Raw genomic sequence first — 55,617 nt, forward strand, 5'->3', positions numbered from 1 at the left:
GTAGCGGTGTTGCCGCCCGAGTTCTTGCCGGGCACTGGGTCAGGCAGCCGGTTGCCCGCCGGGTCCAGTCTCCAGCGCGCTTGCTGCTCGCCCTGGGCACTGGCGCTGCGCTGCCCGGTCAGGCGCTGGCGGGCGTCGTATTGGTAGGCGTCTGCGTGGGTCGGGGTCTGGATGCCCACCAGCTGGCCCAGGCTGTCGTAGGTGTAGCGGCGTTGCCGCAGGCCGCCGATGAGGGGCGCTGCGCTGGCGGGGGCACTGTTTTGTCCGGGCAGGCCTTGCCAGCGCTGGTGCAGCAGGCGCCCCAGGGGATCGAGCTGGCGGCTCTGGGTGGGCGCTGTGCTGGCCATCTCGCCGGGCNCTTTGTCCGGGCAGGCCTTGCCAGCGCTGGTGCAGCAGGCGCCCCAGGGGATCGAGCTGGCGGCTCTGGGTGGGCGCTGTGCTGGCCATCTCGCCGGGCAGCAGGTGCAGGGTGCGGCCCACTTCGCGGTGCAGCTTGTCGCGCTCCAGCGCCACCAGGGGCATCTGGTTGAGCAGCACGCCATGCACGTGGCCCGAGCCGTAGCTGAGCCAGTCGAGCTGGCCGATACCCTGCAGTTCGCTGGTCTCGCGTTGGCCGAGGGCGCCCAGGCGGTGGTGGATGCGGTGTTCGAATTCAATGGCGGGGGCACGGCTGGAGCCGCAATACAGCGTTTGCACTTCGCCAGTGGGGCGCCCCAGGGCATCGCGCTGCAAGTCCACACGGCTACTCTTGTGCAGCCGGTGGACTTGCAGGCTTTGCAGTAGGGGACTGCTCGCCAGAGTTTGGGCGTCGTGCTGTTGGCTCAGGGCACTGTGAAGCTGCTGGGTGTTGATCTCCAGCCACGCGGCAATCACGGCGGCAGATGTTGTATCACTCTGGCCGGCCTGATCAGGCCAATCCAACTGCGAGCCCTGGGTGTCCTTGAGCTCGCCGCTGTCGCTGTAGCCGAACCGGTGGATCTGTAGATCGGTGTCTGCGGTGAATGGGGTTGTTGGTTTTGCTGACTTTGTCTCTGCTGTTGCACCGGCCCTACCGAGCTTGCCGGTCACGCGGTAGATCAGCCGCCCTGCGCTGTCGTAGTGGTAGCGGCTGCGCACCGTGCCGGGGCTGTCTCCTGGGCTCTGGCCAGGCGCGCCTATGCCGCTGTCCTGCGCATCGGTCTTCTCGATCAGCTGGCCTGCCGCGTCATACCGGTAGCTCTGGCTGCGCCCATCGAACCCTGTCTCCCGGACCAGGCGGTCCTCACTGTCGTAGGCAAAGCGGGTAACTGCATGGTTCTCGTTGATCAGCTCGGTCAGGCGCCCGGCCACGTCGTAGCGCAGGTGCAAGCTGGCTCCCGCTTGGGTCTGCGCGGTGACGCGGCCCCACAGGTCGTGGTCGTAGGTGATGGTGGTGGTCTGGACCGATGTACTGGGTGAGCTTGGTCCCGGGCTGGCCAGCGCTCCGAGGGTGATGGCCTGGACTTGTTCGTTGCTGCCCCAGCGGTATTGCACCAGGGTGCCGTCGGCCTGAGCAGTCTGCTGCAGGCGGCCCATGATGTCGCGCTGGTGGCGTGTGCGTTGGCCCAGGGCATCGGTCTCTTCGATGAGCTCGCCCCAGGCGTCGTGCTGCCAGCCGCTGGTGTGGCCCGAGCAGTCGGTGTAGCTCGCGAGCTGGCCGATGGCGTTGTAGCCCAGGGTCTTGCGCCCGCCCTGGGGGTCTGTGATCGCCATGGGCTGGTCCACCCAGGCGCGGGCGTTGCCTGCGGCGGCGTGGGGCGGGCCGCTCAGGTATCCCAGTCGGGTGGTGAGGGCGATGTCGCCTGCGACCACGGTGGTCTGCACGAGGCGTGCCCAGGGGTCGTATTCGTAGTGGGTGTGGATGCCGCTCGCACTGGTGCTGTGCAGCAGCAGGCCGTCAGCGGCGGTGCCGGGCAGGCCCCAGCGCTGCTGGCTGCTGCGGCCGTCGGGCCCTTGCACCCCGAGCAGGTGGCCCTGGCCGTCGTAGCGCCAGTGGGTNGGCGGCGGTGCCGGGCAGGCCCCAGCGCTGCTGGCTGCTGCGGCCGTCGGGCCCTTGCACCCCGAGCAGGTGGCCCTGGCCGTCGTAGCGCCAGTGGGTGGTGCGCCCCAGGGCGTCGGTGGCGGCAATGCGCCGGCCTGCGCTGTCGTACTGGTAGTGTGCTTCGCTGCCGTCCGGGTGCACCTCGCGGGTGATGCGCTTGAGGCCGCCGGTGCCTTCGTGGTGGTAGCGGCTCACGCGCCCCAGACTGTCGCGCACGGTGGTGCAGTTGGCGGCCCGGGGGTCCTGGGAGTGGGCGTCTTCGTAGCCGAAGTAGTAGCTCAGGCCTTCTTCGTTGTGGTGTTCGGCCACGCGGGCGCCGGGGAGTTTATGGCCTTGGCGCTGATCTTCGTAGACATAGGTGTGCTCGGGGCCGCTGCCCACGCGGTGGGCGACCATGCGGTGGGCACTGTCGTAGGTGAACTGGCGGGTGCGCCGGCCGTCGCGGGCGTGCACGGCGATGAGGTCACCGAGGGGGCTGTAGTGGTAGCGCACCAGGGGGATGGGGTCGTGCCGCTGTGTGCCCGCACCGGAGCCTGAGCCTGAGCCAGAAACCGCATGCTCGGGGTCGTGCGGGTTGTAGGTGCAATCCACGCCGATCAGGCGCAGGCCGCTGTCGGGGTTCAGGCCTGGTAGGGAGGTCTGAGTGGACGTTGCCGTTGCTGCGCCGCTGCGCTGGTTGTACAAGAGGGCATAGCGTCGGCCCGCCCCGTCGGTGATGCCTTGCAGGCGTCCGTGCTCGTCGTGCTGGTAGTGCTGGCTGCGCCCGTACGCGTCCATCAGGCCGATGAGCCGGCAAAAACCTTTGGAAGAGCCCTCGGCCTGCACCTTGAAGAGCCACACGGTGCGTCCGCCCTGGCTGGCCGCCAGGACGTAGTCGGCGCCGGCCTTGGCGGCAGCGGGCACGTGGGTCCAGCGTTGTTGCTGGTGCCAGGGCAGGAGTTCTTCTGCGGTGTTGGGATGGGGTGTGGCGCTCGCAGTGACGGTGGACATGGACGTCGCATCCGTAGCCGCATTGCTGCCGGACAGTGTGGACAGGGTCTGCGCCATCCCCATGCCGCCTCCGCGCATCAGCAGCAGGCCTTCGCTGTCGCTGTGCTGCGTCTGGCCCGGCTCCAGCGCTTCGTCGAACGTGATGACGCGCCCGCCCGCATCGCGCAGCAGGGTCTGTGTGGCTTGGAGCTCGATGCTCAGCTCGTGCGGCAGCTTCCAGCCGTAGCCCAGCAGCCCGCAGTCGCCGCCGTGCTCTGCGTTGACGTAGCTGCTGTACTGGCGCTGCCACACCAGCGGCATGGGGCCGGGCAGGGCAAAGTCGAGGTCCTCCGCACCCACCAGCACCTTGGCGCCCAGCGTGGGGTTGACGGGGCTGCCGATGGCCTTGCCGCCCGGGCAGGTAGAGCAGGCGATGCCCCCTTGCGAGCCGATCAGCACGGTCAGCGATCCCTGCGTGATCGGCCCTCCTGACTTCGTCAGATCTCCCAGCCTTGCTGCCGGCTTGCCCATGGTGATTCCCTCTTCTCTTTATGAATGAATACGTTTTTTGTGGAGGATCGAGCTGCGCGTGCGCACCTGTTTGCCGCCGTGCTGGTGCGGCGAACAGGTGCTGCGCCTGCTCGGTTCGGCTCAGCTCAGCTCAAATCAACAATTGAGCTTGTCCAGCGGTGACAGCACTTCGATCTGGCCCGGGGTGAGCTTGATGGTGCTGCTGCCGCAGGTGAGCAAGATCTCGTCCTTGGCGTTGAGGTGGATCTTTTTGGACTCCAGGAAGATCTGGGTCGCATCGATCTTGATGCAGCTGGGCGCATCGCCCCCACCACCGCCACCTCCGCCCGCCGGTGCACCCGTGGGCGCGACGATGTTCTTGACTCCCGCACCCGCTGCGGTCGGCGCGCCGTCTCCTGCCGCGCTTTGTCCCGCACCTGCGCCGACTTCCAGCACGTAGTCTTTGCCCACGGTGGTTTTCTGGGTCTGCCCGACCTGGGTGGTCTGGCTCTTGCCCACGATGGTGGACATCATCACGCCGATGTTCTGGCTGTACGCCACCCCGACGTTCATCATGCGCACCACGCCCACGTTGAGCATGGACAGGATCCCGATGGTGTGCCGCTTGGTCAGGCCGATGTTCACCGTCTCGTTCTTGCCGACACTTTCCTTGCGGTTGTCGCCGATGCTGATCTTTTCGTTGTGGTCCACCCGCTCCTTGCGGTTGCTGTGGATGGTGATGGTCTCGTCGCCATCGACCTCTTCCGTGCGCCAGCCGTGCACGGTGATCTTCTCGTTGCGGTCCACCGTCTCGGTGCGGTCCCGGTGGATGGTGTTGGTCTCGTCCCGGTCGATGGTCTTCTCGCGGTCGCGGCCCACCCACTTTTCTTCGTCGTTCTCGACTTCGGTCAGCTGGTCTTTCTGCGCGTGCAGCCACAGTTGTTCCTGCCCCGCCTTGTCTTCAAACCGCAGGGCGTTGGCNCTTTTCTTCGTCGTTCTCGACTTCGGTCAGCTGGTCTTTCTGCGCGTGCAGCCACAGTTGTTCCTGCCCCGCCTTGTCTTCAAACCGCAGGGCGTTGGCATCACCCGGGCCGTTTTTCATACCCGCGCCCGCCGCGCCGCCTTTGCTCGATCGCGTGAGGATCCCGCTTTGCGTGGCGTTGCCCGGCAGGCTCCAGGGGGGCATGTTGACGGCGTTGTAGACGCAGCCCGTGAGGATGGGGTAGTCCGGGTCGCCGTTCAGGTGGTCGATGATGACTTCCATGCCGATGCGCGGGATGAACACGGCGCCGAACTGCGGGCCGGCCCAGCTGGTGGACACGCGCACCCAGCAGCTGGAGTTTTCGTCCATCGCGCCGATGCGGTCCCAGTGGAATTGCACTTTGACGCGGCCGTACTTGTCGGTCCAGATTTCTTCTCCGGGCGGGCCCACCACCACCGCGGTCTGCGGGCCGCGGGTGCGCGGCTTTTCTGTGGTGCGCGGGGGTCGGTAGTCGCTGCTGGTGGGCTGTGCCCGCATCACGAATTGCTGGATGGAGCCGGCCTCTTGCGTGTTCTTGGTCGCCGTGGCGCCGCCTGCCTTGGCGCTGCTCACTTCGGGGTTTTCTTCGAAGTGAGCACCAGGTACTGGCGGTTTTGGTCTTCGCGCGGGTAGTTTTCCAGGTTGATGGTGTAGCCGGGCGCCAGGTTGCGTTTGTTGGCGCGGCCCAGCACGCGGTTTTGCTTGGCCAAGTGTTCCTGCAGGCGCAGCCGGGCGTAGGTCTCGCCGTCCGGGAATTCGGTGTAGCCGCCGGGCCATTCGTAGATCTCGTATTTGTCATGCTCGTGCCCCGGAGGGTTCTGGCGCATGTTGGAGAGGTCGGCCCGCGGTTTCTTGAAGTCGTAGTCGTCGTTGTAGTGGCGTCCGGGCTGCACTTCCTGGGTCAGCTCCCAGGCGTGGAAGTGCTCGCGCTCTGCCACGGCCGCCTTGCCCGGTGGGTAGAACGGGATGACGTGGCCACCGGGCAGCGGGCTGTGCGAGCCCACGATGTCGTCGGCCAGCACCAGGGTGTGGCTGCCCGCGCTGTGGGTNGGTGGGTAGAACGGGATGACGTGGCCACCGGGCAGCGGGCTGTGCGAGCCCACGATGTCGTCGGCCAGCACCAGGGTGTGGCTGCCCGCGCTGTGGGTGAAGTAGTAGTAGGCGCCTTCGTGCTCGAGCAGGCGCGCCACGAATTGGTAGTCGCTCTCGCCGTACTGGGTGCAGTAGTCCCAGGTGCGGTAGSTGCGGGTGAGCTTTTTCTCGATGGGAAAGCCGTACTTGCCGAGCACTTCCATGATGATGTCCGGCACGGTCATGTGCTGGAAGATCTTGAAGTCGGTCTTGCGCGTGGCCACCCACAGCCAGGGGCGAAGGCGCATCCGGTAGGACCCCCAGCGGTGGTCCTGCCCCTGCANTGTGCTGGAAGATCTTGAAGTCGGTCTTGCGCGTGGCCACCCACAGCCAGGGGCGAAGGCGCATCCGGTAGGACCCCCAGCGGTGGTCCTGCCCCTGCATGCCAAAGTGCGTCACGAGGCCGCTCAGATACCGTTTGCCCAGGCCTTCGATCTCGACCACGACCGATGCCGCCTTGCCCAGCAGTGCCTTGGGGTCGATGCTTTTGCTCTGGCTCACCAGGTCGATGTCCAGCGAGTACAGCTCGCTCAAGGACTCGGTGCCGTCGAGTTTNCTTGCCCAGCAGTGCCTTGGGGTCGATGCTTTTGCTCTGGCTCACCAGGTCGATGTCCAGCGAGTACAGCTCGCTCAAGGACTCGGTGCCGTCGAGTTTGCGAAACTGCAGTTGTTCGCCCAAAGGGGTTTGGATCGTGACGCGGCGGGTCATGCGTTTTGATCCGCTTGGGCACACGTCAACCCGTGTGGGCCTGCCAGTACCGTGAGCGATCTCTGTGTGATCGCCCCTTCAGATTCCGTCGAATCTCCCCGCCTCATTGCTGGCCTGCCCATCGTCTTCGCCCTCGAATATTTGTTGTAGCCGCGTACCCTGAGGGGCCGCGAAATCGACGGGCATGATAGGGGTGAGGGTCGTTAAAAACCTGCTGCGGCGCGCCCCAGTTTGCGTTTCAAAACAACTCTTACGGAGCCACGGGTTAAGTGGCGCCGAGGGCCTGTTTTTCGGCATTTGACGTTGATTGGAGCGTCGTATGCGCAATCCAAAACTGCGGAAATTGGGCCCCTGTAACGGGCATCTGAACAACGGTGGCAGCAGTGAGCGGAGGCAAGCGCCGTCTGCACAGCCGGTCACGCCGCAGCCCATCACGTCACCAATCTTCCTTCACCGCCATCACCGCATCGCTGCCCGCTGCAGCGCGGCCTGCGACCCATGCTGTGAGCGTGCCCGATGCCACCACCGCCAGGCTCAGTGCCAGAAGGCGCCACAGCGGCACCTCCAGGTCCATCGTCCAGTGAAAGCTCTGCGGGTTCACCACATGCACCAGCACCACCGACACGGCCAGGCCCAGCAGCACGCCCGCCACAGCGCCCACGCCAGTCCACGCGGCGCCTTCGCCGGCGACCACGGCCAGGATCTGCCGGCGCGTGAGTCCCAGGTGGGCCAGCAGCCCGAACTCCTTGCGGCGCGCGAGGATCTGCGCGCTGAAGCTTGCGGCCACGCCGAAAAGCCCGATGCCGATGGCCACCGCCTGCAGCCAGTAGGTGACGGCAAAGCTGCGGTCGAAGATGCGCAGCGAGCGCTCGCGGATGGTGCCGGACGAGACGAACTCCACCAGTGCTGTTGCGCTGTCTGCCGACATTGATGTTGACGTTGCTGTTGATGTTGCCGCGGATGTCGATGTGGATCTGGTCGTGGTCATGGCCGTGGATTCCGATGCTGGCGAAGCGCCCGCCGCGGCAGGTGCCCCGCCTTTGTCCACCGCCCCTCTAGCGATGGCAGCTGCCACCGCCCGGATGGACTGCTGCAAGGCCTCCAGGTCTGCGCCCTCACGCGGCCACAGGGCCAAGTCGCTGGTGCGGGCGTCGCCCGTCAGTTGCAGCCACACCGCGCGGTCCATCACCACGGCACCGGACTGCCGTGCATAGTCACGCCAGACGCCTGCTATAAGAAATATAGCTGGTTGCGTTTGCTGAGCAAGCGGTAGAGGCGAAAAAGACTTGGACAATGCCGGCCACTCCATGCCTGGGCGCACGCCGTACAGGTCGACCACCGCCTCGCTCACGTAGACGCCCGTGCGTCCTGCGGGGACCGGCAAAGCGTCGCCCACCAGCGGCAGGTTGCGCGCCGGGTCGGGCCCCAGCGGCCGGCTGATGACCATGAGCGCAGGACGTGTGGCGTCAAGCTGCACCGGGCTGGCACGCAGGGGCTGCGTGCGCTCCAGGTCCGGCAGTTGCGCGACAGCCTCTGCAAAGCCCGCCGGCAGCAGCGCTGCGTCGCTGCCCGGTGCGTTGAGCGCCGAGCGCACGTACAAAGGCGATGGCAGCACCGCGTCCAGCCATTGCGTGACCGATCCGCGAAAGCTCGACACCATCACTGTGAGCGCCACGGCCAGGCTCAGGCTGGCCACCACGCCCCCCACGGCGATGGCGGCGGTGCCGCGCATGCGGCGCGCGCGCTCCAGCGCCAGCAGCGTCAAGGCATGCCGCGCGGCCAGCGGCTGCAGGCGATGCAGCAGCCAGGCCATGCCCCAGGGCAGCAGTGCGATGCCGCCCACCAGCAGCAGCCCGATGGCGACGTAGGCCGCGAGCGGAATGCCCGCCACCGGTGGCACACGCGTCAGCAGCGCGCCCGCTGCGATCAGCACCACACCCACCATGCTGCGGCCTGCTTGCGCGGATGCGACACCCAGGCCTTTGAGGGTCTGCGCGGGCGGCAAGGCCTGCGCTGCGCGCGCCGGCCACCAGCCACCCACCAGCGCTGCAAGCACACCCAGCACGCCATAGGCCAGAGCCGCTGTCGCGCTCCACTGCAGCGCAGGCTGCACGCCTGAAAAATAGCCCCCGCCCAGGTCGCCACCCAGCAACTGCAGCGCGGTGGCCGCCAGGGCGGTGCCCAGGGCAATGCCTGCGGTGCTGCCCACCAGGCCCAGCACGGCAGATTCGGCCAGCACCAGCGCCAGGCGCTGCCGTGGCGTGGCGCCCAGCACGGCCAGCAGCGCAAACTGTGGCGCACGCTGCGCCACACTCAGCGCCAGTACCGAGAACACCAGGAATGCCCCTGTGAACAGCGCCACCAGCGCCAGCACGGTCAGGTTAACGCGGTAAGCGCGCGACAAATTGCTGATGCGCTGCGCCGCATCGCCAGGCTGTGCAAACACCAACTGGCCAGGCCAGCCGGGCAGCGCACGCACGGACTGCTGCCACGCGCTGCGGTCTGTGCCGGGCTGCAGCTGGATGTCGATGCGGCTCAACTGCCCCGCGCGGCCCCACAAGTCCTGCGCCGCGCCAATGTCCATCACCGCCAGCGGCGCACCGCCCGCGGCCACCGTCCCGGCAACCCGCACTGGCAGCTCCTGCAGGCCTGCCTGCAGCAGGATGTACGGCACGGACTCGGCCGGGTTGCGCGGCGTGGCGGGCAAGCCCAGGGCCTGCAGAGCTGCCGCGTTGAGAAAGACGGTCGCCGGCGCAAATAGCGCCAACCGATCTTCCCTAGGCCACAGGCGCGGCATGAGCGCTGGCGCCATGCCAGGCAAAAGCAGTGCGTCCACTCCCAGCAGACGGAGCGCGGTGCGCTGAGGCGATGCCGATGCCGATGCCGATGCCGATGCCGATGCCGATGCCGATGCCGATGCCGCGCCAGGCGTTGAGGGATTGGCTTGCGGTGCCTGCGTTGTGGGTGGCTGCGGAACGGCCCGCGCGACTGCCGACAGCTCCAGCACCGGGCTGGCACGCGCCACCTGCGGGTGCGTGGCCAGCTGCCCATACAGCGCCTCGGGCAAAGAGCCTTGCATTGCCCGCAGCTCCAGGTCCGGCTGCCCGTTCACCGCCCGCACCGCCTGCGAAAACTCGTCCAGCGCCGAAGCATTGATCACATGCACTGCAAACGCCAGCGCAACCCCCAGCATCACTGCCACAACGGCCGCGGCGCTGCGCCAGGGATGGTGGCGAAGGTCCTGCAACGAGAAAGTGGTCAGCAACAATCGCATCGTGTGGATTGTGCAGTGCAGTGCAGTGCACTGCTGTGATGTCCCGAGCGCCTGCGGACGAGCCGATCGATCCAGCGCGCCCCCGCGCTACTCCGCCTGCCGCAGCTCGTCGATGAGTTCCGCGACGTTGTTCACTTTCAGTTTGTCGTACAACGACCGGATCTGATTGCGCACGGTGGAAGGAGACCGCTGCCGCAACCCTGCGATCTGCTTGTGCGTGTAGCCCTTGGCCATCAAATGCGCCACCGCAAATTCGTGCGGCGTCAGGCCGTCTGCCGCGCAGCGGGGGCGTGTCTTGATGAACAGCAAGTGGTGCTCAACACGCAGCGTGACGACCACGGTACGCCCGATGACACGCGGGAGCGCACTGTTGGCCGCCGCCATCACTGCTGAAGGCAGCACCTGTCCTCGCCAGCTGTCCCACTCAGCCAGCATCGCTTGCTTGAACACCGAATCCATGTGGTGCAACACGCCGCGACGGTCGGCGATGGCCGAGCCGATGTGGGCGTCGCGGCCCTGGCCGCCAAGTTGTTGCAGATGCACCCGCCGGCTCAAATCCAGCGCCTGATGAAAGTGCGGCATCAACAAGGCCAGGCGCAGACGTTCGGCTTCGGTGCAATAGGCCCTCGGGTTGGCGCGGAACAGGGTCAACCAGCGGGTGAACCGGGTCTCGGACGTGACGGCACCACTGATGAAAAAGTGGCACTGGCCAAACCGACGGCCGTAGTCGCGCAAGGGCTTCTGCGAGGGGTCCTTGAACCAGGAGTCGGCATGAAATGCCAGCGTGGACGTGGGCTGGCTGGAAACATCCATGGCCGCCGTGTCCAGGTGCTTGAGTTCCTCATAGGCCTGCAGCATCTCCACGGGCTGGTTGTGCAGGTGAATGGTGTGGATGTCGATGCCGCTGGCAGTCAATGTGGCAGAGCCCCACATCGCGGAGTCGAAGGGAAGGGCTGGCTTGAGCAGTGCCAGCGCCCCGTCCTGAAATTGATCGATTGGTAGCTCGTGGCTCAACCGGTACAGGTTCAGCAGCAAATCGTTGTAATCGCTCGGGACGGTAGTGGACATGCTTTGTTGGAGTGGCATAGCGACGTCGGAGGCCCAGACAGTGTACAAAAATAGTTCATTTGAATCATTTTGTATCTTTAGTGTCATTCATAGCATCGACGGTGAGTGAGGGCGCTGGTGTTTCCATGTCGGGTATGCGAGCGGAGCCTTCCTTGAAAAACTTCTAAAGGCAATGATTCCCATGAAATCGTCGATGCACCGCGTGAGAGCGCTTTTGTTTGTGGCTGGTCTGGCCGTCCTGACTGCTTGTGGCGGCGGCGGAGGGGGCGAAGACTCTCCACCACCCAGCGGAGCCAGCAGCGCCGGCGCGCCGCCCTCCATCATTGGCAAGACGCTCGTGCAAACCGTGCAGAGAAACGACGGATCGCCGAACGTGATCGGGGTGGGCAAGAAAATCACCTACAGCTTCATCGACGCCAACACGATCCGCGGAGAGGGCCTGTTCACCCATCCCACAACGAGCTGGAGCTACGGCCTCAACGGCAACGTGGCCACGGTGAAACTTGTGTATGCCGTGGGCTATGCCAACGACACCTTGACGTTCACCTCCCCAACGGGCGGCACGTACCGGTCGGAGACCGGGCTCAACAGCGGCACCAAGGGCTGGCACGAGGGCACGTTCACGGTGTCCACCTATGAGCAGGGCGCAGGCACTGGGTCCGGCACAGGCACAGGCACGGGAACTGGAACGGGAACCGGAACCGGAACAGCCACCACAGGCCAGGTCGTTGTCTGGACCAGCAATGCATCCAGCTCGCAGATATCCGTCACGATCGACAACAGCCTTGCAGGGACGCTGACACGCTATTTCACCGTTGGCAAGCCTGCCTGTGGCGAAAGCGGGGGAGTCACCAAAACGCTGACACCTGGCGTCCATACGCTGAAGGCGACGGCCGGCAATATGACCTGGGGGCCTAGCACCTTCACTGTCACAGCGGGCGGTTGCCTGTCTTATGAGCTGAAGTGACGAGTGTCTGGCTGCGCGGCATTGTGTAGGCAACCACTACGCGGTGTTCATCCCATCGCTGCGCAGCCGCAGCACCCGGTCGGCCCGCGCCGCAGCGGCGTCCGAATGCGTCACCAGCACCAGCGACGCGCCGTGCTCGCGCGTCTGCGCCAGCAGCAGGTCCATCACGCGGGCTGCGGTGGTGGGGTCGAGGTTGCCGGTGGGCTCGTCCGCCAGCAGCAGGGCAGGGCGGTGGACCAGCGCACGGGCGATGGCCACGCGCTGTAGCTGCCCGCCGCTGAGCTGCTGCGGCAGTCGGCCGCCCAGGTCGGCCAGGCCCACGGCATCCAGCATGCGTCCGATGCGCGCAGGGTCGGGGCGGCCCAGCAGCATCAGCGGCAGGGCCACGTTCTGCGCCACGTCCAGATGCGGCAGCACGTGGAAGGCCTGAAAGACGAAGCCCACGTTCGCGCGCCGCCACAGCGCGCGCTGCGTATCGTCGAGCGGCCCCAGGTCGGTGCTGCCATGGGTGATGTGGCCGGTGTCCCAGGTGTCCAGGCCCGCCAGGCAGTTAAGCAGCGTGGACTTGCCCACGCCCGAGTCGCCCACGATGGCCACGAACTCGCCCGGCGCGACGGTGAAGCTCACCTGCGCGAACACCGTCGTATCGCCGTAGTGCTTGCCCAGCTGTTCCACGCGCAGCCCGGCAGGGTTGGGGCTGGCCGATGGCGAGCCCGTGCCCTGTGCCGCGTGTACTGCTGCGGGCTGCGTCATGGTGCGCGCAGGTCCAACCGCTGCAGCACGGCCCGCACCAGGGCGGCCACGGCGTCGGGCTGGTCGCAGGCAATGGCCTGGCGCTGCGGCATGCTGCGCAGCCAGGTGATCTGGCGCTTGGCGAGCTGGCGCGTGGCGGCGATGCCGCGCTCGCGCAGGTGGGCCAGGTTGGGTGGCGTGCCCGGGGCGCCCGGTGTGCGGGCGGCCTGAAAGTCAAGCTCATCCCATACCTGGCGGTAGCCCACACAGCGCATCGAGGGCAGGTCCGGGTGCAGGTCGCCGCGTGCGCGCAGGGACTGCACCTCCTCGACAAGTCCTCCTGCGAGCATGGCGTCAAAGCGCTGGGCGATGCGCCCGTGCAGCCAGGTCCGGTCGTCAGGTTCCAAGGAAAAAAGGGCGCTGTCGCCCGCTGGCAGGGCGCTACCAGCTCCTTTTTTTGTAGTGTGAAAGCTCGACAGTGGCTGGCCGGACACGTGCCATACCTCCAGCGCTCGCTGAATGCGCTGGCTGTCGCCGGGCGCCAGGCGGGCCGCGGTCACCGGGTCTACCACCGCCAGTTCTGCATGCAGCGCAGGCCAGCCCAGTTCGGCCGCCTGGCCCTCGATCCGCGCGCGCACGGCGGGGTCGGCGGCCGGCATGTCGTCGATGCCATCAAACAGCGCCTTGAAGTACAGCATGGTGCCGCCCACCAGCAGCGGCAATGCGCCGCGGACGCGGATCTCGGCCATCAGGCGCGTGGCGTCCTGCACGAATTCGGCCGCGCTGTAGGCCTGCAGCGGGTCGCGGATGTCGATCAGGTGGTGGGGCACGGCCGCGCGCTCTTCGGGCGTGGGCTTGGCAGTGCCGATGTCCATGCCGCGGTAGACCAGTGCCGAGTCCACGCTGATGATCTCCACCGGCACGCCTTGCCGGCCCAGCACGGCGGCCAGGGCCAGGGCGCCCGCGGTCTTGCCGGATGCGGTGGGGCCAGCGAGGGCGATGGCGGGCAGGTGGGGGGGTTGTTGATCGGGCAGGGTCACGCGCGGGCTCCGAATTTTTGCACCAGCGTCCAGGAGATTACTGCCAGCACGGTGGACCAGAACCAGATGCCGTTGACCAGGGGCCACACCGTGCCGTCCAGGCGCGCACCCAGCCAGCCGCCAATGGCAAAGGCGGCCAGCATCATCATGAAACCATTGAGGGCCGACGCCACGCCCGCCGCCTGCGGAAACGGGCCCACGGCGCCGCTTTGCCCGCAGGGCTGGTGGATGCCGTGGCCCAGCATGAAGAGGTAGAAGGGCAGCGTCAGCGCCCACGGCTGGTGCCAGCCCAGGTGCGCGACCAGCGCCATCAGCGTGCCGCCGCTGATGCTCAGCGCCCCCGCGATAGCCACCGTGCGCTGCAGGCCGAAGCGGGCCAGCAGGCTGCGGCACAGAAAGGTGCCGCCAAAGTAGGCCAGGCAGGCCGACGCCATGGTCCAGCCGTACTGCGTGCGGGTGAGGCCGAGCACGTCGATGTACACGAACGACGACGCCGCCAGAAAGGTGAACAGGCCGCTGTAGGTGGCCGTGGTCTGCAGCGAAAACGCCCAGAACGTGGGGTGGCGCAGCACCTGCACCCAGGTGCCCAGCAGCACCCGCGGCTGCAGTGCGTGGGGGTTGCGCCGGGCCAGCGTCTCGGGCATGCGCAGCGCCACCAGGGCCAGCGTGACGACCGCATACACCGTGAGCGCCATCAGCGCCGCGCGCCAGCCCAGCCATTCACTGAGCAGCCCGCCCATGGGCGCGCAGATACAGGCCACGATGCCCAGCCCCGTGAGCGCCTTGGACATGGCGCGCGCTCCATCAAGCGGCGTGTACAGGTCGCGCACGATGGCGCGTGCGCACATCACCACCGCGCCCATCGCAGCGCCTTGGGCAATGCGCCACAGGATCAGCAGCGCCATCGTCGGCGCGAAAGCGCTGCACACGGAGGCCACGGTATAAATGCTCAAACCCGCCAGCAAGATGGGGCGCCGGCCGTAACGGTCCGACAGCGGGCCCCACACCATCTGCGAGCAACCGAACGCCAGCAGTAGCCCGCTGAGCGTGAGCTGGGCCGACGCCATGGGTGCTCCCAGGCTGCGGGTGAGCGCGGGCAGGGCGGGCAGGTACAGGTCGGTGGTGACGGGCTGGATGCTGAGCAGCAGGGCCAGCACCAGGATGGCCAGGCCGGGCGCAACCGTGGCGTTGGAAGCCGTGGGCACGGCGGTGGCAGAGGGGGCAGACATATCTGTCTGAGGGTACCAGATGGGGCTGCCTTGACCTGCGCCAAGGGCTGCCGCCGCGCCCCTGCCAAGGTGGCATTGATGCCCTGGTGTTGATGCTCTGGCAGACCGCAAGCCAGATCTTGTGGGCTGTCTATTTCAGCTTGAACAGCGACACCATCGCATCGCGATAAAGACTCTGCCCCACCGAATTGGTGTTGTGGTGCGACCCACCCTCCACCAGCACGAACTGCTTGGGCTCGTGGGCGGCCTCGTACAGCTTGCGGCCCAGGCTGGGCAGGATCAGACTGTCGTCGCTGCCGTGCACCACCAGCAGGGGCGAGCCGATCTCGGACACCTTGCGCACGGATTCAAAACGCTGCGTGATCAAGGCCGACACTGGCAGCCAGCCCCATTTGAAGGTGCTGACCACTTCCGGGATGCTGGTGAAAGTGCCTTCGACGATGGTGCCTTGCTCATCGTTCACCTGGCGCGCCAGGTCGATGGCGATGGCGCCGCCCAGCGAGTGGCCGAAGATGTAGCGGGGCTTGCCCGGCTGGTGCTGTGCCAGCCACTCCCACGCCGCGCGCGCGTCCTCGGCCGCGGTGGCTTCGGATGGCAGGCCCGCGCTGCTGCGGCCAAAACCGCGGTAGTCGATGGCCAGTACCGAAAAGCCCAGCTCCTGCATGCGCCGGATGCGGCCGGACGACCCCGCCACGTTCCAGCGTGCGCCGTGCAGGTACAGCAGGACCGGAGCGTCCGCCCGGTCGTTGGGCAGCCACAGACCATGGAGCCGCTCGGCCTTGCCGCTGTCGCTCGAGCGGAAGTCGATCCAGACGTCCGCCATGTCGTCGGTGGACTGCGAGCCACCCCAGCTGCGGTCACTGGGCTGGAAAATCCACTCGCGCTGCTTGGCATCGAGGGTGGCGCAGCCCGCCGAGACGGCGATGGCCAGCGCCAGGGAGATCAGGAGGGGGGTGCGTTTCATGAGAAGGACTGAGTGCCATCGTGTCGGAAAGTTCTGACACGGCAAGCAGGGTTTGTGCCTATCTCCCAGGAGAGGCCGCCAAATGCCCTGCAACTCCCCTTCTTTTCACCGCTTTGCACCCCAGGGTGGGGCCAGCTTGTGGTTACACCACGCCCTGCGCCAGCATCGCGTCCGCCACCTTCACGAAACCGGCGATGTTGGCGCCGTCCACATAGCTCACGCGGCCATCAGCATGTTTGCCGTAGCGCAGGCAGGCGGCATGGATGCCCTGCATGATCTGCAGCAGGCGCGCATCGACCTCTTCGCGCGGCCAGGACAGGCGGGCCGCGTTCTGGCTCATTTCCAGGCCAGATGTGGCCACGCCGCCGGCATTGCTCGCCTTGCCGGGGGCGTACAGCACGCCCGCCGCCTCGAAGGCCTTGGCTGCGTCGATGGTGGAGGGCATGTTGGCGCCTTCGGCCACGCAGATGACGCGGTTCTGGATGAGGGTGGCCGCGTCCTTGGCGTCCAGCTCGTTCTGGGTGGCGCAGGGCAGGGCCACGTCCACCGGGACATGCCAGGGGCGCACGCCGGCTTCGAACTTCACACCGGTGCGTTTGGCATAGTCGCTCACGCGGCCGTAGTGGTGGTTCTTCACGTCCATCAGGATGGCGAGCTTCTCGGTGGTGAAGCCTTCTTCGTCGATGACGGTTCCGCTGGAGTCGGACACGGTGATCACCTTGGCGCCCAGCTCCAGGGCTTTTTCCACCGCGTACTGCGCTACGTTGCCCGAGCCCGAGACGGACACGCGCAGGCCGTCGAACGAACGGCCCTTCTGCTTGAGCATCTCCTGCGCGAAGTACACCGTGCCGTAGCCGGTGGCTTCGGGGCGGATCAGCGAGCCGCCGAACGACAGGCCCTTGCCGGTGAACACGCAGTCGGCCCGGTTGCTCAGTTTCTTCATCATGCCGGCCATGAACCCCACCTCACGGCCGCCCACGCCGATGTCGCCAGCCGGCACGTCGGTGTCGGCACCCACGTGGCGGAACAGCTCGGACACGAAGGCCTGGCAAAAGCGCATCACTTCACCGGCGCTCTTGCCCTTGGGGTCGAAGTCCGAGCCGCCCTTGCCGCCACCCATGGGCAGCGTGGTCAGCGCGTTCTTGAAGGTCTGCTCGAACGCCAGGAACTTGAGCACCGACAAGTTCACCGACGGGTGAAAGCGCATGCCGCCCTTGTACGGGCCGATGGCCATGCTGTGCTGGATGCGGTAGCCCCGATTCACCTGCACCTTGCCGTGGTCGTCCACCCACGACACGCGGAACATCACAGTGCGCTCGGGCTCCACCAGCCGCTCCAGCAGGCCGTGCTCGGCATAGCGGGGGTGCTGGGCAATGAAAGGCCACAGGCTCTCCATGACTTCCGTGACAGCCTGCAGAAATTCGGGCTGACCCGGATTGCGGTGGGCCACGTGAGAAAGGAAGCTGTCTGCGGACTCGTATTTCATGTTTCTCAAGACTTTCTGAAGCAAAAAAGGCAGGCAAGAGCGCACTGCAACACGACATTATGTTCAAAAGTTATACGTTCATGCGGATGTCTCTGCACAATGGTGGGGAATGTGGCCCATGAAATGCCACATGTTGGTGCGTCTGGTGGGCGGCAAAACGCCGTCACCGGTTGGCGGGAAGGGCGTCACGGCCTTGTCACAAGGTCAGCCCACAGTTCGGCGGTTCTAAACACAACGAGGAGAAGAACATGCACATTTCTGGTGCGAAATTGGGCGCAGTGGCTTTGCTGGCCACGCTGGCAGCTTGTGGTGGCGACAACGACAGCCCGTACCCCACCCTGAACGGCGACCGCCCTCTGGTCATTGGCCACCGCGGTGCCGCAGGCTACCTGCCCGACCACACGCTCGAAGGCTACAAGCGCGCCATTGAGATGGGCGCCGACTTCATCGAACCCGACCTGGTGGCCACGAAGGACGGCGTGCTCGTTGCCCGCCACGAACCCAACATCACCGGCACCACCGATGTGTCCACCCGCGCCGAGTTCGCCAACCGCAAGACCAAGAAAATGGTGGACGGCGTGCAGGAAGAGGGCTGGTTCGTGTCCGACTTCACCCTGGCCGAGATCAAGACGCTGCGCGCCATCCAGCCGCTGTCGGACCGCGACCCGTCGTTCAACGGCAAATTCCAGATCCCCACGCTGGAAGAAGTGCTGGACCTGGCCAAGAACGAAGGCACCAAGGCGGGCCGCACCGTCGGCGTGTACCCCGAGACCAAGCACCCCACGTACCACGTCAACCTGGGCCTGCCGCTGGAAGACCGCCTGCTCACCATCCTGGCCAAGTACGGCTACACCACCAAGGGGTCGCCCGTCATCGTGCAGTCGTTCGAGGTCTCCAACCTCAAGTACCTGCGCACCAAGACCCAGATCCGCCTGGTGCAACTGGTGGATGCGAACGACGTGAACGCCGACGGCAGCATAGACCTGACGGCCCCCTACGACAAGCCGTACGACTTTGCCGTGGCGGGCGACAAGCGCACCTTCGCCAGCCTGCTGACCGCCGATGGCCTGAAGGAAGTCAAGACCTACGCCGACGGCATCGGCCCCTGGAAGCCGTACCTGATTCCTTCCAAGCAAGTGGACGCCAACAAGGACGGCAAGCCCGATGACCTCAATGGCGACGGCGCGATCGACGAGCGCGACCGCGTGATGATGGCGCCCACCGACGTGGTAAAGAACGCCCATGCCGTGGGCCTGATGGTGCACCCCTACACCTTCCGCAGCGAAGCCAAGCGCCTGTCATCGGACTTCAAGGGCGACCCCAAGGCCGAGTACAAGCTGTTCTACAACCTGGGGGTGGACGGCGTGTTCAGCGACTTCCCTGATACGGCCAAGGCGGCGCGGGACAACTGATCGGCAGATCGACGGGGACACGGCGACCTTGTGCCGTGCCACTGCTGCAAAAACAAAGCCCGCGACCGCGGGCTTTGTTTTTGTGTGTTCGGTGCGCTGTCACGCCGTTGCTGCTGCCGTTGATGATGCCGTTGATGATGCCGGTGCAGTTGCAGCTTTGGCGGGCTCCTGGGCTGCAAGCTGGTCGGCGGGCGGCAAATCCATCCATGCCCGCATGAGCGCAGGCTGCTTGCGCAGCCAGTGCGTGGGCATGGCCTGCGTGCCCCAGACGGGGATGCGGCCGGCGTATTCACCCATCACCCAGAACTGCCGAAGCGCCAGGCACGGGGCGATGGCCGCCAGGTCCGCCGCGTGTATGGCGCGTACTCCGGTGTAACCGGCCAGGTAGCGGTGCCAGCGTTCCATCACCGCGGCAGTGGCGGGTGTTTCAAGACTGCGCGGCAGCAGCACCCACAGGTACACGCTCAGCTCGTACGCCAGCAGGCCCGGGCCTGCGTCGTCGAAGTCAAAAAACGCGGCCACGCGGCTGCGCTCGGCTCCTTCGGGGTTGTCGTGGCTGTCGGCCATGAAGTTGTTGCTGCCGTGGCAGTCGCCATGGCAATGCACGCGGGTGAGGTTCGGCAGGGCCGCAAAGCGCGAACGCAGGTTCTCGGCCAAGGCCGTGAATTCGCGCTCCAGAGCTGCATCCACAGTGGGTGCGGTGAGCATGCGTTGCAGCGATGCTTCCAGCAGCAGCGGCAGGTCCAGCGTGTAGTGGCTTTCGGGGCCTGCGTAGCTCTGTGCTGCGCCATGCAACTGGGCCAGGCCCCGGCCGGTGGCTTCGATATCCACCAGCGATTCGCCGGGCGGGTCGCCCGGTAGAAAGTCGAACAGCAGCAGCGCCCGGGCACCTTCGGGCAGTGCCAGCACCACGCTGAAGGACCCATCTGCCGCGGGCAGCGGCGCGGCGACCGGAATGCAGTGCGCGCGCAGGTGGGTCAGCAGCGCGGTTTCGTAGGCGATGTTGGGGTCGCCGCGGGGCCGTTCGGCGCTCAGCCGGGCGATGGCGTGGAGTCCGCTGGCAAAGCGCAGTTCATAGACTTGGTTGAAGCCGCGCCGCAGCAGCACGCAGTGCGCCACAGGGCCCAGGGGCCAGCCGGCTTCCACGGCGCGCGCAATGGCTTCGCCCGTGGGGGTGGTCTGTGCGATGAAGTGGGGGTCGAGGGCGATCATGGCGGGCGCTTCCATTCCAGCAGGGCGGGCGATTCTGCCGGCAAACGGCGGCCCGCGGCTTAACGGCAGCCAAAGGTGGGCCCCAGGGGCCTGTCCGGCGCGCCCGTCAGAAGCCCGCTGCGAACCCCACGCTCAGCAGCGTGCGACCCTGTTGGCGGCCCACCGTGGCATCCAGCTGGCGACCCGGTGCCCATTCCCAACGCGCTCCCGCCTGAAACACGGGCGCGCTGTGCTGGACGCCGAAGGCCTCCACATGCGGCGTGATGGCGCCCCAGCTGCGCTCCAGGGACACGCCCCAGGTGCCACGCCAGGACTGGCCGCGCTCGCGCAGGGTGCCCAGGTTGGCGTTGGCCACACCCCACGGCGCGGCGCAGGTGCCGATGAGGTTCAGCGCCACCACGCTGCCCCCGCTGTGGCCCCCGGGCTGCCTGCGGTGGGTGATGCCTGCGGAGCTGGCGGCGTTGCAGCCGTCGGTCTGCGCGGGGCTCCACAGCCACTTGGCCTGTACCCCCTGCAGCGTGTGGCGCTCTCCCAAGTCGCGCGCCAGCAGGGCGCCCAGCTCCAGCCCTTCGATGGGCGTGAAGGCCGGCGCTGCATAGACGGTGCCGCGCTGCCCGCGCTGGCCTTCCCACCAGGCTTCGATGTGGCCCTGGCCCACCTCATCCACACCCGCATCGTCCACGGTGAGCGGACGCCCTGCGTGGGCGGGGGGCAAGGCCAGGCAGAGCGCTGCCAGTACGGCGGGCACTGCGGACATGGCGGGATGGGGCTGGCGGTGGTGGGACGGCTGCATTGGCTGGAAGACTCTGGCTATGCGAATAGCGCGGGGAACAGCAGTGTGGTTCTGGGAAGGGACCTACCGACCGCGCAGGAACAGCGCGTCCAGTTCCTTCATCGACAACTGCCGCCACGTGGGCCGGCCGTGGTTGCACTGGTCGCTGCGGTCGGTGGTCTCCATCTGGCGCAGCAGCGCGTTCATCTCGTCGATGGTGAGCCGGCGGTTGGCCCGCACCGCGCCGTGGCAGGCCATGGTGCCCAGGATCTCGTTGCGGGCGCGCTGCACCACGGTGGTCGCGTCGTGCGCGGCCAGTTCGGCCAGCACGCTGCGGGCCAGCTCGACCGGGTCGCCAAAGCCCGACGCGGTGGCCAGCGTGGTGGGCACGGCCCGCACGGCCAGGGTCTTGGGCGAGAACGGCACCACCTCCAGGCCCAGCAGGGCGAGGACCTCGGTGGATTCTTCGGCGGTGGCGACTTCTTCGGCCGTGGCGGCGAAAGTGGCAGGGATCAGCAGCGGCTGGCTGGCAATGCGCGCGCCGCTGTCCACCTGGGATTTGAGGCGTTCGTACACGATGCGTTCGTGCGCGGCGTGCATGTCCACGATGATCATGCCCTGCGCGTTCTCGGCCAGGATGTACACGCCGTGCAACTGTGCCACGGCGCGGCCCAGGGGCCAGGTGGTCTCTGGGGTGTCTCGGCCGGTGCCGGCGGGTGCGCTGCCTGCCATGGCATTGGCGCTGAGTGGTGCAGCGGCTGGCGGCGGGAACGCGGTAGCTGGAGAGCTCCAGGGCGGTGCCTCGGCCGATTCGCCAGCGGGCCTGTCCTGTCCTGGCTGCCCCAGCGGCCCCTGCGTGCCTTGCCACAGGGCCTGGCCGCCTGGCGCGCTGGCCGCAGCAGGGTCCTTGCGCGGGCCCCAGAGTGCCTGCAGGTCGGCCACCTGGTGGCCACGTTCTTCAAATCTGATAGCGGATTGCGCTTGCCAGGTGCGCGGTAGCGCCTGTTTTGACGTCACAACGGCAGCGCTGTCGTCCGCGGGGCTCGCATCGCCCTCGGCAGAGGCTGCGGCGGCTGCCGCGGCCAGCGCTGCGGCGCGTGGTGCGGCCAGCGCGTTTTCCACCGCATGGCGCACCGCCTGGTGCACTTCGCGGCTGTCGCGAAAGCGCACCTCGATCTTGGTGGGGTGCACGTTCACGTCCACGCGCGCCGGGTCGATCTCTACATACAGCGCATACACCGGCTGCTTGTGGCCATGCAGCACGTCTTCGTACGCGCTGCGCGCGGCGTGGGTCAGCACCTTGTCGCGCACGAAGCGGCCATTGACATAGCAGTACTGGTGGTCGGCGCGCGAGCGTGCGGCGTCGGGCAGGCCCGCGCGGCCGGTCACGACCACCGGGCCCACGCGGTGCTGTACGGCGACCGACTGCGCCACGAAGTCTTCGCCCAGCACGTCCGACAGGCGCCGCGCCAGCGCATCCTGCAGGCCGTTGGCGCTGGCCTTGCCCGGCACGAAGGTCGCGCGCCACTGCTCCACCAGCTTGCCTTCGTGCCAGATGGCAAAGCCCACATCGGGCCGCGCCAGCGCGTGGCGGCGCACGGACTCTATGCAGTGCGCAAGCTCCGTGGCATCGGTCTTCAGGAACTTGCGGCGCGCCGGGGTGGAAAAGAAAAGCTCCTTGACCTCCACCGTGGTGCCCGTGCCGCGGGCAGCAGGGCGCAGCTCGCCGCTGCGCGCGTCCAGCAAAAAGGCGTTGGCTTGCGCGGCAGGGCGCGAGAGCAGGGACATCTCGGACACCGAGGCGATGGCCGCCAGCGCCTCGCCCCGAAAGCCCATCGTGGCCACGGTTTCCAGGTCGTTCAGGTTGGTGATCTTGCTGGTGGCGTGGCGGCGCAGCGCCACAGGCAGTTCCTCGTGCGGAATGCCGCCGCCATCGTCTTCCACGGTGATCAGGCGCACGCCGCCTGCGGACAGCCGCACGGTGATCTGCGTGGCGCCGGCATCGAGCGCGTTGTCCACCAGCTCGCGCACCACGGACGCGGGGCGCTCCACCACTTCGCCGGCCGCGATCTGGCTGATCAGCTCGTCGGGCAGGTCGCGGATGGGGCGGCGAGGGGGGATGGGGGCGCTGGCCGGCAGGGCCGTGGCGAGGGGGGCGGTGGTGTCGTTCACCCGGTGGATTTTAGGGCCGGGCTCGCGCAGGGGCTTTGCGGGTCACCCCGGCGGGCTGGGGATAATGCCCGCTGCTTTTTTCAACACCAGCCCCATGGAACTTGTCACCTTTCTCATCGATTTCATCCTGCATGTGGACAAGTACCTCGAGGCGTTCGTGCAAGCGTACGGCCCGTGGGTGTACGCGCTGCTGTTTCTCATCGTGTTCGTGGAAACCGGCGTGGTGGTCATGCCGTTCTTGCCGGGCGACTCGCTGCTGTTCATCGTCGGGGCGCTGTGCGGGGCGGGGCTGATGAGCCTGCCCATCGCGTGCGTGGTGCTGATCGCGGCGGCCATCCTGGGCGACCAGTGCAACTACTCGATCGGGCGGTACTTCGGGCCCAAGGTGTTCCAGTGGGAGGACTCGCGCTGGTTCAACCGCCGTGCGTTCAACCAGGCGCATGATTTTTATGAACGCTACGGCGGCGTCACGATCATCCTGGCGCGCTTCATGCCCTTCATCCGCACCTTCGCACCCTTCGTGGCGGGTGTGGCCGAGATGAACCGTGCCAAGTTCACCGCCTTCAATGTGGGCGGTGCGCTGCTGTGGGTGCTGGGCATTTGCACCGCAGGCTACTTCTTCGGCAACTTTGCCTGGGTGAAGGACAACCTAGACAAGATCATCTGGGCCATGATCTTCATCCCCGGGCTGATCGCGATCTTCGGTGCCTGGCGCGCCGGGCGGGCTGCCAAGGCCGCCTGAAGCATCGCCCACAGGGCCCTCAAAGCAAAACTCCTGGCGCTCGGTGTACGAGTGCCAGGAGTTTTTTTACGCCGCCATCATTCGCCCGGGCGGGCGGTGATGGTGGTTGTGAAGCAAATTAACGGCGATATCCACGGCGTTGGTCGCGGTCTTCACCGATTTCATGCCCCACCAGCGCGCCGGCTGCTGCGCCGCCAATGGTGCCCACGGGGCCGCCGAAGATGGCATTGCCCGCGGCACCGCCGACCACGGCGCCTACGCCGGTACCCACTTGGGCATTGGTGGGGTTGGAAGCACAACCACCCAGGGCAAGGGCCGCGGTGCAAGTGGTCGCAAGGAGGATGTGACGGATTTTCATGGCAAGAGTCCTTTGTGGTGTGGATTCAGGCCTTGCAGCTGTGCAGCGGGTTCTGCTCAACTCGACCTGTGACTGAAATATCCCCCGCGCACCGTGCTGCTGGCGTAGGCAAGCTGGGGCGGAGCCTGTAGGACATGCCGCGCCGCGCCTGACGGCCAGGCGTGATCCGCTGGGGCCCGTACGTCGCGCAGCAATGCCGCAGCATTGCCCGTGGCGAGGTGATGGCAGGGGATGAACCGCAGCGTCGATTTGCTTCATTTCTTAGGGTTTACGAGGCGTCGCCCCCGTTGCCAAGCCTGCGGCGCAGACAGATCATTGATCGGTCATGAACACAAGCCGCGAACACAACGCGGCCAACCAGGGGATACCACGATGGGCCAGCACACCAACTCCGCGGGGCAAGGCCCCCAGCTCACCGTCGCGCAGCAGATCAGCCTCATCGTCGGGGTGGCGGTGCTGGCGCTGGTGATCGTCCTGGCGCTGAGCCTGGTGCGGGTGCAGACCCTGGGCCGCACCGTCGACCAGCTGGCGACCGAGCAGGTCGAGCGGCTGCAGCTGGCCCTGCGCTGGCGCAGCAACATCGCCGTCAACTCCACGCGTGTGTTCTCCATTGCGCAGAGCGACGGTGACGACCTGCAGAACTACTTCAAGGACATGGTGGCCGCCACCACGGCAGACACCAGCACGGTGCAAAAGCGCTACACCGAGCTCGAGAAAAGTCCCGAAGGGCTGCGCATCCAGGAGGAGCTGGCCGCCGTGCGCAAGAACTACCTGGAGGCCCGCGACAAGTCCCTGGCCCTCAAGAAGGCGGGCGACATGGCGCAGGCCAAGAGCTACGCCCTGGGCACGTTCGCACCGGTGCTCAACCAGTACAACACCGTGGCCGACAAGATGGTGGCCTACCAGGTGCAGCGCTCGGCCGAGCAGGCTGGCGAGGCGGCTTCGCTGATCAGTTCGTACCGCACGACGGTGCTGGTGGCGGGCGTGGCCGGGCTGGCGCTGCTGGTGGTGCTGTCGGTGGTGGTCGTGCAGCGCATCCGCCGGTCACTGAACGAAGTGGCCTCTGTGGCCCAGCGCATCGGCGAGGGCGATTTGTCGCAACCCATCCATGCGCAGGGCCGGGGCGAGGTGGCGCGGATGATGCAGGCGATGCAAACCATGCAGGCCTCGCTGGTGCGCATCGTGGGCGACGTGCGCCACAGCAGCGACAGCATTGCCACGGGCTCCAGCGAGATCGCCGCGGGCAACGCCGACCTGAGCCAGCGCACCGAAGAACAGGCGGCCAACCTGGAGGAGACCGCCGCGTCGATGGAAGAGATCACGAGCACCGTGAAGAACAACTCCGACACCGCGCAGCGCGCCGCGGTGCTGGCGGGCACGGCATCGGCCGCGGCCGTGAAGGGCGGCGAAGTGGTGGGCCAGGTGGTGGCCACCATGCAAGACATCTCGGCCGCGTCGCGCAAGATCACCGACATCATCGCGGTGATCGATGGCATCGCGTTCCAGACCAATATCCTGGCGTTGAATGCCGCCGTGGAGGCCGCCCGCGCGGGCGAGCAGGGCCGGGGCTTCGCGGTGGTGGCCAGCGAGGTGCGCAGCCTGGCCGGGCGTAGCGCCGATGCGGCCAAGGAGATCAAGGCCCTGATCAACGCCAGCGTGTCCAGGGTGGACGATGGCACGCAGCTGGTGAGCAATGCCGGCCAGAGCATGGAAGACATCGTCACACAGGTCAAACGCGTGAGCGATCTGATCGGCGAGATTTCGAGCGCGACGGGCGAGCAGACCATCGGCATCAGCCAGGTGGGCGAGGCGGTGACCCAGCTCGATCAGGTCACTCAGCAAAACGCCGCGCTGGTAGAGCAAAGCGCCGCAGCGGCCGACAGCCTCAAGCACCAGGCTTCGCGGCTGGCCCAGGTGGTGAGCGTGTTCCGCGTGTAGCTTTAAAGGGCTGGGCGAAAGAGCGGAACGTGTGCCAGGTGTTCAGCGCTCGCCCGGCTGCAGGCACAGGGTGACCAGCAGCGACGCAGGCTGCACGGCTTTCAGTGCATGCAGCATGCGCGGCGCCAGGTGCACGAAGTCGCCGGCGCGCAGTTGCTGCACCGTGCCCTCGTTCATGAACTCCACCACGCCTTCGATGCATTGCACCGTGGCTTCGCCCGGGGTCTGGTGTTCTTTCATGGATTTGCCCACCGGCAGCACCACGCGGATGACCTCGAGCTGACCCGCCTTCAGGATGGCGGTGGTGATGGATTCGGGCAGGTGATCACCCAGTGGGCGAACGCTGACGATCTGGCCGGATTGGGCGTGGGGCAGTGCCATGGCATGTCTCCTTGGGGGCCGTGGCGCACGGGTCTGCACAGAGGGGCGGGACTGCACGCGCGGTGTGGATGATGCAGGCTACTTTGCCCGCTCTTGGCGGTCCGCGCAAGGCAGGGGACCTGGAGTCTGTTGACGATCTCCATCCATCCCCTGCGAGATTGTCATCAGGCTCTTACACCGAGCGGCTGCGCGCCAGCGGCGGGTTCTTGGCAAAGTAGCGCGTGATACCGCGCATCAGCGCATCGGCCAGCTGCTCCTGGTAGGCGCTGCTGCGCAGGCGCTGCTCTTCTTCGGGGTTGCTGATGAAGGCGGTTTCCACCAGCACGCTGGGGATGTCGGGGGCCTTGAGCACGGCAAAGCCTGCCTGCTCCACGCGGGGCTTGTGCAGTTTGGCCATGCCGCCGATCTCGCCCAGCAGCACGCTGCCGAGTTTCAGGCTGTCGTTGATCTGCGCAGTGGTGCTCATGTCCAGCAGCGCGCGCTGCACATGCTGGTCCTTGGACTGCACGTTGATGCCGCCCACCAGGTCGGCCTGGTTTTCCTTGTTGGCCAGCCAGCGCGCGGCGGTACTGGAGGCGCCGCCCTGGCTCAGTGCGAACACGCTGGCGCCACGTGCGGCCGGGGTGGTGAAGGCATCGGCATGGATGGAGACGAACAGGTCGGCCTGCACGCGCCGGGCCTTTTGCACGCGCACGCCCAGCGGCACGAAGAAGTCGCCGTCGCGCGTGAGGAAGGCGCGCATCGGGTTGCCGCCCACCGTGGTGGCGTTGATGCGGTCGCGCAGCAGGTGGGCCACGCGCAGCACCACGTCCTTCTCACGCGTGCCGGCCGGTCCGATGGCGCCGGGGTCTTCGCCGCCGTGGCCGGGGTCCAGTGCCACGATGATGATGCGGTCGGTCTGCGTCGAAGTGGCCCTATTGGTTGTGGGGCGCGCAGGCTCGGCCGGTGGCGGCGCTGCGGCCACCACAGGTGGTGGCGGTGCACCGGGCGGCCCAGGGCGCTGGCTGCGCTGGGCGATCAAGTCCCCCAGCGGGTCGGTTTCGGCGGGCGGCTGGGGGCCGGTGCGTGCGGTGACGGTGGGCGGCGCAGGCAGCGTTTTGCCGGCGGCGGGTACGTCGCGCAGGCGCTCGGCGATCAGTGCTTCGAGCGGGTCCACCGGGGCGGCCGGGTACAGGTCGAACACCAGGCGGTGCTGGTAGGCGGCCACGGGCGGCAGGGTGAACACCTGGGGCATGGCGGCCTGCTTCAGGTCCACCACCAGGCGCACCACGCCGGGCGCGTTTTGGCCCACGCGGATGCCGGCGATGTTCGGGTCGTCGGGCTTGACCTTGGCCACCAGCTCGCGCAGTTCGGGGCTCAGGTCGATGCCTTCGATGTCCACGGCCAGGCGCGGCGGCGTGGTCACGAAGAACTGCTTGGCCACCAGCGCGCCGTCGGATTCGATGGTCACGCGGGAGTATTCAGGGGCGGGCCAAACCCGCACTGCGAGGATGGTGGCGCCACGGGCGATCTGCTGCGTGCCCAGCAAAAGGACCAGGCTGCCCGCCTGCAGCAGCGTGCGGCGGGATGGCTGGCGCGGCGCCGGGCGGGGGGGCAGAGTCATTCGTTCAGAGTCCTTGCAGCAGGTGGAGGCCGTAGGCCGTATGGGCGTGCACCGTGACGGTCCTTTCGGTATCGTCAATTGCTTCAATGTGTATAGCAAGGTCTGCAGGCGGCGTCAGCGCTGCAGCCTTTTCCGGCCATTCTGCCACCTTGAGGCCGGGGTTGGCAAAAATGTCCCTGAATCCGGCGTCTTCCCACTCGCGCGGGTCGTCGAAGCGGTAGAAGTCGAAGTGCCAGACCGTGGTCGCATGCGGCGCAAGGCCCGGCGCCTCGTGCGGCTCCACCACGGCGTAGGTGGGGCTCTTGATGCGGCCCTCCACGCCCAGGGCACGCAGCAGGTGGCGCACCAGCGTGGTCTTGCCGGCGCCCAGGTCGCCGTGCAGCGTGACAAACGCGTTGGCCAACTGGGGCTGCGCGGCAAGGCGGCGGGCAAAGGCGGCGGTGTCGTCCTCGCTGTGCCAGGTGAAATGGCGGGCGGGTTCGGCGGCGCCGGGCGTGCCGCTTTCTACAATCTGGCCGGTATGTGGTGCAACAGTCAACTCGTTCCTCAAATGCAGGAGTGGGCCCGCGAACTGGGATTTTCCCAAATCGGCGTGGCGGGGGTGGACTTGTCCGCTGCAGAGCCCGGGCTTTCGGCCTGGCTGGCGCAGGGGTTCCATGGCGAGATGCATTACATGGCATCGCACGGCCTCAAACGCGCCCGCCCGTCCGAGCTGGTGCCCGGGACGGTGAGCGTGATCACGGCGCGCATGGATTATTTGCCGCGGTACACCGGGCAGGCGGCGGGCCAGGGTTCGGCGGAAGAAGGCAGCCAAGGCGCGGGGCCCGCCTGGCAGGCCCACGAGCTGGCACGGCTGACCCGCCCGCACGAGGCCATCGTCTCGGTCTATGCCCGGGGGCGTGACTACCACAAGGTGCTGCGCGCCCGGCTGCAGAAGCTGAGCGACCGCATCGCCGAGGCCATCGGCCCGTTCGGCCACCGCGTGTTCACCGACTCCGCCCCGGTGCTGGAGGCCGAGCTGGCCGCGCGCAGCGGGCAAGGATGGCGCGGCAAGCACACGCTGGTGCTCAACCGCGAGGCGGGGTCGATGTTCTTCCTGGGCGAGATCTACGTGGACATGGCGCTGCCCGAGAGCGCGCCCGTCACCGCGCATTGCGGCAGCTGCAGTGCCTGCATCGACGTGTGCCCCACGCAGGCCATCATCGCGCCGCACCGCATCGATGCGCGGCGCTGCATCTCGTACCTCACCATCGAGCACGCCGGGGCCATACCGCTGGAGCTGCGGCCGCTGCTGGGCAACCGCATCTACGGCTGCGACGACTGCCAGCTCATCTGCCCCTGGAACAAGTTCGCGCAGGTCAGCCGGCTCCCCGATTTCGACGAGCGCCAGGGGTTGTCGGGCCAGCAGCTGGTGCATTTGTTCGCGTGGGACGAGGCCACCTTTTTGCGCATGACCGAGGGTGGGCCCATCCGGCGCATCGGGCACGAGCGCTGGCTGCGCAATGTGGCGGTGGCGCTGGGCAATGCGCTCAAGGCCACGGGAGATGGCAGCTTGCGGACGGCGCTGCAGTCGCGGGCGGACCATGAAAGCGCCCTGGTGCGCGAGCACGTGGCGTGGGCGCTGGGTCGGGAGTTTGAATGAAAAGGGCCTCTGCCGCTTGATGGGTAAGCGCTAGCAGCTATCAAAATGATAGTTGGTGCATCAACGCATCAACGCATCAACGCACCAGCAGCCCCGCGCTTTTGAGCGTCTCCACCAGCCCCTGCGCAAACCGCTCGTAGCCTGTAGCGTTGGCGTGGATCTGGTCGGACCGCAGGCTCGCGTCGGCCAGCACCGTGGACCAGCCCTTGCTGTGCAGGGGGATCTTCAGCTCGCTGGCAATCTCTTCGTACATCGCATGGTCGCTCAGCAGGCCGGCCGAGGCTGCCAGAAACGACAGCTCGGGCACGGCCACCAGCACCACCTGGGCGCCGCTGGCGCGGGCCTGCGTGCAGATGCTGCGGATGTTGGCGCGTGTGGCGGTGGCGCTCTGGCGGCGCAGAAAGTCGTTGCCGCCAATGCCGACGATCACGAGCGCCGGCTGGTGCTTTTGCAGTAGTGCGGGCAGGCGCTCCAGCGCCTGGGCCGAGGTGTCGCCCGACACGCCGCCGTTGACCACCTTCCAGCCCGTCAGCCGCTGCAGTACGGCAGGGTAGGCCGTATCGGCCGATGCGCCCACGCCGGAGGTCAGCGAGTCGCCCAGCGCCAGCACGGTGGCATCGGGTGGCACCGCCTGGCCGCGCGGGGCCTTGCGGCCGCAGGCGGCCAGGGGCGCAGCGGCGAGCAGAGCCAGGCCCGCCATCAGCGCGCGGCGGCGCGCCAGGGTGGGATTGGCATGGGTGCCAGGTGCGGCAGGGCAGGCATCGGTCATCGCAGGAACCCCAGGGCAAATGGCAGGCTCACCATGCCAAGCAAGGTGGACATGGTCACCAGGCCGGCCACATACGGCCCGTTGTAGCCCATGCGGGCGGCCAGCACGTAGCAGGTGGAGGCCGTGGGCAGGGCCGAGAACGCCAGCAGCATCGTGGTCTGCACCGGGTTCAACCCGAACAGGCGCGCCATGCCGAAGGCGATGAGTGGTTGCACCAGGTGCCGAATGGACAGCACGGCCACGCTGAGCGTCTTGCCCCGCGTGAGCAAGCCAAATTCCAGGCCCGCGCCGGCGGCCATGAGCCCCAGCGCCAGCGACGCCGCGCTGATGCGGCCCACGGTGGGCGCCGCCCAATCGGGAATCTGAAAACCGAGCAGGTTGGCCACCAGCCCCGACAGCGTGGCCACGATGAGCGGGTTGCGCGCCAGTTCGCGCAGAAAGCTGTGCTTGCCGTTGCGCGCCATGGGCCACACGGCGGCCACGTTGAACAGCGGCACGCACACGCCGATCAGCACGGCGATCATGAGCAGCCCCTCGGTGCCCGCCAGGCGCTCGGCAATCGCCAGGCCAATGAAGGAGTTGAAGCGGAACGCCACCTGCGCGCTGGCCGCATGGTCGCGCACATCGATGCGCTTGCCCACCCAGGGCCAGTGCGGCAGGCTGTAGGCCAGCGCAATGCCGATCAGCCCCGACAGCAGCCCCGCCGCGATCAGGCCCGAGGCGGCGCCGATGTCCACCGGGCTCTTCACGATGGACTGGAACAGCAGCACCGGAAAGAGCAGGTAGTACACCAGGCTCTCCACCGGTTGCCACACCGACCGGTTCAGCGCGGTGTACCGGCAGATGAGGTAGCCGCACAGGATGAGAGAAAAGTCGGGGAGCAGGAGCTGGGCGTAGTTCACCGCCTGAGAATACTTGATGCCGGACAGGACTTGGGGTTAGCCCTTATGTGGAATCCGCAGGCTGCCGCAGCACGCATTGCGCATACCATCGGCGCTGTCTGTCTGTACCCCCGCACGAAGGAGAACTCGAATGCATCGTCGTCAATGGCTTGCTCTGACTGTACTGGCCGCGGCCGCCGGATCGGCCGCCGCCCAGGGATACCCCAACAAGGTGATCAAGCTGCAGGTGCCGTTTGCACCCGGCGGCACCACCGACATCATTGCGCGCGTGATCGCCGACCCCCTGGGCCGTGCCCTGGGTCAGAGCGTGATCGTGGAGAACAAGGCCGGTGGCGGCGGCATCGTGGGCGCGTCGGAAACCGCCCGCTCGGCACCGGACGGCTACACGCTGGGCATCGCCACCGTGTCGACCACGGCGGCCAACCCCGCCATCAACCCCAAGACGCCGTACAACCCGCTGACGGACTTCACGCCTGTCATCAACATCGCGGCCACGCCCAACATCATTGCGGTGAACCCCAACTTCCCCGCCAAGGACTACAAGGCCTTCGTGGCAGAGCTCAAGAAGTCGCCCGGCAAGTACTCGTACTCGTCGTCGGGCACGGGCGGCATCGGCCACCTGCAGATGGAGCTGTACAAGAGCCTGTCGAACACCTTCGTCACGCACATCCCCTACCGTGGTGCTGGCCCTGCGCTGAACGACACCGTGGCCGGCCAGGTGCCGATGATCTTCGACAACCTGCCCTCGGCCCTGCCGTTCATCAAGGACAACCGCCTGGTGCCCATCGTGGTGGCAGCGCCCCAGCGCGTGGCAGCCCTGCCCAACGTGCCAACGTTCAAGGAACTGGGCCTGGAGCCTGTGAACCGCATGGCCTACTACGGCATCGTCGGCCCCAAGGGCCTGCCCAAGGACATCGTGGACAAGATCAACGCCGGCGTGCGCAAGGCGCTGGAAGACCCGGCCGTGAAGAAGCGCATCGAAGAGACGGGCTCCATCGTGCTGGGCAACACGCCCGAGCAGTTTGCCGAGCAGATCAAGGCTGAGTTTGCTGTGTACAAGGAAGTGGTCGTCAAGCAGAAGCTGACGCTGGAATAAGCACACCGCACCACTGACAGGGGTGCCTCGCGCAGCCTTGCCCCAGCCGCCCGCTCACCCGGGCGGCTTTGTTTTTGGGGGCGGGCATTCCCGGCCCTCGGTACGGCACAGCGCCGCGGTTTTACGTGCTATCGTTTTTCCATGTCCGATGCCAGCCTGAATGCGATAGATGCCTTTGTCGACGCCCTCTGGCTGGAGGACGGCCTCTCGCGCAACACCCTGGCGGCCTACCGGCGCGATCTCACGCTGTATGCGCAGTGGCTGGCCGCGCAGCAGCCTGCCGTGGCCCTGGACGACACGGCCGAGCACCACCTGAACGGCTACTTTGCGGCGCGGCACGCAGAGACCCGCGCCACCACGGCCAACCGGCGGCTCACGGTACTGCGCCGCTACTTTCACTGGGCGCTGCGCGAGCGCCGCATCACGGCCGACCCCACGGTGCGCCTCACCGCCGCCCGCCAACCGCTGCGCGTGCCCAAGACCCTGTCGCAGACGCAGGTGGAGGCGCTGCTGAACGCGCCCGACCTGGGCAACCCGCTGGGCGTGCGCGACCGCACCATGCTGGAGCTGATGTACGCCAGCGGCCTGCGCGTGACCGAGCTCGTGACGCTCAAGACCTTTCAGCTGGGCCTGGCCGAAGGCGTGCTGCGCGTGATGGGCAAGGGTGGCAAGGAGCGCCTGGTGCCCTTTGGCGAGGTGGCCCGCCAGTGGCTGAACCAGTACCTGCAGGAGGCGCGCGGCGCCATCCTTGGCGGTCAGCAGACGGACGACCTCTTCGTCACCCAGCGAGGCAGCGGCATGACGCGGGTGATGTTCTGGGTCATCGTCAAGAAATGGGCGGCCGTGGCGGGCATCACCGTACCGCTGTCGCCCCACACGCTGCGCCATGCGTTTGCCACCCACCTGCTCAACCACGGCGCCGACCTGCGCGTGGTGCAGCTGCTGCTGGGGCATGCCGATATTTCCACGACCACCATCTACACCCACGTGGCGCGGGAGCGGCTCAAGGTGCTGCATTCGGAGCACCATCCGCGCGGGTGACGCAGCGCTGCGGTGCGTGGTAGTGCGGTGCCAGATCTGATTTCACACAACAACACAAGGAGACGAAAGCATGAAGAAGAAACTGATGGCAGGCGCATTGCTGCTGGGGTTGGCCACCCTGTCCATGGCCCAGGGCTGGCCGTCGGCCAAGCCCATCCGCCTCATCGTGGGCTACCCGCCCGGCGGGGGCATCGACTTTGCCGCCCGCACGGTGCAGGTGCCGCTGCAGGAAGCGCTCAAGCAGCAGATCGTGGTCGACTACAAGCCGGGCGCGGGCGGCATGCTGGCCGCGACCGAGCTCACGCGCGCAGCGCCGGACGGCTACACCATCCTGCTGGCCAACACCGGACCGTTCGCCATCGCGCCCTACCTGCAGCGCAAGATGCCCTACGAGCCGCTCAAGCAGTTCAGCTACATCGGCCAGATCAGCCAGGGGAGCTACATCGCCGTGACACGCCTGGACCACCCTGCCAAGGACCTCAAGGACTGGGTGGCCTGGGCCAAGGCCAACGCCGGCAAGGTGAACTTCGCGTCGGGCGGCGCGGGCACGTCCACGCACTTGAACGGCGAGCTCATGAACCAGGCCACCGGACTAGATGTGACGCATGTGCCGTACAAGGGCAGCGCGCCGGCGGTGCAAGACCTGATCGGCGGCCAGACGCAGTTGCTCATCGATGCGGGGCCGGTGCTGCTGCCGCAGATCAAGGGCGGCAAGCTCAAGGCGCTGGCCGTGACCGGGCCCCGGCGCGACCCGCAGCTGCCCGATGTGCCCACGGTGGGCGAGCTGGGCCTGGGGGCGATGGAGTCGGTGGGCTTTCAGGGCCTGGTCGGGCCTGCGGGCCTGCCCAAGGAGGTGGTGGACAAACTCAGCGCCGAGCTTGCCAAGGTGCTGGCGCAAGCGGACATCAAGGCCAAGTTCGCGGCCACGGGCTCCGAAGTGCATTCACTGGGCCCGGTGGAGTTTTTCAGCTTCGTGAAGGGTGAGAACGAGAAATGGGCCAAGCTCATCCGCGAGCGCAAGCTGGAACTCGATTGATGGATTGATGAGTTGATGACTGGATGAACTGGCGAGCTGCACGCCGCCGGACCGGCGGCGGTGCTTGCGGGTCACGTGGCGGCGCTGCGGCGGTTGCTACGCGTCACGCAGCGAGATGCACCGGAATACATCGCACAAAGCAGAAAGCAAAATGAAAAAAGCCCTGTCGAGCAGGGCTTTTTGCAGGGGCAAACGCTTGTCACGGCGCTGAAGCGCTCACGCAGCGGTTGATCTGCCTACTCGTCGTTCAAGCCTTCAGCCCAGGTCAGTGCCTGCAAGTGGGCCCAGTTGACTTGGCGGTTGGACAGGTGCAGCGCATCTGCATTCTTGGCAAAGGCCACTTCGTCGCCGCTTTCGCAGGCGATGGTCAGCTCCAGGAACGGCGCGAACACGCCCGTGCGGCGCAGCAGCGCGTCCATCACGGGTTCGGGCAGGGCCACGGACTCCAGGGCCTTTTCCAGCGGCACGCCCAGCATGGTGTCCAGCAGCGAGAACACGCCCACCACGAAGGCGTTGTCGCATTCTTCGGGCGGTAGCAGCTCGGCAGCCAGCAGCTCCATCAGGCGGCCGCGCACCACGGCGGTCTGGCCCACGGCCGGCGGCGCACCGCCCGCGCGGGTGGTGGTCATCAGCAGGGCCGCCCAGCGGAACAGCTTCTTGAGCCCCAGGATCATCACCGCGTGGCGGAACGAGGTGATCTCGCACGACAGGCCAAAGCCCGACGAATTGATGAACCGCAGCAGGTTGAAAGACAGCGTGGGGTCTTTCTTGAGCAGGTCTTCGATCTCGGCCGTCGTGGCCTGTTTGCGCACCAGGTTGATCAGCTGGATGATGGTGGCCTGCGACGGGCGGATGGTGGTGGCCTTGACCAGCGCGGGCTTGGCGAACCAATAGCCCTGGAAGAGCTTCACACCCAGGCCGCGCATCAGTTCGTACTGCTCGGCGGTTTCCACCTTTTCGGCGACCAGGGTGGCCTTGCTGTGGGTGGTGGCGAACTTGACCAACGGCGTGGCCAGTTCGGGCTTGAAGGCCATCATGTCCAGCTTGACGAACGCGGCCAGCGGCAGCCAGCTGGTGTAGGCGCGGCGCAGGGCCTGTTGGTCGAACGCCAGGCGAAAGCCGCGTGTGCGCAGGGCTTCGAGCGTGGGCAGGCGGCCTTCGATCTCTTCGGCCGTGGCGCCGTCGGGAAGGGGGGGCACCTCCAGCACCACCTTTTCAGGGTGGATCAGTTCCAGGTGGCCGCCCGAGAGGCTGTCGTGCGTGCAGTTGATGAAGACAGTCTTCTTGCCCACCAGCGCTTCGGTGCCCGCGTACGACAGGGCGTTGAAGAGCAGGGCCGCATCGCTGGCGGCGGTGTGCGCGTCGGAGGCGGTGGAGCGGTCGAACAGCTCGTAGCCATAGACCGCGCGGGTTTCGTCCACGATGGCCTGACGCGCAATGATGGCAATGTTCTCGTCGACGGGTTCGAGCGCAGGAGCAACTGCTTCGGGGGCGTCTTGTTCGGGTGAGCTGGACATGGGGTCTGCGGTAGGGTTTGCGGGGCTGCGTTGATTCTAGACCCCACAGCCGCCGCAGCCCAGCACTGGTTTGCAGGTGTGCGGCCGCTGCGTCACGCCGTGACCTGGTCCGCCCAGGCCAGGGCCTGTAGGTGGGCGAAGTTGATCTGCTGGCTGCTCAGGTGCAGCAGGCCGGCCGTGCGGTCGAAGGCTGCGTCGTCGCTCGACTCGCACGCCTCGGCCAGCGTGAGCAGGTCGCCCAGGAAGCCTTCGCGGCGCAGCAAGGCCGCGGCCACGGGCTCTGGCACGTTGAGCAGGCCGAGCGCGGATTCCATAGTCATGGACAGCATCACGTCCAGCAGCGAGAAGATGCCCACCACGAAGGCTTGGTCGGCTTCTTCCGGGGGCAGGGTTTCCAGCGCCAGCAGCTCCATCAGGCGGCCGCGCTCCACGGCGGTCTGGCCCACGGACGACGGTGTGCCGCCAGCGCGCGAGGCCGTGAGCAGCAACGCCGCCCAGCGGAACAGCTTTTTGAGGCCCATGAGCATCACCGCCTGGCGGAAGGACGTGATCTCGCGCGACAGGCCGAAGCCCGCCGAGTTGATCAGGCGCATGAGGTTGAAGGCCAGGCCCGCATCCTTCTTGAGCGTCTCTTCGATGTCGTCCGTGCTGGCCTGTTTGCGCACCTGGTTGATGAGCTCGATGATGGCCCCCTGCGACGGGGTGAGCAGCTTGGCCTCGACCAGCGCGGGCCGCGCGAACCAGTAGCCCTGGAACAACTGCACGCCCTGGCTGGACACCATGTCGTACTGCTGGGCGGTTTCGACTTTCTCGGCGATCAGTTCGGCCTTGGAGTTGCGTCCCGCGTAGCTGATGAGCACGGCCAGCTGGTCTGGGGCCAGTACGGAGAGGTCGAGCTTGATGTAGTCCGCCAGCGGCAGCCACGGCGCGTAGGCCGACTGCAGCACCGTGTGGTTGAACGCGAGGTGAAAACCCCGGTCGCGCAGCTCGGCCAGGATGGGCATGCGTGTGGCGACTTCTTCGGCCGCGGTGTGGCCCAGCGGCGGGATCTCCAGCACCACCTTGTCCGGGTCCAGCAACTCCAGGTGGCCGCCCGAGAGGCTCTCGTGGGTGCAGTTGACGAAGATCAGCTTCTTGCCCACCAGCTCTTCGGTGCCCGCGTGCGACAGCGCGGTGAACACCAGGATGACATCGGTGGCCGCGGTGTGCGCGGCGCCGGTGCGCGAGCGGTTGAACAGCTCGTAGCCCACCACCACCTGCTGCGCATTCACGATGGCCTGCCGCGCGATCATGGCGACCGACGTCTGGCTGCCAGGGGGCGGGGGGGTGAGGGTAGCGCCGGGAGCAGTGGGTGAGGTCATGGGTAGAGTATGAAAGAAAGAGGGGCTGACATCAAAGGCGCCGGCGCGGCGGATTGTAGGAGGCTACGCCGGACGGCCCCGTGCGCCGGGGTCAGATCTGCTGCAGCCAGCGAAGTTCGTTGTCGGTAAAGCCTGCCTTGCGGCGTGCGGCCTCGTTGAAGGGGGGCTTCAGGCGCGGCGCCTCGTACTCGGTCACCAGTGTGCCGTAGTGGGTCTCGGGGTCGTGCCCTTCGCGCTCGCACAGCCAGCGGTACCAGTGATTGCCGATGGCCACATGGCCGACCTCGTCGCGCAGGATGATGTCCAGGATGGCCACTGCCGCCAGGGCGTCGGGTGCGCCCACCTGGCGCAGCTTGGCCTGGATCTGCGGCGTGGCATCGAGCCCCCGGGCCTCCAGCGTGCGCGGCACCAGCGCCATGCGGGCCAGGATGTCGTGGCTGGTCTTCTCGCACATCGTCCACAGCCCCTGGTGGGCCGGAAAGTCGCCGTAGTCATGCCCGTGGCTGCGCAGGTGGTCGCGCAGCAGTCTGAAGTGCCGTGCCTCTTCGGCCGCCACCAGCATCCAGTCGAGGTAGTAGGCGCGCGGCATGCCGCCAAAGCGCCAAACGGCGTCCAGCGCCAGGTTGATCGCGTTGAACTCGATGTGCGCAATGGCGTGGATCAGCACGGCGCGGCCCTCGGGCGTGGCCGGAGAGCGCCGCGCCATGTCGGTGTGGCGCCGCAGCTCCGGCCGTTCGGGACGGCCCGGCAGGTCCCGGTCGTGGGTGCCGTGCGGCAGGGTAGGGGTGCTATCTGCTATCGAAAGCGTAGCTGCTTGCGCATGCAGGTCCAGCGCGGCAGCCGCTTTTTGTTCAGGGTCCGCAAGGCACAAGACCTGCAGTGCACGGTGGCGAAGCTCCATCCTTACAATTCTAGGCCTTGCCACCGGGCCCATCGTGCACGCTTTTGTAACGCCGGCCGGGGGCGTGTGGGCACCAACACAGGGCGGCTGGGCGTGCCGACCATCACGGAGACTCTTGCATGGCGATATACGAACTCGATGGCATGGTGCCCCAGCTGGCGGCATCGGCGTGGGTGGCCGACAGTGCCCAGGTGATGGGCAACGTTGTACTGGGGGAAGACACCAGCGTGTGGTTCGGCACGGTGATCCGGGGCGACACCGAGACCATCACCATCGGCGCGGGCTCTAACATCCAGGATGCCAGCGTGCTGCATGCCGACATCGGCAAGCCGCTGGTGGTGGGCGAGCGCGTGACGGTGGGCCACCAGGTCATGCTGCACGGCTGCACCATCGGTGACGAGACGCTGATCGGCATCGGTGCCGTGGTCCTGAACGGCGCCAAGATCGGCAGGCACTGCCTGGTGGGGGCCGGCGCGCTGGTCACCGAGGGCAAGGAATTTCCCGATGGCTCCATGATCATCGGCAGCCCCGCCAAGGCGGTGCGCGAGCTCACCCCCGAGCAGATCGAGGGCCTGCGCCAGAGCGCCCAGCACTACATCGACAATGCGCGCCGTTTCCAGAACGGCCTGCATAAAATCGGCTGAAAAGATTGACGAACCCCTGAGCCACTTCGCGGCTGTCCGCCTCTCTCGCTGCGGGAGGCGGCGCACCCGGGTGGCCTGGCGACACCAGTTGCAGGGGGCACTCACTGGGCCGCGCCGGTTTAGCGGCTGGCTGGTGGTGCGCAATGTGATGGATGGCACCTTCTAAGTGCCGGTAATTTTTGGGAATTTTTTGCGTGTCTGAACTTCACAAGTTTCTTTTCGACGGTCTGCCCGTGCGCGGCATGATCGTGCGCCTGACCGATGCGTGGACCGAGATCCTGCGCCGTCGCGCCAACAACACCAGCGGCGGTGCCTACCCCGCGCCGGTGAGCGAGCTGCTGGGCGAGATGGCCGCCGCCGGTGTGCTGATGCAGTCCAACATCAAGTTCAACGGCGCGCTGGTGCTGCAGATCTTCGGCGACGGCCCGGTGAAGCTGGCGGTGGCGGAGGTGCAGTCCGATCTGAGCCTGCGCGCCACGGCCACGGTGAACGGCGAGCTGCCCGACGGCGCACGCTTGAGCCACATGGTCAACGTGGCCGGCGGCGGGCGCTGCGCCATCACCCTCGACCCGAAAGACCGCCACCCCGGCCAGCAGCCCTACCAGGGCGTGGTGCCCCTGCATGGCGACCACCGCGAAAAGCTCGAGCGCCTGTCGGACGTGCTGCAGCACTACATGCTGCAGTCCGAGCAGCTCGATACCGTGTTGGTGCTGGCCGCTAACGACCAGGTGGCCGCAGGCGTGTTGATCCAGCGCATGCCCATCAAGGGCGAGGGCAACTTGGCCACCAGCCTCAGCCACAGCGAAAACGAAGACCAGATCGGCCACAACGAGGACTACAACCGCATTGCACATCTGGCGTCCAGCCTGACGCGCGAAGAGCTGCTCACGCTGGACGTCGACACCATCCTGCGCCGTCTGTTTTGGGAAGAAAAACTGCTGCGTTTCGAGCCGCAGCAGGGTGACCAAGGCCCCCGCTTCGCATGCACCTGCAGCCGAGAGCGCGTGAGCAGCATGCTGCGTAGCCTGGGCCCCGAGGAGGCCGAGAGCATTCTGGCCGAGCGGGAGGACATCGAGGTGGGCTGCGAGTTCTGCGGGCAGCAGTACCGCTTCGACGCGGTGGATGCAGCGCAGATCTTTGTGTCGCCCGCAGCCAGCCAGCCTCCGGGGCCGAGCGGGATCCAGTAAACCGGCCCGTTGACGTCCATGCGGTCGTTGCTGGGGCATCTCCAGCTTCAAGTCGCCGGGTTACCTACGCCGTGGGGCCGGGTGCCGCTTGGCTGGTGCGGCTGACGTTGCGCACTTGGCAAGGGCATTGGGCGATTTATGTGACGCGGCGTACCCGCTCGCGCACCCGCCCTGACCATCGTTGACAATCGCGCGCCTTTTTTTCTTGCGCCGCCCGCAGGCGCACACCTAAGATCGGCCTTCTTTGCGCGAGGGTGGCCGGCGTTGCCGCTGGTGGCTATCGTTTTTCAGGGCGTACTCCGGGCATCGTCTCGGGTTCGTGGGGACTTCGGGCGGTGTTGCAAGAGGGGTTATGGATATTCTTCGTCGGGTATGGGGTGGGGCACGACGCGCTGCGGCGCCGTCGCTGGAGCTGGGTGACAGCGCCTCGGGGCGCGACTCCCTGCGCGCCGACACCCTGCTGGCGGCGCTGGATATCGACGCCGCGATCAACGCGCACGAGCGCTGGAAGACCCACCTCATGGACTACCTGGAAGGCCGCACGACCCACGGCCTGGACCCCGCCGAAGTGCGCCGCAGCGACCGAGGCGCCCTGGGGCGGTGGCTGCACGGCCTGGGCGGCGAACTGCTGAGCGACCAGCCCGCCTATGCCGTGCTGATGGCGCGCCACCAGTATTTTCATGAACAGGCGGCGCTGCTGGTGGAACTGGCTCAGCAGGGCGAGTGGGACAAGGCAGTGCAGGTGCTCAACGGCGGCTACCGTTACGGGTCGGGTCAGGTGGTGCTGTTGCTCAAGGAACTCAAGCGGGGCCTGGTGCAGCAGCCGCAGGCCTGAGGGGCTGGCGCCGATGGGCATCGGACGGAGGCTGCGTCCAGCCGCGGGTGCTGCCCTTCATGCAGGGGCCGACGCTGACCGCTGAACCGCCCGTGTGGAAGATGGGCGGCCGTTGCCTCAGCCGCTCTGGCTGTCGCGCCCCGTCAGTGCAGTGAAAAGGCGGTGCTCGCATTCCGGGTCGCTGCATTTCTCGCAGTTCCACGCCCGCAGCCTTGCCGTGCGGGTGGCGGATGGGTCCGTATCGGGTTCAAAATGGCCGCTACCGCTTGATGGATAAGCGCTTGTCGCTATGCTTTTTATAGCGTTGAGTGCACTGGTGATTCTCTGTGCACCCTGTCCATACACCACCCGGTAGCTGATGCCCGCGCGTGCGAGTGCTGATCGCAGCTCCGCGTCGGCGGCCTCCTGGGCGCGCCGGTCGCTGTCCGGGCAGGGTTGATCCAAACCCATCAGCAACACCGTGGTGCCCGCCGCGTCGGCGGCCGCCGCCGGGTCTGCCGTGGCATCCAGCATGTGGCCCCACGCCAGGCGCACCGATGTGGTGGCTGGGTGCCGCTCCAGCGCTGCACAGAGCGCCTGCACGCCGGTACCGGGCGCGCCCAGCAGGATGACGGAAGGCGGAGAAGTCACGGTGCAATGGGCCTGGGGTGGATGCCGCCCGTCATGCGGCAGCTTTGGGGTAATGGGCGGGAAGGATAAAGACAGCCAAGGGGAGCGTGCGCAGACAGTTCTTGAGCGGTGCACGCGAGGTCTGCAGTGCGTGCCCCTCTGCAGGTAAAAGCTCCAACCACCCACACAGTCACCACCGGCATCACCGGCATCACCGGCACTACAGTGGGCGCAGCGTGGGCTCAGCGCGGCGTGAACTGCACATACACCTCGTTGGGCTTGACCATGCCCAGTTCGCTGCGTGCTTTTTCTTCCACCATGTCCAGGCCCTCCTTCAGGTCGTGCACCTCGGAGGACAAACGCTCGTTGGCCTGCCGGGCCTGGTCATTGGCGGCCTTCTGCACATCGATCTGCCGCTGCATCTCGTTGACGCGCGGCACACTGCCACGCCCCAGCCAAAGCTGGGCGTGCAGCGCTGCCAGCAAGGCCAGCAGGATGACAGGCACGACGCGTGAACCCATGACTCAGGGGGTGGGTAGGTCAGTGTGGCGCTGACGGGCCGCCAGGGCGGCACAGTCCACTCGCTGCGCGCAAAGGCGCAACGGACGCTCTGGGCGCGCTCCAGGTCAACGCACCCGTGGAACCGGCTTGGCCGGGCCATGAGGGGCATCCCCCGCCCGCAGGAGAGAGGGAAGACGCGGAGCGGCTCAGGGCGTGTCTCATCGCAGGTTATAGAACGCAGCGCGGCCAGGGTAGTGCGCGATCTCGCCCAGGTCTTCTTCGATGCGCAGCAGCTGGTTGTACTTGGCGATGCGGTCCGAGCGCGACAGCGAGCCGGTCTTGATCTGGCCGGCGTTGGTGCCCACGGCGATATCGGCGATGGTGCTGTCTTCGGTTTCGCCCGAGCGGTGCGAGATCACGGCGGTGTAGCCGGCGCGCTTTGCCATCTCGATGGCGGCGAACGTTTCGGTCAGCGTGCCGATCTGGTTGATCTTGATCAGGATCGAGTTGGCGATGCCCTTGTCGATGCCTTCCTTCAGGATCTTGGTGTTGGTCACGAACAGGTCGTCGCCCACCAGTTGCACCTTGTCGCCCAGGCGTTCGGTCAGGTGCTTCCAGCCGTCCCAGTCGCCTTCGTGCATGCCGTCTTCGATGCTGATGATCGGGTACTTGTCGACCCAGGCTGCCAGCATGTCCGTCCATTGCTCGGCGGTGAGCTTCAGGCCCCCTTCGCCTTCCAGCACATAGTGGCCGTCCTTGTAGAACTCGCTGGCAGCGCAATCGAGGCCCAGAGCGATCTGCTCGCCGGCGGTGTAGCCGGCGGTTTCGATGGCTTGCAGGATGAGGCGGATGGCTGCTTCGTGGTTCTCGACGCTGGGGGCGAAGCCGCCTTCGTCGCCCACGGCGGTGCTGATGCCCTTGTCGTGCAGGATCTTCTTCAGGGCGTGGAACACTTCGGCACCCCAGCGCACGGCTTCGCGGAACGTGGGAGCGCCCACGGGGATGATCATGAATTCCTGCAGGTCCAGGCTGTTGTTGGCGTGCGCGCCGCCGTTGATCACGTTCATCATCGGCACGGGCAACTGCACGGCGCCCATGCCACCCAGGTAGCGGTACAGCGGCAGGCCGGACTCTTCGGCCGCGGCGCGGGCCACGGCCATGGAGACGGCCAGCATGGCGTTGGCGCCCAGGCGGCCCTTGTTCTCGGTGCCATCGAGGTCGATCAGCGTCTTGTCCAGGAAAGCCTGCTCAGAGGCATCCAGGCCCAGCACGGCTTCGGAGATCTCGGTGTTGATGTGCTCCACAGCCTTGAGCACGCCCTTGCCCAGGTAGCGGCTCTTGTCGCCGTCGCGCATTTCAATGGCTTCGCGGCTGCCGGTAGAGGCGCCCGACGGTACAGCGGCGCGGCCCATCACGCCCGACTCCAGCAACACGTCGCATTCGACGGTGGGGTTGCCGCGGCTGTCCAGCACTTCGCGGCCTACGATGTCAACAATGGCACTCATGATTTTCCTTGAGGTTTTTGAAATTCATTCAGACGGGCAAGATGGAGCATGTCCAAGCGCTGGATGGCCGCTGCGGCACGTCTGTGGTCATTCTATGCTACTGATTTGATAGTGGTCTGCCGGGCAGGTACGAACAGGGTACAACCCGACCAGCGATCAGATCGCCCAGGCGTTTTCAGACGCCCTCGACGCACACCATGCGCATGATGGCTGCGCCTTCACGCGCCGCCTTGGCTTTTTGATATTCGGGCGTGTCGTAGAAGGCACGGGCCGCGTCGAAGCTGGCGAACTTGAGGATCACGGTCCGGCCCGGGTTCCAGTCGCCTTCCAGCACCTCGACCTTGCCGCCGCGCACGCACACTTCGGCACCGTGGGCCTGCATGGCCAACGTGCTCCACTTGCGGTACTCCTCGTACTGTGTGGGGTTGGTGACGGTGACGGATGCGATGACGTAACCACTGCTCATGTTCTCAAGCTCCAAAGTTGCTTGTGGGAGAAATACGGGTGACAGGACCTGCAAATAGCAAGCGCAGGATTCTGCCGCAGTCCATCAGGGCGCTCTGATTCATATCAAGCGTTGAACGACAAAACAAACCAGATTGCGCATGCGAGAACGATCAATGATCCAGAGAGAATTTTTTGGCCCGTTGATGCCGCTGTGGCGATGGCAAAACCTTGCGTCACACATATGGAGGCGAGGACCAGCCCGGTAAAGACTTGCCGGTTGCCGTTGCTTTCGATGGAGCCTTTCTGAATGCTCGGGTCCATCTGCAGCATCCAGTCGTGTTCGTTTCCGCCAAACAGCACCAGCAGGAACAAGCCCGCCGCATACATGCCAAACAGCACGATTCTCCATAGCGGCCACACCGGCGTTCTTTCTTCGGCAGTGCGCATGACGGCGCTCCCGTTTGCCATGTTCGAAGTTGCCTTCTGATCTTGTTCAGGAAGGTCGACCTGAAGTGCGCTCATGGGTTCTCGGTGCTGCTGAATGACTAGGCTGGCGACAGGCCCGTGAAGTGCGGTTTGAAAAATCAGCTCACTCGAAATTCGTTTCGAGCAGAGGCTGTGCTTTCACAACGCGGTCCAGTGCCACCAGCGTCTCCAGCAGCGCCTTCATGTGCTTCAAAGGCACGGCGTTCGGTCCGTCCGACCACGCTTCGGCGGGACGGGGATGGGTTTCCATGAACAGCCCCGCCACGCCCGCCGCCACACCGGCACGGGCCAGCACCGGCACCATGTCGCGCGCGCCGCCGCTGACGGCGCCCAGGCCGCCCGGCTTTTGCACCGAGTGGGTCACGTCGAACACGACCGGCGCGCCGGAGTTGCGCATTTCGGCCAGGCTGGTCATGTCGGCCACGAGGTTGTTGTAGCCAAAGCTCACGCCGCGTTCGCAGGCCAGAAAGCGGTCTTCCGACAGGCCCACTTCGCTGGCAGCAGCGCGGGCCTTGTCGATGACGTTCTTCATGTCCCAGGGCGCCAGGAACTGGCCCTTCTTGATGTTCACCGGCTTGCCGGACTGGGCCACCGCGCGGATGAAGTCCGTCTGGCGGCACAGGAAGGCCGGGGTCTGCAGCACATCGACCACGCTCGCCACCTCGGCCACGTGCGAGGCGTCGTGCACGTCGGTCAGGATGGGCAACTGCAGCTGGCGGCGCACTTCATCGAGGATATTCAGGCCCGCATCCAGCCCCACGCCGCGCTTGCTGCTGCCAGACGAGCGATTGGCCTTGTCGAACGAGCCCTTGTAGATCAGCGGAATGCCCAGCGGTGCGCAGGCTTCCTTGAGTTGGCCGGCCACGTCGAGCGACATGTCAAGGCCTTCGATGGAGCAGGTGCCCGCGATCAGAAAGAACGGCTGATCGAGGCCGACGTTGAATCCGCACAGCTGCATAGGTCTCCAATCAGGCTTTGGTAGCCGCTTGCTGGTGTTCCACCGCCGCCTTGATGAAGGCGTTGAACAGCGGGTGGCCGTTCCACGGGGTCGACTTGAACTCGGGGTGGAACTGTACGCCAATGAACCACGGGTGCACGGCTTGTGGCAGCTCGACGATCTCGGTGAGCTGCTCGCGCTGGGTCAGCGCGGAGATCACGAGGCCGGCCTTGCGCAGCTGGTCCAGGTAGTTCACGTTGGCTTCGTAACGGTGGCGGTGGCGCTCGGTCACGACGTCGCCATAGATGCTGTGCGCCAGGGTGTCGGCCGACACGTCGGAGCTCTGAGCACCCAGGCGCATGGTGCCGCCCAGGTCGGAGTTCTCGTTGCGGGTCTTGATGGTGCCGTCGGCGTCCTTCCACTCGGTGATCAGCGCAATCACGGGGTGCGGGGTGGTGGCGTCGAACTCGGTGCTGTTGGCGTTGGCAAGGCCCGCCACGTGGCGTGCGTACTCGATGGTGGCGACCTGCATGCCCAGGCAGATGCCCAGGTAAGGGACCTTGTGCTCGCGGGCGAACTGGGCGGTGGCGATCTTGCCTTCCACACCGCGGGCGCCAAAGCCGCCGGGCACCAGGATGGCGTCGTACTTTGCCAGCTTTGCGGCAGCGTCGGCGCTCTCGATGGTCTCGGAGTCGACGTGGTCGATCTTCACACGCACATGGTTGCGCATGCCGGCGTGGCGCAGGGCTTCGTTCACGGACTTGTAGCTGTCCGACAGATCCACGTACTTGCCGACCATGGCGATGGTGACTTCGCCTTGCGGGTGCTCGGTTTCGTGCACCAGGTCGTCCCAGCGCTTGAGGCTGGTGGGCGGCGTGTTCAGCCGCAGCTTGTCGCAGATGAGGCCGTCCAGGCCCTGTTCGTGCAGCATGCGGGGCACCTTGTAGATGGTGTCCACGTCCCACATGCTGATCACGCCCCATTCGGGCACGTTGGTGAACAGCGAGATCTTGGCGCGCTCTTCCTCGGGAATGCGGCGGTCGGCACGGCACAAGAGGGCGTCGGCCTGGATGCCGATTTCGCGCAGCTTTTGCACGGTGTGCTGGGTGGGCTTGGTCTTGAGCTCCCCGGCCGCGGCGATCCAGGGCAGGTAGGTCAGGTGCACGAAGGCCGTGTTGTTGGGGCCCATGCGCAGGCTCATCTGGCGCACGGCTTCCAGGAACGGCAGCGATTCGATGTCACCCACGGTGCCGCCGATTTCAACGATGGCCACATCCACGGCATCGGGCGTGCCGATGCCGGCGCCGCGCTTGATGAACTCCTGGATTTCGTTGGTCACGTGTGGGATGACCTGCACGGTCTTGCCCAGGTAGTCGCCGCGACGCTCCTTCTCCAACACGGACTGGTAGATCTTGCCCGTGGTGAAGTTGTTGGTTTTCTTCATGCGCGTTTCGATGAAACGCTCATAGTGGCCGAGGTCGAGGTCGGTTTCAGCGCCGTCGTCGGTCACAAAAACCTCGCCGTGCTGAAACGGCGACATGGTGCCCGGATCTACGTTGATGTAGGGGTCAAGCTTGATGAGGGTGACTTTGAGTCCGCGCGATTCGAGAATCGCGGCAAGGGAGGCTGAGGCGATTCCCTTGCCCAGGGAAGACACCACACCGCCGGTGACGAAGACAAATTTGGTCATGTCTTTTTTGGTGGTGGGAAATTGGGATTATAGATGCCCCCCCGCCAGCCCCCCGCCGGCAGGGGGGCATACCGTCTGCTAAATTCGCCGCATGAATGAGCTCGCTGGCAAACACATGGTTCTGGGTCTGAGTGGAGGCGTGGCTTGCTACAAGTCGGCCGATCTGTGCCGCCAGCTCATCAAGGCAGGGGCCACCGTGCAGGTGGTGATGACCGAGGCGGCAGAGCAGTTCATCACCCCGGTGACCATGCAGGCGCTGTCCGGCCGCACGGTCTACAGCTCGCAGTGGGATGCGCGCGAGCCCAACAACATGCCCCACATCAACCTGAGCCGCGAGGCCGACGCGATCCTGATTGCGCCGTGCAGCGCGGACTTCATCGCCCGCCTGGTGCAGGGCAGGGCGGACGAGCTGCTCAGCTTGATGTGCCTGGCGCGCCCGGTGCAGCGCGTGCCGCTGCTGGTGGCGCCCGCCATGAACCGCGAAATGTGGGACCACCCCGCCACACAGCGCAACCTGGCCCAGGTGGCGCAGGACGGCGCCGTGGTGCTGGGCGTGGGCAATGGCGACCAGGCCTGCGGCGAGACGGGCGACGGCCGGATGCTGGAGCCGGCCGAATTGCTCGAAGAAGTGATCGCGTTCTTCGCCCCCAAGGTGCTGGCGGGCCGCAAGGTGCTGGTCACGGCGGGCCCCACCTTCGAAGCCATCGACCCGGTGCGGGGCATCACCAACCTTTCGAGCGGCAAGATGGGATTTGCCATTGCACGCGCTGCGCGCGAGGCGGGTGCTGACGTCACCCTGGTGGCCGGCCCGGTGCACCTGCCCACGCCGCGCGGCGTGCGCCGTGTGGATGTGCAGTCGGCCCAGGACATGCTCGTGGCGGTGGAGCAGCGGGCGCAGGATGCTTCTATTTTCATAGCAACAGCTGCCGTGGCCGACTGGCGCCCCGCTGCGCCATCGGCCCAGAAGATCAAGAAGGATGGCTCCGGCCAGACGCCGACCCTTGGCTTCGTCGAGAACGCCGACATCCTGGCCCGCGTGGCCCAGTCTGCACGCGCTGTGGACGGCAGCCTTTTCTGTGTGGGGTTCGCGGCAGAAAGCCACGACCTGCTGGCCCACGCCACCGCCAAGCGCGCGCGCAAGGGCGTGCCGCTGCTGGTGGGCAACATCGGCCCGGCGACCTTCGGGCAGGATGACAATGCCTTGCTGCTGGTCGATGAGAAGGGACACAGGGAGCTCCCCCGCGCCTCCAAACGCGTGCTGGCCCAGCAGCTCATCCAGGACATTGCGGCGCGCCTGTCGCCTGCGCGGGCCTGAGAGCGAACACGTTCTGACACTGCCATTCAGGAGGCTGTATGAAGACTGGTGCCACCAAACCCGAGTGGGACACGCCGCCTGATGGCGATTTTGCAAGCTACGTGGAGCGCCTCACCGCGCCTGCCGCGGCGAACGCTGCCAGGGCGGCGAGAGCGGTGCCGGTGACCTCTATCCGAAGCACCGCCGCGAGCAAATCCCAGGCATCGGACGCCGCACGCGCAGCGGGGCAGATCGTGCCCCCGGACGTGGCCCAGGCGATGCTGCCGTTCCTAGGTCTGCTGCGTGTAGTTCGGCCCGTGCTGCTGCTGCTGATCGTGATCCACGGCATTGCGCTGTTCATTTTTAGCCAGGGCTCACTGCCGGGCCTCGTGGTCATGGCGAGCATCTGGTGGGGGCTTGGCTGGTTGATCGAGTCGGCGCCGAAGATCATCGCCACGAGTAAAGATGCGGCGGGCTTCGGCACCGACGCATTGCAAGACCGACTGCGGCGGGTAGCCCAGCAACGCAACCAAACAGGAAAGAAGAAACCGCAGTGAAGATTGACGTCAAGATTCTCGACCCGCGCATGGCGGACCAGTTGCCTACTTATGCCACGCCCGGCAGCGCAGGGCTCGACCTGCGGGCTTGCCTGGATGCGCCCTTGACCCTGCAGCCTAACGCGTGGCAACTGGTGCCCACCGGCATCTCGGTGTACCTCAAGGACCCTGGCTACGCGGCGCTGATCCTTCCGCGCTCTGGCTTGGGCCACAAGCACGGCATCGTGCTGGGCAACCTGGTGGGGCTGATCGACAGCGACTACCAAGGCCAGCTCATGGTGAGCGCCTGGAACCGCAGCAGCACTGCGTTCACCCTGGAGCCCATGGAGCGCCTTGCGCAGCTGGTCATCGTGCCGGTAGTACAGGCGCAGTTCAATGTGGTGACGGAATTCGCTGCGACCGAGCGGGGCGAGGGGGGCTACGGATCGACGGGTAAGTCGTGAGTGAACGTCTGTGTCTGGAGGCAAGATGTAAGACTGCGCTTACTTTTCTAAGGGTCTGTTACGCACAAGAGCGTTATCTCTGCGTCTACGGTGGGTAGTCTTGGAGCGTTGTTCCAATGGTGGTGTGTCGCAAGGCCCCATCCTGTGCGCCTTGCACGAGCCCGAACCTGATCTTAGGAGATAAACATGTTGCAAATGACCCGTTCCTTCGCCGTTGCTGGTGCCGTAGTGCTGGCCGCTTCCCTCACCGCGTGCGGCCACAACCAGTCCGCCCCTGCGCCCCAGTACTCGGGTGGCTATTCGGGCGGCTATCAGACCGCTCCGGCATACCCCAACAATCCACAGGGTACCGAGTACGGCCGTGTGTCCAACATCGAAGTGCTGCAAGGTCGCTCGCAGGGTCAGACCTCCGGCGCAGGTGCGGTGATCGGTGCGGTGGTGGGCGGTGTTCTGGGCAACCAGATCGGCAAGGGCTCCGGCCGCGCTGCAGCCACCGGTGTCGGCATCGTCGGCGGTGCAGTGGCCGGCAATGCGATCGAAGGCCGCAACAACAGCAATCAAGAAGCCCAGGGTTACCGCCTGTCGGTGCAGTTGGACCAAGGCGGCTATCGCGTGTATGACGTAGGCACACCCGGCGACCTGCGCATCGGCGACCGTGTACGCCTGTACAACGGTCAAATTTCGCGCATCTAAAGATCGATGGAACCCGGGTGCTTGAGCCTCAAGCACCCGGTGCGGCCACCTATCCGCTCCGCTCAATGCAGCATGGAACTGCCGGGGGCTTGGGGCTGTACGCGGAAGAACCCTGTGCCGGCAGTCCCTCGGCCGATTTCGTCTTCGCTGGCCTCCCGCACGGCCTGGACCGTGAGCTGTAGGCGCAAAGCAATCCCTGCCAGGGGATGGTTGCCGTCCAAGACCACATGCTCCGGATAGATTTCCGCGACGGTGTACAGAACATTGCGCGGGGCGTCCGGGTTACACCCCTCTGGCAATGCCGTGCCTTCGAATGTCATTCCCTCTTCAATTTCGTCGGGGAACAATGAACGAGGCTCCAGGAACAGCAGCTGGTCGTCGAAGTCGCCAAAGGCGTCCTCAGGCTCCAGGTGCAGTTGCAGGGTAGCGCCGGGGCCGTGGCCCTGCAGTGCTTCTTCGATACGGGGGAGAAGGTCCTCGCCGCCCACCAAGAATTCCACCGGTTCGTCCAGAACGTCAAGTTCTTCGCCCAGGGTGTCTTTCAGTGTCCAGGTCAGCGCGACCACGCATTGTTGGGTAATTTCCATAGGAGAATTGTCGCAGTTTGATCAAAGGCCCTGTCGCCCAGGGCGGACCGCTCCAATGGATATCCAGCAACCCCTCTCCCTGCTTGGCGGTCTGACCCCCGCGCAGTTCATGCGCCGCCACTGGCAAAAAAAGCCATTGCTGGTACGCCAAGCCATTCCCCAGTTTCAGCCGCCCGTGCTGCGGGCCGATCTGTTCGCGCTGGCTGCGCAGGAGGGTGTGGAGTCGCGCCTGGTGCAACTGGTCAAGGGCGCCTGGAAGCTGCGCCATGGGCCCTTCAGCCGCAGGGCTTTGCCTGCGCTGCAGCAGCCCGACTGGACCCTTCTGGTGCAGGGCGTGGATTTGCACAACGATGCCGTGCATGCACTGATGCAGCAGTTCCGCTTCGTGCCCGAGGCGCGGCTCGATGACCTCATGATCAGCTATGCCTCCGACGGCGGTGGCGTGGGTCCGCACTTCGACAGCTACGACGTGTTCTTGCTGCAGGCCCACGGCAAGCGCCGCTGGCGCATCGGGCGCCAGAAGGATCTGAGCCTGCGCGACGGCATTCCCCTCAAGGTATTGGCCCAGTTCGAACCCGAGGAAGAGTTTGTGCTGGAGCCCGGCGACATGCTGTACCTGCCCCCGCGCTATGCCCACGATGGCGTGGCGGAAGGCGAGTGCATGACTTATTCCATCGGATTCCGGGCCCCTGCACGCGCCGAGCTGGCCCAGGAGCTGCTGGTGCGCCTTGCCGAAGACGCGGGCGATGTGGAGGGGCCGCCATCGCTGTACCGCGATACCGGGCAAGAGGCTGTTGCACAACCTGCGGCCATCCCTGCAGGCTTGACTGACTTTGCCCGCGAAGCGCTGTCCAAGGCGTTGGCCGAGCCCCTGGTGTTGGAGCGGGCGCTGGGCGAGTACCTGACCGAACCCAAGGCCAGCGTATGGTTCGAACCCGGCGACACGCGGGTGATGCTGGAAGGCGTGCGCCTGGACCGCAAGAGCCGCATGATGTACGACGCGCACCATGTGTTCATCAATGGCGAGAGCTACCGCGCTGCAGGGCGGGACGCCACCCTGATGCGCCGCCTGGCCGACCAGCGCCAGCTGACGGCGCGCGATCTGGCCCGGGCCAGCGACGATGCGCTGGAGCTGCTGTCGTCCTGGTGCGATGCCGGATGGGCGCATTCCTGGACGGAGCACGCTGGCTGATTGATCGAGCCATTCAACGGAGATCCGCATGAGCGACACGCCTTCATCCCCTGTGCCCCCCACCTTGCCCCCCACTGTGCCGCTCAGCCTGCCTTCGGGCCGGTTCAGCAGCCGCGAGGATTTTCGGCAGATGGTGCGGGACGCGTTGGCGACGGCGGTGCGTGACGGCTGGCAGGAGATCGTCATCAGCGACGCGAACTTCCATGACTGGCCGCTGGGAGAGCGCAGCGTCGCAGAGTTGCTGCAGGAATGGGCGCATGGCAGCCGCAGGTTCACCATGCTGGCTGGCAACTTCGACGATGTGATCCGCCGGCATGCGCGCTTCGTGCGATGGCGCGGCACGTGGGACCACATCATCACCTGCCGGCGCAGCGCGTCGGCGGACCCGCTCGACATCCCCAGCGTGCTGTGGTCGCCGCACTGGGTGATGCACCGGCTCGACCCCGAGCGCAGTGTCGGCGTGACGGGGCCTGAGCCCGACCGCCGCGTGCTGCTGCGCGAGACCCTGAATGAGTGGCTTCGCGGCAAAAGCACCCCCGGTTTCCCCGCATCCACCCTGGGTTTATGAGTGGGGTGGCCGACCGTGACCCGGCGGTCACAGATGTCAATGGCTTGTAAAGCTTTCGTCAGTGTTAGTCAGTATTGACTAAATACCAATATAATCGGCGGCTGCGCCAAAAAGGTGCAAGCCAAGTGCATTGTGCCAACGCGTACAGCGGCTTCCAGGAGCCTGACGCCGTGGCTTTTCAAGATACTTTGTCCAACTAGGAACATCCAATGAAGAACTCCCTCGTTCTGGCCGCCCTGATCGCTGCTGCAGCCCTCGCCGCTTGCGGCAAGAAGGAAGAACCCGCTGCTGTGCCAGCTCCAGCTCCCGTGGAAGCTCCTGCTCCAGCACCCGTGGCTCCTGCTTCCGAAGCCGCTCCCGCCGCCTCCGAAGCCGCATCTGCTGCTTCCGACGCTGCTGCTGACGCTGCCAAGGCTGCTGCTGACGCTGCCGCCGCTGCTGCAACCGCCGCTTCCGCAGCCAAGTAATTCGCTGCAGGCTCTGGCCGGTTGAAAAACCGGCCGTTGCCGCAAAGGCCCCGTACCGCAAGGTCGGGGCTTTTTTGTTTCTGCGCCCTGGCCAGCGTACTCAAGTCCATTCACTCCAGCCATACACCCATTCCGCCCAGGTCATCCGCTGCCCTCCAATCGGCTGCAGTCCGATCCGTTGCAGTTTCGCTGAGCTCAGCCATCCCAATCCATCCGTGGAGGCTCAGCTTCGGTGCTCATTTCGACAGGGTGGCATAAAGGCGGTGGCCGCCCAGTGATACTGCGTTGGCTGAGGGGCGCGTTGCAACGCCAAAGCCTCTTTCAGTTCGCGTATTGGCGCTAGCGCGTGCGCGCAGCATGAGCATTGTGTGAAGCCCGGCCGCTCAGGCTGCGATCAGGCCGTAGCCAGGGCTAGGCCCTGCCGCCACCGAGAGCCAGGGCGTTCCCGCTGTGGGGCAGGCCACATGAATGGCCTCCACCGGCCAGTCGAGTGCGGGCGCCAACGCCTCTCTTGCGATGGAGGGCGCGTTGTTCTTGGAGCTCAGGTGTGCGGCCACGATGGTCTGCAGGCCCGGGTGACGCACCGCGCGCAGGATGTCTGCGGTCACCCGGTTGGCCAGGTGGCCAAAGGGTCCGCCGACCCGGCGTTTCAAGAACAGCGGGTACCGCGAGGCTTCGAGCATGGCCGGGTCGTGGTTGGCTTCGATCATCAGCGCGTGGCAGCCCTGTAGTTGTTGCAGCACATGGTCGCTGGCATGGCCCAGGTCGGTCAATACGCCCAGGTGGGCGGCGCCGTCGGAGCAGCGCAGCTGCAGCGGCTCGCGGGCGTCGTGGGGCACGGTGAAGGGGCGGGCCTCGAAAGTGCCCAGGTCGATGGGTGTCATGTCGTGCGCAATGCGCAGCATGTCGCCAAAGTCCGGCTGGCCCAGTGCTGCATGCGTCCCCTGGCTCATCCACACCGGAATGCGGTAGCGCATGGCCACGGTTTGCGCGCAGCCGATGTGGTCGGAGTGTTCATGGGTGATGAAGACCGCGTCCAGGTCTTCGATCTGCAGTTGCGCCTGGGCCAGGCGGCCCTGCAGCTGCCGAATGCCGAAGCCGCAGTCGATCAGGAGGCGGCGCACCTGCGTGTCGCTGCGGCCTTCGACCACGGTGGCATTGCCGGTGCTGCCACTCCCCAGGTTTTTGAAACGCAGCATGGGGAGGGGAGTTATTGGATTCGTGCCCGGACGAGATGGCTATCCCGGTCAGGCGGCCTGTGGAGCAGGCCGGGCCATGAAGGCCCGCCCCAACTCCACGGCGAAGCGGCTGGTTACTTGAGGTCGTCCGCAATCACGCGCACGATGCGCTCGGCATTGGCTGACGATTCGGGCACACCGGCTTCGTTGAGGACAGACACGGTGCTGGACTCGCCTTGGCTGCGCACGACGATGCGGAACTTGAGCGGTGGCGTGGCCGACGACGAGCCGCTGAACAGCTTGCCGAAGAAACCGGGTTCCTTCTTGTCGGTGTTGGGGGCCACGTAGCGGACGAAGTACGTGCCTTCGTTGCGGTTGCGGTCTTCCACGGTGAAGCCGGTGCGGTCCAGCGCCAGGCCCACACGGCGCCATGCGCGGTCGAAGCCCTCATCCAGCTGGACCACGGGCTTGTTGTCCACCGTGGCCATGCGGGCAGACTGCGCGCGCGGTGCGGGCGAGGCCACCACGGCCTTGGATTGCTCCTGGCTCACGCCGAGCTTGACCATCAGGCGGCGCAGAAATTCGGTTTCCAGCTCGGGGTCGGAGGGGCGGGGCTGCCACACCGTGTTGTCCTTGGTGGCGGTGCCGTAGACCTCGATCATGCCGCGGTGGGTGATGTAGATTTCGGTGCCGCCGTTGGCGTTGCGCTCCAGGCGGGTGCGGAACTTGTCGCGCTCGCCAGTGGAGTACAGCGAGTCCAGCAGCTTGCCCAGGGTCGAGCGGATGAAATCCTGCGGCAGCTTGGCGCGGTTTTCAGCCCAGTCGGTTTCCATGATGCCCACGTTGGCGTCGGCCTGCTCCAGGTTGAAGCCGCTTTCCTGCCAGAAGTCGCGCACCGGTTCCCAGAGCTTGTCGGCCGGACGGTTGACCACCAGCCAGCGCTGGTTGCCATCGCGCTCGATGCGCACGTCGCCCAGTTGCAGGGCAGCGGCGTTGGCCGTGCCGGAAGGCTGAGCCGCCTGGCCTGCCTGCATGGCAGCGGCTGAGACGGCGCCGCCAGGCACGGCATAGCGCGAGTCGCGCGACAGCTGGGTCAGGTCGGGCGGGACTTCGAGGGTCGAGCCCTTGGTGGCGCTCTTGTAGTCGATCTTGTCGCCTTCGAGGGCGGCGCAGGCAGACAGAGCCATGGCAATGGCCAGCAGGCTCAGGCGGGTGGTAGCAGCATTCACGCGGAAATCCTTGAAGTGTCAGGTGCGGGCGCGGCCCGGATTAGATCAGGCCGCTCGTGCGCAGCGCGGATTCGACGATGGCTTCATTGCCAGCGGACAACGGCGTCATGGGCAGGCGCATGGTGCCACCACACAGGCCCATGCGGGTCATGGCCCACTTGACCGGAATGGGGTTGGCTTCGACGAACAGGTTCTTGTGCACGGGCATGAGCTGGAACTGGATCTGCAGCGCGCGCTTGGCGTCGCCCGCCAGGGCGGCCACGCACAGCTCGTGCATCAGGCGCGGCGCCACGTTGGCCGTCACGCTGATGTTGCCGTGCCCGCCGCACAGCATCAGGGCCACGGCGGTCGGGTCATCGCCCGAGTACACCGCAAAGCCCTTGGGAACGTCGCGGATGAGCCACTGGGCGCGCTCGATGTTGCCGGTGGCTTCCTTGATGCCGATGATGCCGGGCACTTCGGCCAGGCGCAGCACGGTGTCGTGCAGCATATCGGCCACGGAGCGGCCGGGCACGTTGTACAGCACGATGGGCAGGTCGCCCGTGGCTTCGGCA

Annotated in this window: 49 protein-coding genes and 6 pseudogenes (1 of these 55 only partly in view); 18 read left to right on the plus strand and 37 right to left on the minus strand. The window is 66.3% G+C overall.

Translation table 11 applies throughout. The features are described 5' to 3' along the window. The 9 genes and pseudogenes from ASF16_RS27215 to ASF16_RS24430 form a co-directional block, all read right to left on the minus strand. Nucleotides 1-347 (minus strand): hypothetical protein (locus ASF16_RS27215; protein ID WP_369817196.1); only part of this gene is annotated, 347 nt, incomplete at its 3' end. 11 nt (nt 348-358) lie between these two features. Next, nucleotides 359-1,977, minus strand: a pseudogene (locus ASF16_RS27220) (sugar-binding protein); the annotation flags it as partial. 40 nt (nt 1,978-2,017) lie between these two features. Next, nucleotides 2,018-3,559: pseudogene (locus ASF16_RS27060) on the minus strand (DUF6531 domain-containing protein); the annotation flags it as partial. A gap of 135 nt (nt 3,560-3,694) precedes the next feature. Beyond that, nucleotides 3,695-4,519: pseudogene (locus tag ASF16_RS26930) on the minus strand (type VI secretion system tip protein VgrG); the annotation flags it as partial. Between the two features lies 1 nt (nt 4,520). Then, nucleotides 4,521-5,608: pseudogene (gene tssI, locus ASF16_RS26935) on the minus strand (type VI secretion system tip protein TssI/VgrG); the annotation flags it as partial. Nucleotide 5,609: 1 nt separating this feature from the next. Continuing rightward, nucleotides 5,610-5,973: pseudogene (locus ASF16_RS26940) on the minus strand (contractile injection system protein, VgrG/Pvc8 family); the annotation flags it as partial. A gap of 1 nt (nt 5,974) precedes the next feature. Continuing rightward, nucleotides 5,975-6,245, minus strand: a pseudogene (locus ASF16_RS26945) (contractile injection system protein, VgrG/Pvc8 family); the annotation flags it as partial. 590 nt (nt 6,246-6,835) lie between these two features. Beyond that, nucleotides 6,836-9,673: an ABC transporter permease gene (locus tag ASF16_RS24425; protein WP_056173605.1), complete on the minus strand. Its 2,838-nt coding sequence runs from the start codon at nt 9,671-9,673 to the stop codon at nt 6,836-6,838. 87 nt (nt 9,674-9,760) lie between these two features. Beyond that, nucleotides 9,761-10,741 carry a LuxR C-terminal-related transcriptional regulator gene (locus tag ASF16_RS24430; protein ID WP_056173968.1) on the minus strand — a complete coding sequence of 327 codons (981 nt, stop codon included), beginning with the start codon at nt 10,739-10,741 and terminating at the stop codon, nt 9,761-9,763. 181 nt (nt 10,742-10,922) lie between these two features. On the opposite strand from ASF16_RS24430, the gene ASF16_RS26410 reads away from it, so the two are divergent. Continuing rightward, on the plus strand, nt 10,923-11,708 hold the full coding sequence (locus ASF16_RS26410) for a hypothetical protein (protein WP_156372220.1): 786 nt from the start codon (nt 10,923-10,925) through the stop codon (nt 11,706-11,708). A gap of 36 nt (nt 11,709-11,744) precedes the next feature. Here ASF16_RS26410 and ASF16_RS24440 read toward each other — a convergent pair whose 3' ends face one another. The 5 genes from ASF16_RS24440 to gdhA form a co-directional block, all read right to left on the minus strand. After that, on the minus strand, nt 11,745-12,461 hold the full coding sequence (locus ASF16_RS24440) for an ABC transporter ATP-binding protein (protein WP_235507503.1): 717 nt from the start codon (nt 12,459-12,461) through the stop codon (nt 11,745-11,747). Next, nucleotides 12,458-13,480 (minus strand): tRNA (adenosine(37)-N6)-dimethylallyltransferase MiaA, encoded by a 1,023-nt coding sequence (miaA, locus tag ASF16_RS24445; protein WP_235507504.1) that lies wholly within the window; start codon nt 13,478-13,480, stop codon nt 12,458-12,460. The genes ASF16_RS24440 and miaA overlap by 4 nt, the downstream gene beginning before the upstream one ends. Further along, on the minus strand, nt 13,477-14,709 hold the full coding sequence (locus ASF16_RS24450; RefSeq protein WP_056173610.1) for a multidrug effflux MFS transporter: 1,233 nt from the start codon (nt 14,707-14,709) through the stop codon (nt 13,477-13,479). Before ASF16_RS24450 ends, miaA begins: the two co-directional genes overlap by 4 nt. A gap of 130 nt (nt 14,710-14,839) precedes the next feature. Next, the gene (locus ASF16_RS24455; RefSeq protein ID WP_056173612.1) at nt 14,840-15,673 is read right to left on the minus strand and encodes an alpha/beta hydrolase; all 834 of its coding nucleotides are present in this window, start codon (nt 15,671-15,673) and stop codon (nt 14,840-14,842) included. Nucleotides 15,674-15,815: 142 nt separating this feature from the next. After that, entirely contained in the window at nt 15,816-17,159 is a 1,344-nt protein-coding gene (gdhA, locus tag ASF16_RS24460) for an NADP-specific glutamate dehydrogenase (protein ID WP_056173615.1), read from the minus strand. 248 nt (nt 17,160-17,407) lie between these two features. Between gdhA and ASF16_RS24465 the strand changes: the two genes are divergently transcribed. Then, nucleotides 17,408-18,571: a glycerophosphodiester phosphodiesterase gene (locus ASF16_RS24465; RefSeq protein ID WP_056173616.1), complete on the plus strand. Its 1,164-nt coding sequence runs from the start codon at nt 17,408-17,410 to the stop codon at nt 18,569-18,571. A 99-nt stretch (nt 18,572-18,670) separates the two neighbouring features. On the opposite strand, the gene ASF16_RS24470 is transcribed toward ASF16_RS24465, so the two are convergent. The 3 genes from ASF16_RS24470 to mutL form a co-directional block, all read right to left on the minus strand. Next, nucleotides 18,671-19,783 (minus strand): phosphotransferase enzyme family protein, encoded by a 1,113-nt coding sequence (locus ASF16_RS24470; protein ID WP_082517143.1) that lies wholly within the window; start codon nt 19,781-19,783, stop codon nt 18,671-18,673. A gap of 106 nt (nt 19,784-19,889) precedes the next feature. Continuing rightward, on the minus strand, nt 19,890-20,540 hold the full coding sequence (locus tag ASF16_RS24475; RefSeq protein WP_235507505.1) for a hypothetical protein: 651 nt from the start codon (nt 20,538-20,540) through the stop codon (nt 19,890-19,892). A 99-nt stretch (nt 20,541-20,639) separates the two neighbouring features. After that, entirely contained in the window at nt 20,640-22,727 is a 2,088-nt protein-coding gene (gene mutL / locus ASF16_RS24480; protein ID WP_056173622.1) for a DNA mismatch repair endonuclease MutL, read from the minus strand. Nucleotides 22,728-22,821: 94 nt separating this feature from the next. On the opposite strand from mutL, the gene ASF16_RS24485 reads away from it, so the two are divergent. Then, nucleotides 22,822-23,469, plus strand: a complete 648-nt coding sequence (locus ASF16_RS24485; RefSeq protein WP_056173976.1) for a DedA family protein — start codon at nt 22,822-22,824, stop codon at nt 23,467-23,469. 118 nt (nt 23,470-23,587) lie between these two features. Here the strand turns inward: ASF16_RS24485 and ASF16_RS24490 are convergent, their stop codons facing one another. Beyond that, on the minus strand, nt 23,588-23,827 hold the full coding sequence (locus ASF16_RS24490) for a glycine zipper 2TM domain-containing protein (protein ID WP_056173625.1): 240 nt from the start codon (nt 23,825-23,827) through the stop codon (nt 23,588-23,590). Between the two features lie 372 nt (nt 23,828-24,199). Here ASF16_RS24490 and ASF16_RS24495 point away from each other — a divergent pair, with 372 nt between their 5' ends. Beyond that, nucleotides 24,200-25,765, plus strand: coding sequence for a methyl-accepting chemotaxis protein (locus ASF16_RS24495; protein ID WP_056173628.1), 1,566 nt, complete (start codon nt 24,200-24,202; stop codon nt 25,763-25,765). 42 nt (nt 25,766-25,807) lie between these two features. Here ASF16_RS24495 and ASF16_RS24500 read toward each other — a convergent pair whose 3' ends face one another. The 3 genes from ASF16_RS24500 to tsaE all read right to left on the minus strand — a co-directional run bounded on the left by ASF16_RS24500 (nt 25,808) and on the right by tsaE (nt 28,287). Further along, nucleotides 25,808-26,146, minus strand: a complete 339-nt coding sequence (locus tag ASF16_RS24500) for a cupin domain-containing protein (protein ID WP_056173631.1) — start codon at nt 26,144-26,146, stop codon at nt 25,808-25,810. Nucleotides 26,147-26,318: 172 nt separating this feature from the next. Beyond that, a complete protein-coding gene (locus ASF16_RS24505; protein WP_056173634.1) occupies nt 26,319-27,749 on the minus strand; it encodes an N-acetylmuramoyl-L-alanine amidase in 1,431 nt (476 codons plus the stop codon). 4 nt (nt 27,750-27,753) lie between these two features. Continuing rightward, nucleotides 27,754-28,287 carry a tRNA (adenosine(37)-N6)-threonylcarbamoyltransferase complex ATPase subunit type 1 TsaE gene (gene tsaE, locus ASF16_RS24510; protein ID WP_056173637.1) on the minus strand — a complete coding sequence of 178 codons (534 nt, stop codon included), beginning with the start codon at nt 28,285-28,287 and terminating at the stop codon, nt 27,754-27,756. Between the two features lie 12 nt (nt 28,288-28,299). Between tsaE and queG the strand changes: the two genes are divergently transcribed. Beyond that, nucleotides 28,300-29,391, plus strand: a complete 1,092-nt coding sequence (gene queG / locus ASF16_RS24515) for a tRNA epoxyqueuosine(34) reductase QueG (protein WP_056173639.1) — start codon at nt 28,300-28,302, stop codon at nt 29,389-29,391. A gap of 76 nt (nt 29,392-29,467) precedes the next feature. Here the strand turns inward: queG and ASF16_RS24520 are convergent, their stop codons facing one another. Both ASF16_RS24520 and ASF16_RS24525 read right to left on the minus strand, forming a co-directional pair. Next, on the minus strand, nt 29,468-30,160 hold the full coding sequence (locus ASF16_RS24520) for a GDSL-type esterase/lipase family protein (RefSeq protein WP_082517134.1): 693 nt from the start codon (nt 30,158-30,160) through the stop codon (nt 29,468-29,470). Then, a complete protein-coding gene (locus tag ASF16_RS24525; protein WP_056173642.1) occupies nt 30,157-31,062 on the minus strand; it encodes an AEC family transporter in 906 nt (301 codons plus the stop codon). Before ASF16_RS24525 ends, ASF16_RS24520 begins: the two co-directional genes overlap by 4 nt. Before the next feature lie 130 nt (nt 31,063-31,192). On the opposite strand from ASF16_RS24525, the gene ASF16_RS24530 reads away from it, so the two are divergent. The 3 genes from ASF16_RS24530 to ASF16_RS24540 all read left to right on the plus strand — a co-directional run bounded on the left by ASF16_RS24530 (nt 31,193) and on the right by ASF16_RS24540 (nt 34,235). Further along, nucleotides 31,193-32,158, plus strand: a complete 966-nt coding sequence (locus tag ASF16_RS24530) for a tripartite tricarboxylate transporter substrate binding protein BugE (RefSeq protein WP_056173646.1) — start codon at nt 31,193-31,195, stop codon at nt 32,156-32,158. Nucleotides 32,159-32,299: 141 nt separating this feature from the next. Further along, nucleotides 32,300-33,199, plus strand: a complete 900-nt coding sequence (xerD, locus tag ASF16_RS24535; RefSeq protein ID WP_056173648.1) for a site-specific tyrosine recombinase XerD — start codon at nt 32,300-32,302, stop codon at nt 33,197-33,199. 70 nt (nt 33,200-33,269) lie between these two features. After that, nucleotides 33,270-34,235, plus strand: coding sequence for a tripartite tricarboxylate transporter substrate binding protein (locus tag ASF16_RS24540; RefSeq protein ID WP_056173651.1), 966 nt, complete (start codon nt 33,270-33,272; stop codon nt 34,233-34,235). Nucleotides 34,236-34,471: 236 nt separating this feature from the next. Here ASF16_RS24540 and ASF16_RS24545 read toward each other — a convergent pair whose 3' ends face one another. From ASF16_RS24545 to ASF16_RS24555, 3 genes are all read right to left on the minus strand, one after another. Next, complete coding sequence (locus tag ASF16_RS24545; RefSeq protein ID WP_056173654.1) at nt 34,472-35,752, minus strand: EAL and HDOD domain-containing protein; 1,281 nt, start codon at nt 35,750-35,752, stop codon at nt 34,472-34,474. 92 nt (nt 35,753-35,844) lie between these two features. Then, nucleotides 35,845-37,113, minus strand: a complete 1,269-nt coding sequence (locus tag ASF16_RS24550) for an EAL and HDOD domain-containing protein (RefSeq protein ID WP_056173657.1) — start codon at nt 37,111-37,113, stop codon at nt 35,845-35,847. 91 nt (nt 37,114-37,204) lie between these two features. After that, nucleotides 37,205-38,014: a ferritin-like domain-containing protein gene (locus ASF16_RS24555; RefSeq protein ID WP_056173660.1), complete on the minus strand. Its 810-nt coding sequence runs from the start codon at nt 38,012-38,014 to the stop codon at nt 37,205-37,207. Between the two features lie 119 nt (nt 38,015-38,133). Between ASF16_RS24555 and ASF16_RS24560 the strand changes: the two genes are divergently transcribed. The 3 genes from ASF16_RS24560 to ASF16_RS24570 all read left to right on the plus strand — a co-directional run bounded on the left by ASF16_RS24560 (nt 38,134) and on the right by ASF16_RS24570 (nt 40,680). Further along, nucleotides 38,134-38,658, plus strand: a complete 525-nt coding sequence (locus ASF16_RS24560; RefSeq protein ID WP_056173663.1) for a gamma carbonic anhydrase family protein — start codon at nt 38,134-38,136, stop codon at nt 38,656-38,658. 194 nt (nt 38,659-38,852) lie between these two features. Continuing rightward, nucleotides 38,853-39,845 carry an Hsp33 family molecular chaperone HslO gene (locus ASF16_RS24565; protein WP_056173666.1) on the plus strand — a complete coding sequence of 331 codons (993 nt, stop codon included), beginning with the start codon at nt 38,853-38,855 and terminating at the stop codon, nt 39,843-39,845. Nucleotides 39,846-40,197: 352 nt separating this feature from the next. Further along, on the plus strand, nt 40,198-40,680 hold the full coding sequence (locus ASF16_RS24570; RefSeq protein WP_056173669.1) for a CZB domain-containing protein: 483 nt from the start codon (nt 40,198-40,200) through the stop codon (nt 40,678-40,680). A 117-nt stretch (nt 40,681-40,797) separates the two neighbouring features. Here the strand turns inward: ASF16_RS24570 and ASF16_RS24575 are convergent, their stop codons facing one another. The 7 genes from ASF16_RS24575 to ASF16_RS24605 form a co-directional block, all read right to left on the minus strand. Beyond that, entirely contained in the window at nt 40,798-41,310 is a 513-nt protein-coding gene (locus tag ASF16_RS24575; RefSeq protein WP_156372221.1) for a hypothetical protein, read from the minus strand. A 221-nt stretch (nt 41,311-41,531) separates the two neighbouring features. Further along, a complete protein-coding gene (locus ASF16_RS24580) occupies nt 41,532-41,810 on the minus strand; it encodes a septum formation initiator family protein (protein WP_056173675.1) in 279 nt (92 codons plus the stop codon). 198 nt (nt 41,811-42,008) lie between these two features. Then, a complete protein-coding gene (eno, locus tag ASF16_RS24585; RefSeq protein WP_056173680.1) occupies nt 42,009-43,295 on the minus strand; it encodes a phosphopyruvate hydratase in 1,287 nt (428 codons plus the stop codon). 175 nt (nt 43,296-43,470) lie between these two features. Beyond that, nucleotides 43,471-43,761, minus strand: coding sequence for a DUF1330 domain-containing protein (locus ASF16_RS24590; protein WP_056173684.1), 291 nt, complete (start codon nt 43,759-43,761; stop codon nt 43,471-43,473). A 104-nt stretch (nt 43,762-43,865) separates the two neighbouring features. Continuing rightward, nucleotides 43,866-44,264 (minus strand): hypothetical protein, encoded by a 399-nt coding sequence (locus ASF16_RS24595; protein ID WP_056173687.1) that lies wholly within the window; start codon nt 44,262-44,264, stop codon nt 43,866-43,868. Between the two features lie 67 nt (nt 44,265-44,331). Then, a complete protein-coding gene (kdsA, locus tag ASF16_RS24600) occupies nt 44,332-45,186 on the minus strand; it encodes a 3-deoxy-8-phosphooctulonate synthase (protein ID WP_056173688.1) in 855 nt (284 codons plus the stop codon). Between the two features lie 10 nt (nt 45,187-45,196). Further along, entirely contained in the window at nt 45,197-46,855 is a 1,659-nt protein-coding gene (locus tag ASF16_RS24605) for a CTP synthase (protein ID WP_056173691.1), read from the minus strand. Nucleotides 46,856-46,946: 91 nt separating this feature from the next. On the opposite strand from ASF16_RS24605, the gene coaBC reads away from it, so the two are divergent. From coaBC to ASF16_RS24625, 4 genes are all read left to right on the plus strand, one after another. Then, nucleotides 46,947-48,170, plus strand: coding sequence for a bifunctional phosphopantothenoylcysteine decarboxylase/phosphopantothenate--cysteine ligase CoaBC (coaBC, locus tag ASF16_RS24610; protein WP_056173695.1), 1,224 nt, complete (start codon nt 46,947-46,949; stop codon nt 48,168-48,170). A gap of 38 nt (nt 48,171-48,208) precedes the next feature. Then, nucleotides 48,209-48,706 (plus strand): hypothetical protein, encoded by a 498-nt coding sequence (locus ASF16_RS26950; RefSeq protein WP_235507506.1) that lies wholly within the window; start codon nt 48,209-48,211, stop codon nt 48,704-48,706. Then, the gene (dut, locus tag ASF16_RS24620; RefSeq protein WP_056173698.1) at nt 48,703-49,149 is read left to right on the plus strand and encodes a dUTP diphosphatase; all 447 of its coding nucleotides are present in this window, start codon (nt 48,703-48,705) and stop codon (nt 49,147-49,149) included. Before ASF16_RS26950 ends, dut begins: the two co-directional genes overlap by 4 nt. Before the next feature lie 186 nt (nt 49,150-49,335). Beyond that, entirely contained in the window at nt 49,336-49,842 is a 507-nt protein-coding gene (locus ASF16_RS24625) for a glycine zipper 2TM domain-containing protein (RefSeq protein WP_056173701.1), read from the plus strand. A gap of 62 nt (nt 49,843-49,904) precedes the next feature. Here the strand turns inward: ASF16_RS24625 and ASF16_RS24630 are convergent, their stop codons facing one another. Further along, nucleotides 49,905-50,429 carry a peptidylprolyl isomerase gene (locus ASF16_RS24630; protein WP_056173704.1) on the minus strand — a complete coding sequence of 175 codons (525 nt, stop codon included), beginning with the start codon at nt 50,427-50,429 and terminating at the stop codon, nt 49,905-49,907. A gap of 55 nt (nt 50,430-50,484) precedes the next feature. On the opposite strand from ASF16_RS24630, the gene ASF16_RS24635 reads away from it, so the two are divergent. From ASF16_RS24635 to ASF16_RS25785, 3 genes are all read left to right on the plus strand, one after another. Then, on the plus strand, nt 50,485-51,621 hold the full coding sequence (locus ASF16_RS24635; protein WP_056173706.1) for a cupin domain-containing protein: 1,137 nt from the start codon (nt 50,485-50,487) through the stop codon (nt 51,619-51,621). A 28-nt stretch (nt 51,622-51,649) separates the two neighbouring features. Continuing rightward, nucleotides 51,650-52,189, plus strand: a complete 540-nt coding sequence (locus tag ASF16_RS24640) for a hypothetical protein (protein ID WP_056173709.1) — start codon at nt 51,650-51,652, stop codon at nt 52,187-52,189. A gap of 209 nt (nt 52,190-52,398) precedes the next feature. Further along, nucleotides 52,399-52,656 carry a hypothetical protein gene (locus ASF16_RS25785; protein WP_082517135.1) on the plus strand — a complete coding sequence of 86 codons (258 nt, stop codon included), beginning with the start codon at nt 52,399-52,401 and terminating at the stop codon, nt 52,654-52,656. Nucleotides 52,657-53,039: 383 nt separating this feature from the next. Here the strand turns inward: ASF16_RS25785 and ASF16_RS24645 are convergent, their stop codons facing one another. The 3 genes from ASF16_RS24645 to dapA all read right to left on the minus strand — a co-directional run. After that, complete coding sequence (locus ASF16_RS24645) at nt 53,040-53,855, minus strand: MBL fold metallo-hydrolase (RefSeq protein ID WP_056173712.1); 816 nt, start codon at nt 53,853-53,855, stop codon at nt 53,040-53,042. 113 nt (nt 53,856-53,968) lie between these two features. Next, the gene (bamC, locus tag ASF16_RS24650; RefSeq protein ID WP_082517136.1) at nt 53,969-55,063 is read right to left on the minus strand and encodes an outer membrane protein assembly factor BamC; all 1,095 of its coding nucleotides are present in this window, start codon (nt 55,061-55,063) and stop codon (nt 53,969-53,971) included. A gap of 40 nt (nt 55,064-55,103) precedes the next feature. Continuing rightward, nucleotides 55,104-55,617, minus strand: partial view of a 4-hydroxy-tetrahydrodipicolinate synthase gene (dapA, locus tag ASF16_RS24655; protein ID WP_056173714.1) — the 3' portion only. 383 nt of this gene lie beyond the right edge of the window; 514 of the gene's 897 nt are visible here — the last part of the coding sequence; its start codon lies beyond the right edge, outside the window; it ends in the stop codon at nt 55,104-55,106.

It is taken from the genome of Acidovorax sp. Leaf78 (assembly GCF_001422735.1).
Classification (GTDB): Bacteria; Pseudomonadota; Gammaproteobacteria; order Burkholderiales; family Burkholderiaceae_C; genus Acidovorax.

What these genes read in the sequence shown, in the direction of transcription:
- ASF16_RS24450 (WP_056173610.1), bottom strand. Translation starts at nt 14,709, where the DNA reads ATGTCTGCCCCCTCTGCCACCGCCGTGCCCACGGCTTCCAACGCCACG.
- eno (WP_056173680.1), bottom strand. Translation starts at nt 43,295, where the DNA reads ATGAGTGCCATTGTTGACATCGTAGGCCGCGAAGTGCTGGACAGCCGC.
- ASF16_RS24570 (WP_056173669.1), top strand. Translation starts at nt 40,198, where the DNA reads ATGGATATTCTTCGTCGGGTATGGGGTGGGGCACGACGCGCTGCGGCG.
- ASF16_RS24555 (WP_056173660.1), bottom strand. Translation starts at nt 38,014, where the DNA reads ATGGAGCTTCGCCACCGTGCACTGCAGGTCTTGTGCCTTGCGGACCCT.
- ASF16_RS24530 (WP_056173646.1), top strand. Translation starts at nt 31,193, where the DNA reads ATGCATCGTCGTCAATGGCTTGCTCTGACTGTACTGGCCGCGGCCGCC.
- ASF16_RS24500 (WP_056173631.1), bottom strand. Translation starts at nt 26,146, where the DNA reads ATGGCACTGCCCCACGCCCAATCCGGCCAGATCGTCAGCGTTCGCCCA.
- ASF16_RS25785 (WP_082517135.1), top strand. Translation starts at nt 52,399, where the DNA reads ATGAAGAACTCCCTCGTTCTGGCCGCCCTGATCGCTGCTGCAGCCCTC.
- ASF16_RS24425 (WP_056173605.1), bottom strand. Translation starts at nt 9,673, where the DNA reads ATGCGATTGTTGCTGACCACTTTCTCGTTGCAGGACCTTCGCCACCAT.
- ASF16_RS24580 (WP_056173675.1), bottom strand. Translation starts at nt 41,810, where the DNA reads ATGGGTTCACGCGTCGTGCCTGTCATCCTGCTGGCCTTGCTGGCAGCG.
- xerD (WP_056173648.1), top strand. Translation starts at nt 32,300, where the DNA reads ATGTCCGATGCCAGCCTGAATGCGATAGATGCCTTTGTCGACGCCCTC.
- ASF16_RS24550 (WP_056173657.1), bottom strand. Translation starts at nt 37,113, where the DNA reads ATGACCTCACCCACTGCTCCCGGCGCTACCCTCACCCCCCCGCCCCCT.
- ASF16_RS26410 (WP_156372220.1), top strand. Translation starts at nt 10,923, where the DNA reads ATGAAATCGTCGATGCACCGCGTGAGAGCGCTTTTGTTTGTGGCTGGT.
- ASF16_RS24590 (WP_056173684.1), bottom strand. Translation starts at nt 43,761, where the DNA reads ATGAGCAGTGGTTACGTCATCGCATCCGTCACCGTCACCAACCCCACA.
- ASF16_RS24640 (WP_056173709.1), top strand. Translation starts at nt 51,650, where the DNA reads ATGAGCGACACGCCTTCATCCCCTGTGCCCCCCACCTTGCCCCCCACT.
- ASF16_RS24630 (WP_056173704.1), bottom strand. Translation starts at nt 50,429, where the DNA reads ATGGAAATTACCCAACAATGCGTGGTCGCGCTGACCTGGACACTGAAA.
- ASF16_RS24540 (WP_056173651.1), top strand. Translation starts at nt 33,270, where the DNA reads ATGAAGAAGAAACTGATGGCAGGCGCATTGCTGCTGGGGTTGGCCACC.
- ASF16_RS24470 (WP_082517143.1), bottom strand. Translation starts at nt 19,783, where the DNA reads ATGATCGCCCTCGACCCCCACTTCATCGCACAGACCACCCCCACGGGC.
- ASF16_RS24545 (WP_056173654.1), bottom strand. Translation starts at nt 35,752, where the DNA reads ATGTCCAGCTCACCCGAACAAGACGCCCCCGAAGCAGTTGCTCCTGCG.
- kdsA (WP_056173688.1), bottom strand. Translation starts at nt 45,186, where the DNA reads ATGCAGCTGTGCGGATTCAACGTCGGCCTCGATCAGCCGTTCTTTCTG.
- ASF16_RS24560 (WP_056173663.1), top strand. Translation starts at nt 38,134, where the DNA reads ATGGCGATATACGAACTCGATGGCATGGTGCCCCAGCTGGCGGCATCG.
- ASF16_RS24465 (WP_056173616.1), top strand. Translation starts at nt 17,408, where the DNA reads ATGCACATTTCTGGTGCGAAATTGGGCGCAGTGGCTTTGCTGGCCACG.
- ASF16_RS24595 (WP_056173687.1), bottom strand. Translation starts at nt 44,264, where the DNA reads ATGAGCGCACTTCAGGTCGACCTTCCTGAACAAGATCAGAAGGCAACT.
- ASF16_RS24635 (WP_056173706.1), top strand. Translation starts at nt 50,485, where the DNA reads ATGGATATCCAGCAACCCCTCTCCCTGCTTGGCGGTCTGACCCCCGCG.
- ASF16_RS24430 (WP_056173968.1), bottom strand. Translation starts at nt 10,741, where the DNA reads ATGTCCACTACCGTCCCGAGCGATTACAACGATTTGCTGCTGAACCTG.
- ASF16_RS26950 (WP_235507506.1), top strand. Translation starts at nt 48,209, where the DNA reads ATGAAGACTGGTGCCACCAAACCCGAGTGGGACACGCCGCCTGATGGC.
- coaBC (WP_056173695.1), top strand. Translation starts at nt 46,947, where the DNA reads ATGAATGAGCTCGCTGGCAAACACATGGTTCTGGGTCTGAGTGGAGGC.
- ASF16_RS24605 (WP_056173691.1), bottom strand. Translation starts at nt 46,855, where the DNA reads ATGACCAAATTTGTCTTCGTCACCGGCGGTGTGGTGTCTTCCCTGGGC.
- ASF16_RS24520 (WP_082517134.1), bottom strand. Translation starts at nt 30,160, where the DNA reads ATGACCGATGCCTGCCCTGCCGCACCTGGCACCCATGCCAATCCCACC.
- ASF16_RS24485 (WP_056173976.1), top strand. Translation starts at nt 22,822, where the DNA reads ATGGAACTTGTCACCTTTCTCATCGATTTCATCCTGCATGTGGACAAG.
- ASF16_RS24490 (WP_056173625.1), bottom strand. Translation starts at nt 23,827, where the DNA reads ATGAAAATCCGTCACATCCTCCTTGCGACCACTTGCACCGCGGCCCTT.
- ASF16_RS24475 (WP_235507505.1), bottom strand. Translation starts at nt 20,540, where the DNA reads ATGTCCGCAGTGCCCGCCGTACTGGCAGCGCTCTGCCTGGCCTTGCCC.
- ASF16_RS24645 (WP_056173712.1), bottom strand. Translation starts at nt 53,855, where the DNA reads ATGCTGCGTTTCAAAAACCTGGGGAGTGGCAGCACCGGCAATGCCACC.
- queG (WP_056173639.1), top strand. Translation starts at nt 28,300, where the DNA reads ATGCAGGAGTGGGCCCGCGAACTGGGATTTTCCCAAATCGGCGTGGCG.
- ASF16_RS24625 (WP_056173701.1), top strand. Translation starts at nt 49,336, where the DNA reads ATGTTGCAAATGACCCGTTCCTTCGCCGTTGCTGGTGCCGTAGTGCTG.
- gdhA (WP_056173615.1), bottom strand. Translation starts at nt 17,159, where the DNA reads ATGAAATACGAGTCCGCAGACAGCTTCCTTTCTCACGTGGCCCACCGC.
- ASF16_RS24440 (WP_235507503.1), bottom strand. Translation starts at nt 12,461, where the DNA reads ATGACGCAGCCCGCAGCAGTACACGCGGCACAGGGCACGGGCTCGCCA.
- ASF16_RS24505 (WP_056173634.1), bottom strand. Translation starts at nt 27,749, where the DNA reads ATGACTCTGCCCCCCCGCCCGGCGCCGCGCCAGCCATCCCGCCGCACG.
- ASF16_RS24495 (WP_056173628.1), top strand. Translation starts at nt 24,200, where the DNA reads ATGGGCCAGCACACCAACTCCGCGGGGCAAGGCCCCCAGCTCACCGTC.
- ASF16_RS24455 (WP_056173612.1), bottom strand. Translation starts at nt 15,673, where the DNA reads ATGAAACGCACCCCCCTCCTGATCTCCCTGGCGCTGGCCATCGCCGTC.